A 42,098-nucleotide genomic window follows, 5' to 3' on the forward strand; every position below is an offset into this window, starting at 1 on the left:
ATGAGTGACAAGCTGAGATTTGCAGTGTTTGGCAACCCCATCAAGCACAGCCGTTCGCCGCTGATACATGCTGCATTTGCGCGGCAAGGTGATGTGCATTTGGAGTATCGCGCCCTGCGAGTCGAGCTGGATGATTTTGACCGTGCCGTCACGGCCTTCTTTGACGCCGGTGGCCGCGGGCTCAATATCACCGTGCCCTTTAAGGAGCAGGCTGCCGCCCTGGCCATGGACCTGACGCCACGCGCCGCGCGAGCGACGGCGGTGAATACTTTGTGGCGCGATCCCGAGGGTGTGCTGCACGGCGATACGACCGATGGTGTGGGCTTGGTGCGAGATATGGTCGCCAACTTAGGCTGGCGGATACAGGGGATGCGAGTGTTGATTGTTGGTGCTGGAGGCGCCGTGCGCGGCGTGCTGGAGCCCTTGATGCGCGAGATGCCGGATTCAGTGCACATCGTCAATAGAACCGTAGAGCGCGCCGAAACCTTAGCGACAGAGTTTGGGGTGTTGGGCAAACTTACTGCGGGAGGTTATGAGACTTTGGCAGACAAGCAGTTTGATTTAGTCATCAATGCCAATAGTGCAGGGCTTAATGGGGAGGCCCCCACACTTCCGCCGGGCATATTGAGTGAGCGCTGCTGTTGTTATGACTTGCTTTACGGCGCACAACCGACCTTGTTCATGCGGTGGGCAGCACACAACGCTGCCTGGGCGGTGAGTGATGGTCTGGGAATGCTGGTTGAGCAGGCGGCGGAATCTTTTTACGTGTGGCATCGCCAGCGTCCGGAAACTCAACCGGTGATTCAGCAGCTGCGAGGTGTGATGGCCGCGGCGGCCTGAGTTTAATCCGCCGCTTTGTCGAGCTCGTCGATGTGCTCGTCTTTTAAGCGGACATAATTACCCGCGCTGTAGCTAAAAAATGCCATTTCTTTCTCGCTTAGCTTGCGAACCTGTTTCGCCGGAGCGCCGGCATACAAATATCCGCTTTCCAGGCGTTTTTTTGGCGTGACCAGTGCCCCTGCGGCAATAACAACATCGTCCTCGACTACGGCTCCGTCCATGACCACGGCGCCCATTCCTACAAGAATGCGGTTGCCTAGGGTACAGCCATGTAAGGTGGCGTTATGTCCGATAGTGACTTCTTCGCCAATGCTCAAAGGCCAGCCAGCGGGATTGAAGTCACTGGCATGCGTAATGTGCAGGACGCTGCCGTCTTGAACGCTGGTTCTGGCACCGACGCGAATAGAATGCATATCACCGCGAATGATGGTTCCTGGCCATACCGAAACATCGTCACCGAGTTTGACGTCTCCGAGTACGACGGCGCTGGGGTCAATAAGAACCCGATTGCCCAGTTGCGGCGTATGTTCTCTAAAGCTGCGCAGACTCATTTTGCTGTAATGCTTATGCACGGTGTGTTTTGCCCTCGTTGGTACTCCCGTAGTGCGTTATTGTGGCCCCAAATGCGATTGCAGGCCACCGCGTCTGCTCAGGCAGCGCGCAATCATGGTTTTACTTAGCCGAAGCGGGGCATCGCGAGCGAGAAGTTTGATCTTGAGGAAGTACCAATGACTGGTTTTCAGAGTCGAAGGCGTTTTATCGCAGGCGCTGTTTGCCCGCGATGCGCAGAAATGGACAAAATTGTTGTTGATCTGGACAGTGATCAGCGCGAGTGCGTTGCCTGTGGGTTTAACGAGGGGCGGCCTGCGGCGCCGGCCCCAGAAGAAGTAAAAACCCGCGTAAGCCGAGCCTCGGCGCGTCGAGTAGAAACCCCGGTACAGGTGGTCAGGCTGTTAGATCCTGGCTCCAATACTGCCAGCGACGCTGACGAGTGAAGTACCCAAAACTCAAAGCCAGGGTGATCCCGCGGCTGGCGTTAAATACCGCGAAGGACAGCCAGAGGCCCTGATTTCCAAGCCCAGTGGTCACGTACCAACAGGGCAAATAGATCAAAAATGCGCTAAACAGCATGCTGAGCATCATCGCCCGTGTGGCACCTGCCCCGATAAAAAGACCATCCAGTAGATAGCTTGGCGCCGCAATGACGGGTAACACAACCAGCCACAAACCCTGGGCGCTCATAACGGCTAGCACCTCTGGCAAGCCGGTGAGTAGCGGAAAGAGCCAAGGCTTGCTGAGTAAAATTATCGTGCTGATGACAAGTGCAGACACGCCGGTCCAAAGCGCGCAGCGCCGACTAACTTGGAAGAAGCGTTCGGTGTCGCCGCTTCCAAGTGCCTCCCCGGCTAAACCTTCTGCAGCATAGGCAAACCCGTCCATGGCAAATGCTGCGAACAGCAAAAACTGCATCATCACCGCATTGGCTGCGACCACCTCGGGGCCGAGAGCTTCTCCGGCTGCGGTGAAAAACGCGAATGCGAACAACAGAGTGAGAGTGCGAAAAAACAGGCTTAAATTGCTGCGCAGCAGATGTAGGTAGGGCTTTAGGTCGCGTAGCTGCGCCCAAAGTGCTGCGCTAAACAGTGACGCCCAGTGTTTTCTAAGTCCAATGATGGCGATGAACAGGCCTACGTACTCGGCGATGACCGTCGCAATAGCCGCGCCGCTGCTGGCAAGCCCCAAGCCCAGAATAAATAGCGCATCCAACACGATATTGATCAGATTGGTAACGACCAGAATGCGCAGGGGCCACCGCGTGTCCTGATGACCGATAAACCAACCTACAGCTGTGTAGGTGAGTAGGACCGCCGGGGCACTGAGTAAACGCAGGGCGGCATAGTTATCCGCTGGAACGTAAATTTCCGGCCGTGAACCCATGATGGCAAAGCCCAGTGCGAGTAATGGTCCCTGAAATAGCAGCAATAATCCTGCAACGGATAGGGCGATGAGTGCTGAGCGTGCGAGTGCCAGTAGCGCTCGTCTCTCGTCTCCCGCTCCATTTGCTCTAGCCACTTCGCCCGTGGTGCCCATACGCAAAAAGCTGAAGCCCCAGTACAAAAACGACAATACGGCGGCCCCAACGGCCACTGCTGCGAGGTGTGTGGGGCTATCAAGGTGTCCAAGCAGTGCCGCATCCACGAGGCCCATTAAGGGAATCGAGATATTTGCGACGATAGCGGGCCAGGCAATAGCCCATATCTTGACGTCCAGGGTCCGCCGTATCGCTATATGTTGGGGTTTATCCCTGTGCAAAACTGCTTCCTTTGGGCATTTGCCAAATCGCTTGTAAATCAGCGCGTTAGTAGGTTTATGGAGAAGCTTTCGCTATAATCGCCGCGCTTCAGGGGGAAGTGGCTACGTGCCACACTTGCTACAACTCTAACCACCCTGTCGCCGTCAGTCATGTAAACCCGGGAGAAACATGGTTTATTGCTGGCGAAAAAATACACGCCGAAGACGCTTCTGGACGACTAATCGCACAGAAATAGCATGTAGGCGCGCGTATTTTACGAGCAACCTCCGTTGAGGTGTTCCGGTCGAATCAACCCGAATTCGCCGATACAAATAGATTTGGAGTCTTGGGAGCAATCGCTCCTAAGACGCAATGACACAGCAGATTGATGGAGACCCGGTAATGCAGGGAGCAATCAACCGAGCGTTTATTCAAGGCGCAGCCGCGGTTAGTTCGGCACTGGCATTGTCTTCAGGGGCTGTTCAAGCCGCTGATGGCAGCAGAAGTTCAGTCAATATGGACCCCGGCGTTACCGCTGTAGGTCAGTCGATTTTCGATCTTCACATGACCATTCTATGGATCTGTGTGGTGATCGGCATCGCTGTCTTTGCCGTGATGTTCTACTCCATCATTTATCACCGCAAATCTCGCGGCGTGGTACCTGCGCAGTTCCATGAAAGCACTAAGGTCGAAATTGCCTGGACCGTGGTCCCCTTTCTGATTCTGATTGCCATGGCGGTTCCAGCAACGTCTACGTTGCTTGAGATCTACGACTTCGATGATGCCGAGATAGACGTTCTGGTCACGGGATATCAGTGGAAGTGGAAGTACGAGTATCTGACAGAAGATGGCGAAAACGTCACTTTTTTCAGCAACCTCAAAACACCGCAGTCAGAGATTTATAACTCGGCAAATAAGAACGAGAACTACCTCCGTGAAGTTGATGAGCCGCTGGTTATTCCCGTGAATACCAAGGTTCGCTTTCTGGTGACTGCTAACGACGTGATTCACTCGTGGTGGGTCCCAGAGCTAGCGGTTAAGAAAGATGCCGTTCCCGGATTCATTAACGAGACCTGGGCCCTGGCAACAGAAGAAGGCATCTACCGCGGTCAGTGCGCTGAGCTCTGCGGTAAAGACCACGGCTTTATGCCCATTGTTGTGGAGGTTGTAAGCCAGGAAGAATTTGCCGAGTGGCAAGGTGAAAAGCAGCAAGAAGCCGCGCAGGTGCGTGAGCTAATGGCCCAGACTTTCACTATGGATGAGCTTATGGATCGCGGCAAAGCGGTTTACGCCCGTGCATGCCTGGCCTGTCACGGCGCTAACGGTGAAGGCGGCGTCGGAAATGCCATTGCAGGATCACCGGTCGCGACCGGTGAGCTGGGTCAGCACCTGAACATCGGTATTAACGGTGTGGCGGGATCGGCGATGCAAGCTTTTGGTGGTCAGATCAACGACGTCGAAATGGCGGCGGTGATCACTTATCAGCGCAACGCATTCGGAAACAATATGGGCGATATGGTTCAGCCCATTGATGTATTCAATTACAAGAAGGGTTGAGGGGAGTATTAACCATGGCACACGGACCCGCTAAAGGCATTAGCCGCTGGCTGTTTACTACCAACCACAAGGACATCGGCACGATGTACCTGTGGTTTTCCTTCGCAATGTTTATCATGGGTGGCGCCTTCGCGATGATTATTCGCGCAGAGCTCTTTCAGCCCGGTATGCAGCTTGTGGAGCCGGCTTTCTTTAACCAGATGACCACCTTGCACGGACTCGTGATGGTGTTCGGGGCGATCATGCCCTCCTTCGTGGGTTTGGCGAACTGGCTGATTCCCATGATGATCGGCGCGCCGGATATGGCTCTGCCGCGCATGAACAACTGGAGCTTCTGGATTCTTCCACCCGCGTTCCTGATGCTCGCATCTACGCTATTTATGGAAGGTGGTGCACCAGCCTTTGGCTGGACGTTCTACGCACCGCTGTCGACGACTTATGCACCACCGTCGGTGACCTTCTTTATCTTCGCGATCCACATCCTTGGTCTGTCGTCCATCATGGGCTCGATCAATATCATCGCGACAGTGATGAACATGCGCGCACCGGGCATGAGCTACATGAAGATGCCACTGTTCGTCTGGACCTGGTTGATCACGGCCTTCCTGCTTGTCGCGGTGATGCCGGTACTTGCCGGGGCTGTGACGATGATGTTGATGGATATTCACTTTGGCACCAGCTTTTTCTCGGCGGCCGGTGGCGGTGACCCCGTACTCTTCCAGCACATTTTCTGGTTCTTCGGACATCCCGAGGTATACATCATCATCTTGCCGGCATTTGGTGTGATTTCTCAGATCATCCCAGCCTTTAGCCGTAAGCCGCTGTTTGGCTACGACTCTATGGTCTATGCCACGGCGGCGATTGCTTTCTTGTCATTTATCGTTTGGGCGCACCACATGTACACCGTGGGTATGCCTGTCGCCGGAGAGCTGTTCTTCATGTACGCGACGATGTTGATCGCGGTACCAACCGGTGTGAAGGTCTTTAACTGGGTCAGCACCATGTGGCGCGGCGCTTTGTCTTTTGAGACACCCATGCTGTTTAGCATCGGCTTTTTGGTGCTGTTCACCATCGGTGGATTCACCGGCCTGATGTTGTCCATCGCGCCGGCAGACTTCCAGTACCACGACAGCTACTTTGTAGTAGCTCACTTCCACTACGTGATGGTTGCCGGTGCGGTGTTCTCCATGTCAGCTGCCATTTATTACTGGCTGCCTAAGTGGTGTGGACGCATGTACAACGAGACCATGGGTAAAACCCACTTCTGGATCTCGTTTATAGGCTTTAACATCACTTTCTTCCCGCAGCACTTTGTGGGTCTGGCGGGCATGCCCCGACGTATTCCTGACTACGCGCTGCAGTTCGCTGATTTCAACATGATGTCGTCCATCGGTGCCTTCATCTACGGTGGATCTCAGATCCTGTTCCTCTACAACGTGGTTGCGACCATCGTAGCGGGCAAGCCAGTGAGCGATGAGAAAGTGTGGGAGGGAGCAGAAGGCCTTGAGTGGACGGTGGCTACGCCAGCGCCCTATCATACCTTTGAAGTGCCGCCGACTATTGATCCTACGCACGCGCACTCCTGATCAATTGACGAGTAGCTAGGAGCGAACATGCTGCGGTTAAACGCTAATCCCTCCATCGATACCGTCATCAAGTTGGTGACGGTAGCGGTGGCGATGTTTGCCTTTGTGTTCGTGGTAATGGTTCCACTGTATAACGTGCTCTGCGATGCTTTGGGCATCAATGGCAAAACCTCAGGAGAGGTTTATACGGCGGTGCAGGCTGGCGTGGACGAAAGCCGGGAGATCACCATCCAGTTTGTTGCGACGAACAACGATGGCATGCCCTGGGAGTTTCGGCCGTCCAGGACCATGATGCGCGTGAATCCCGGAGCGTCTAACGACACGGTGTTCCTGGCGCGCAACCCATTACCACAAGCGATGATTGCTCAGGCGATCCCAAGCGTTTCGCCATCTCGTGCTGCTGAATACTTCCACAAGACGGAGTGTTTTTGCTTTAACCAGCAGCCACTGGATGGACGAACCTCGGTGGAAATGCCCTTGCAGTTCATTATTGACCGCGAGCTACCTAGCGATATTAAGACAATCACATTGTCGTATACCTTGTTTGACGTAACAGACATGGCGCAAGGCGCCGTTGCCGTACGCTAACAGCTGTCGGTCAGGGGGACCGGCGGTTTAACTGGAGAGAAAATTCAATGACAAGCGAGACCTCCACAGATTACGAAAAGTATTACGTACCAGAGAAGAGTCCACTGGCCATAATGGCGACCATTGGCCTGGTTCTCAGCGTTTTTGGTGCGGCCAACTTCATCAATCAACTGACCTTTGGTGAGGCGGGAGAAGCTTCTCCTACCATTCTTTATGTTGGACTTTTTGTTTTTGCGGCTACTTTGTTCGTTTGGTTTCGGACAACGGTTCGCGAGAACATCGCCGGAATGGCCAGCGGCCAGCTCAAAAAATCCTATGTACTTGGCATGTACTGGTTTATTTTTTCAGAAGTGATGTTCTTTGCTGCGTTCTTTGGCGTGCTATTTTACGTCCGCAACCTGGCAGGACCGTGGTTGGCCGGGGAAGGTGAAGGCGGCCGCATGAACTATCTGCTGTGGGAAGGCTTTCAGTTTAGCTGGCCCATGATGCAGACGCCCCAGGAAGCCGTGGGCGGTGCCGCCGATCAGCTGATTGCTAATAACGGCTCCTTCGCCAGCGCCAAGCAAAGTATGGCCTTTGCCGAAGCACATCACTGGTATGCCTGGCTGCCCTTGTGGAACACCATCATTCTGCTGTCTTCATCCGTGACTGTGCACATCGCGCACACCGGTTTGCTCGATGGCAACAAGAAGAAATTCAACATATGGTTAGGCGCTAGCGTGGCGCTAGGCGTGTTGTTTGTCATTCTGCAGATTGCTGAGTACTACGAAGCCTACGCACACTTTGGCCTGACGCTGAGCTCCGGTGTCTATGGATCAACGTTCTTTATGCTGACGGGCTTTCACGGTTTCCATGTATTCATGGGCATGACCATGTTGGCGATCCAGCTGATGCGATCGTTGCGCGGCGGCCACTTCACTGCCGGTGATCATTTTGGATTCGAGGCGTCGAGCTGGTACTGGCACTTTGTCGACGTGGTTTGGGTATTCCTCTTTCTGTTTGTTTATATCCTCTGATGGAAGCTACTGTTTTTTTACAGTAGGTGCCTGAGTGGCGGTCCCTTGAGGGCCGTCGTCCCAGGGATTGCGATGACCTAGCTGTCCCGTCGCAACGCCATAAATAATCAAGCTCATCAAACTCAAAGCCAATCCCAGCCGTACACCCAATGAATTGAGTGTGCGGCGTTTGGTTTTGTCGCCCTGATCAACCATCAGGAAGTACGCACCACTGACGAGGCTTCCCACCAGCATTATCATGAAAAGGATGATTAAAAATTTCAGCACAGCCTGTACCTTGTTGAAGCCAAGCCCACAGTATAGCGGAGCCTCGCGGCAGTCGATTATGGGGGGGCTTGCACCGTGGCGGCGCTGAAGCTTGATCTGGAGTGGCGTACTACGCTGATGACGCTGTTGTTGTTTCCCGGGCTGATAGTGCTCGGTTTCTGGCAGCTGGATCGTGCGGAAGAAAAGACTGATATCGCGTTGCGGGAAAGCCAGCGGGCGATGGCCCCCGCGGTAAGTTTAACCGATCTCGTGAATGTTTCCGAAGACAGCCTGGCCTTTCGCAAAGTGACAGTGAGTGGTCACTACGTGCCTGACGCCGTTATTTTTCTGGACAACCAAATGCGTGATGGCCGCTACGGTCACGATGTGTATGGTCTGTTCTACGACCAAGCCAGTGAGCAATATGTCCTGTTGAATCGTGGCTGGGTGTCGGGGGACTCCTCGCGCCGTAGCCTTCCAGAGGTTGATGTTCCGCTGGATGAGTTCACCTTGAGCGCGACTGCCTATGTGCCTCCGGGAGAACCCTACCTTCTGGCCGAGGATCAATTTGTTGAGTGGGAGTGGCCCTTGCTTGTGCAAACAGCTGGATCTGACGCTTTGCACGACGTACTGAGTGATGAGCTTGCCGGAAGTGTTTTTGCCACGGAACTGCGCCTGGCAGCGGAAGAGCCTACGGGCTTCCGCCGGGACTGGCCTGTGGTGAACGTGTCACCGGAAAAACACCAAGGTTACGCGCTTCAATGGTTTACCATGGCCGCCGCTTTGCTACTGTTTTTTGTGTTTCGTAGCAGCAACATTTTAAGCCTTCGTCGGGGGTCTACTTCTCCCGATTCCGCAGATACAAAGGAGCAATGAGCGCGTGGACCGCGTAGAGAATCAAAGTACGCCAAGCACGGCGCCTAAGCCCGGCAACGGTCGAATGACGCTGCTATTGATTGCCGGAATACCGGTGATCGTCGTTCTTGCGGCAAGCTGGATGTGGTATTTCGTGGCTAATGGCCAGCTGGATCTGGTGAGTGCACTAGGTACGGCTAATCGTGGTCAATTAGTACAGCCGCCAAGACAGGCGACCGAGGCCGGATGGCAGGATGCTGATGGTAACGGTTTTGCTCCCGGGAGCTCTCCCATGTGGGCTCTAGTAGTGCCCCAGCGCGGTGCAAGCTGCGGGGCCGCTTGTGAGAAGCGACTCTACGAGGTTCGTCAAATCCATATGGCGCTCGGTAAAGAGCTTGGCCGTGCGCAGCGAGTCATGATTACTGATGCGCCTTTAGATACGCTCGCTCTGGACGTTACCCAGCTTAGCGATCAACGACCGCTTCCGGAAAGCTTTGCTGCCTACGTCACGGGGGAGCAGCGAGGCATGAGCCTCTGGCATGCCTCCGATAGCAACTTCGCGACGATGTTTCCCGAGTATTCTCAGTATCCGGATAGCTGGTATGTCATGGATCCAGCGGGCTGGGTCATGATGCGCTACGACCAGACCGTGAGCTACAAGGACGTGATCTCGGATCTCAAATTCCTGATGAAGAATTCTAATGGCTGAATCAGCTTCCGTTTCAGGCAATGACAGCGATACTCGCGCCGTATGGCGGGACTATCTAGAGCTGACTAAGCCCGGTGTGATTGCACTGATGATTCTCACCTCGGTGATAGGCATGTGCATGGCGGTGCCTGGATGGGTGCCGTTGGACGCGCTCATCCTTGGTAATCTGGGCATTGCCTTCTGCGCGGCCTCAGCTGCGACGGTTAACCATGTTGTAGATCAACGCATCGATCAGCACATGGCGCGCACCCGCAACCGACCTCTGGCCAGAGGCCGAGTGAGCAGCCGCAATGCGGTCATATTTGCCCTGTCACTAGCTGTGGCGGGTATGGCCATTTTGCTTATTTGGATCAATGCCCTGACTGCGTGGCTAACCTTTGCATCATTGGTGGGCTATGCGTTCGTCTACACATTGTTCTTGAAACGGGCGACGCCACAGAACATCGTCATTGGCGGGCTCGCGGGCGCGGCACCGCCACTGCTGGGCTGGACCTCGGTAACCGGCGAAATTCACGGGCACGCTTTGCTACTGGTGCTTATTATTTTTGCATGGACCCCCCCGCACTTCTGGGCGTTGGCGATTCATCGTCGCGAAGAATACGCCCTGGTTGATATTCCGATGTTGCCCGTCACGCATGGCGTGCGCTTCACACAGCTGCATATCATTCTCTATACCATCATTATGTTTTTGATAACGCTGATGCCCTTCGCGACACGTCTGAGCAACTGGCTTTATCTTGCGGGTGCAGTCGTGCTTGGCCTGCGCTTTTTCTATTGGTCTATAGAGATTTGGCGTGAGAAAAACCCCAACGCGCCGATCTACGCGTTTAAGTACTCCATCACCTATCTCATGCTCTTGTTTTTGATTATGTTGCTAGACCACTACCTACTACCTCTGCCGGCCTACCCCGCATGAGTACAGCTCATGACCCGCGTCAGCGCCGCGGTATTCGCCTGACCATCGCTTTGGTACTGACCTTTATGCTCATCGTGGTGGCGGGGTTTGTCCACCGCATTGGTCAGCCCCGGTTGATGTCCGATGGCGAGCTCCAGGCTAACGGCCTTTATTTGATGGATCCGCCCCGGGACTTTGGCGAGTTTGCCCTGATTGATCATCGTGGTGAGCCGTTTACGCCAGACTCGCTAAAGGATCAGTGGACGCTGGTGTTCTTTGGGTTTACCTATTGTCCTGACATCTGCCCTACGACAATGGCTTTTCTGGACCAGTTTGTGGGTCAACTTGAAGGCACCGAAGCCGGCGATACGCGGGTCGTGATGATTAGCGTGGATCCGGCGCGGGACACCGTGGAGCAGCTGGCTGGCTACGTGCCGTATTTCAATAAGGATTTTACGGGTGTGACCGGGGAGTTTTTGGATTTATTTAGATTCGCAACGGCGCTGAACACGCCTTTTCGTAAAGTCGCAGGTCAAGGCGAGGATTATCAGGTTGATCACAGCGCGAATGTCGTTCTGATTAACCCTCGCGGGCATTATCACGGGTTCTTTAAAGCGCCCCTGGATCTTGCCAAAATGAAAGTAACCTATCGCGCGGCACGTTACATCTGGGACCATTGATATGAGTGAAAAGACGCCCCTGATCCTGGTTGACGGTTCGTCCTACCTCTATCGCGCCTACCATGCGTTGCCGTCCCTCACGAACTCTAAAGGCGTGGCAACGGGCGCGGTAAAAGGCGTCATCAATATGCTGCGCCGCCTGCAAAAAGACTATCCCGACAGCACTATTGCCGTGGTATTTGATGCCAAGGGCAAAACCTTTCGCGACGACATTTATACAGAATACAAAGCCAATCGTCCGCCAATGCCTGATGATCTGCGGGAGCAGGTCCAGCCAATCCATGACATTGTTCGTGGTATGGGACTGCCGCTGCTGTGTGAGCCTGGCGTAGAGGCTGATGACGTCATCGGTACGCTGGCGCGGCAGGCCAGCGAAGCCAATTGGCCGGTTATTGTATCTACGGGCGATAAAGACATGGCCCAGTTGGTGAACGAATTCGTCACCCTGGTGAACACCATGAACGATACGGTGATGGATCCGCAGGGGGTTGTCGACAAGTTTGGCATCCCGCCGGAACTTATCATCGATCTCCTTGCCTTGATGGGTGACAAGGTCGACAACATTCCCGGCGTTCCTGGCGTTGGAGAGAAGACCGCGCTGGGCCTGCTTCAGGGTCTTGGGAGTTTGGATCAAATTTACGCGTCTCTCGATCAGGTCGAGACCCTGAGCTTTCGTGGTGCCAAGACCATGGCCGCAAAGCTCGAGAAAGAGCGGGACAATGCGTACCTCTCTTACACGCTGGCAACCATTGCGACAGACCTGGAGCTGCCCCTGGCTTACGCGGACCTTGCGAACGCAGTACCGGATAAGGCGGCATTGCTTGAACTGTTCAGGGAAATGGAATTCAAAGGCTGGATCGATGAGCTCGAAGGTGAGGCCCTGACCGATGATGCACCGGTGGAAGTCGACACCCGGGAGCAGCATTACGTCACTGTGCTGGATCAGGAAACCTTTGATGAATGGCTGGCCAAACTCTCCGCGGCTCCGTTGTTTGCCTTTGATACTGAAACCACCAGCCTGAACTATATGTTGGCTGAAATCGTCGGCGTATCCTTTGCCGTTGAGCGCGGTGAGGCCGCTTATGTGCCGCTGGCACATAGTTATCCCGGCGCACCTGCGCAGCTCGATCGCGATGTCGTGTTGGCGGCGCTCAAGCCATTACTTGAGGATCCAGCTCGGGCCAAGCTCGGCCAGAACCTTAAATATGATGCCAGTGTACTGGCGCGCTACGACATCGCGATGCAGGGTATCGCCTTTGACACCATGCTTGAGTCCTATGTGTTGGACTCCACCGGCACTCGCCATGACATGGATAGCCTCGCGTTGAAGTACCTGGGTCGCAGCACGACGCACTTTGAAGACGTCGCGGGCAAAGGCGCCAAGCAGATTACTTTTGACAAAGTAGGCATCGAAGAGGCGGCAGCTTACGCCGCAGAAGATGCAGAGGTGACTTTGGCCCTGCACGAGACTTTGTGGCCAAAACTGCAGGAAACGCCAAGCCTGGAAGCGGTGTTTACGGAGATTGAATTACCTCTGGTGCCCGTACTTTCGCGCATGGAGCGCTGCGGTGCACTGTTGGATGAAGAGCGTCTTTGGGAACACAGTCGCGAGCTCGGACAACGCCTCCAGGCTTTGGAAGAAGAAGCCCATAACGTTGCCGGCCAGGTTTTTAATCTGGGCTCTCCCAAGCAGCTGGGCCAGATTCTTTTTGAGAAGCTTGAGCTTCCCATACTGAAAAAAACGCCCAAGGGCGCGCCTTCAACGGCCGAAGAAGTCCTACAGGAACTGGCGTTGGATTACCCATTGCCCAAGTTGCTTATCGAACATCGTGGCCTGTCCAAGCTCAAGTCCACATACACGGACAAGCTGCCGGGAATGATCAATCCAAATACGGGCCGTATCCACACTTCTTACCACCAAGCAGTGACGGCGACCGGACGCTTATCCTCTTCAGATCCCAATCTGCAGAATATTCCGATTCGCACCGAAGAAGGCCGTCGAATTCGGCAGGCGTTTATTGCCGCCGAGGGTTACCAGATCGTGGCAGCGGACTATTCGCAGATCGAATTGCGCATCATGGCCCACTTGTCTGAAGACTCAGGCTTGTTGGCGGCGTTTCGAGAGAACCTGGATGTTCACAGTGCGACGGCTGCTGAGGTGTTCGGAGTGTCTTTGGACGCGGTGTCCGGCGACCAGCGTCGAAAAGCCAAGGCCATCAACTTTGGACTGATTTACGGGATGTCGGCCTTTGGTCTTGCCCGGCAGCTGCATCTTGATCGCGGCGAGGCACAACGCTATATCGATGTGTATTTTGAGCGCTATCCCGGCGTTCGCCAGTACATGGATCGCACGCGAGCCTTGGCGCATGAGCAAGGTTATGTTGAAACCTTGTTTGGCCGGAGGCTCTACCTCCCGGAAATTAACGTGCGCAATAAAATGCGTCAGCAAGCTGCCGAACGAACGGCCATTAATGCGCCCATGCAGGGTACCGCCGCCGATATCATCAAGAAAGCCATGCTGTCGGTAGATAAGTGGATCGCCGACGATAGAGTCGATGCGAAGATGATCATGCAGGTTCACGACGAATTAGTGCTGGAAGTCGCTGAGTCTCAGCTGGATCCTGTCTGCGATGAGCTGTGTCGCCTGATGTCGGCGGCCGCGGATCTGGCCGTTCCATTATTGGTTGAAGCCGGTCGCGGCGCTAACTGGGACGAAGCGCACTAAAGTTTTTTGTTACTCAACCGGAACTTTTAGCATCACCGGCCCTCAAAGTTACTGTGACAATGAAGTGAAGTGCATGGTCACTGAACGATGGTTAGCATGGTTATCATGGTGCCCATCGTTCGATTCCCCTGAAAGACCCTGACTGCCCGGTTGCTTTTCTCCTCGTTTTGCAACTGGGCTTTTTTTTGCCTGAAATTCTGACCAACCCCTACAACGGCATTACTTGGACTGGCGACGCGAGCAAGCGCTTAACTGCTTCGCTCGCTGCTTGCGCTTCTGCGCTTCGCGAAACAGCCACCCGCTTGCTCGCTTGGCACGGAGGCAGCGATCAGTAGGTAATAGCGTCACGTACCGATCCACCAAAGCTTTTTCGGAAAGTGAACGCTATGGCCTGCTAGTGAGTGTGTTCGGAGTGAGTTGCGAGCAATCAGCTGGCGCTATGCCCAGGCAGAATCTTCTGCGGGCACATCGTCATCAAACACAGAGGTGTCGGTGAGCCAGTGGTCGAGGATTGCGATGAGCTCCCCGTGCCCCTGGTGTTTCAGGGCGGAGAATAACTGACAGCTCACCAGGTCGCCCAGGTGAGCGACTTTGCCTCGGACCTTCAGGAGCGTTTGTTTTCCGGCGCCGTTGGACAATTTGTCGCATTTAGTAAGGAGCATATGTACCGGCATTTCTGCATCGGCCGCCCAACCAAGCATTTGCTGGTCAAAGGGTTGCAGTGGGTGTCGACAGTCGGAAAGGAGGATTAAGCCGCGAAGACTTTGTCTCTCGCGGAGGTAGGCTTCCATCTGACGGGTCCATTCCTGCTTGAGCTTTTGCGGTACTTTGGCATAGCCATAGCCAGGCAGGTCTACGATTCGTTGCTGCTCACCGACCGTGAAAAAGTTAATTAATTGTGTTCGGCCCGGTGTTTTGGAGGTCCTGGCGAGCTTATGATTTTGCGTCAAACTGTTAATGGCGCTGCTTTTTCCGGCGTTTGAGCGCCCTGCGAACGCCACTTCCCAGCCGCTATCGTCGGGACATTGACTCACTTTGGCGGCGCTGGTTAGAAACTCAGCCTTACGATAGCTGGGCTTACTAATGGGCTCGTTCAAAATTTGCTCATCTTGGTGATTTGTTGGGGTATCCATCTTGAGTATAATAGCGCGCCCTCCGACATGGGGGGGTAAGAAATATGAGTGGCCTTTTGCACAGGTTTTATATCTGGACGTAAGGCGTCGACTTTGACCACTTGGAGGTGTTTACCGTGAAGAAAGTCATATTGGCCGCTGCGGTAGCGGTATTTGCCGTGGCTGCTCAAGCACAGCCGAACATGGAAAAGTACGGCAAGAGCTGTGCTATCTGTCATTCTGCTGGCGTCGCCGGCGCACCTAAGGTCGGTGATACGGCAGCCTGGGAGCCACGTTTGGCCAAAGGTATGGATGCATTGATGGCCTCCGTTAAGAACGGTCTGGGAAATATGCCACCTATGGCCATGTGTTTTGACTGCTCGGACGAAGAGTACATGGAACTCATTAAGTACATGTCAACGTCGGCTGAATAATCAGTCTGCAATTGAGAGTAAGGATCCTGTTGTTATGAAAAAGCTGCTCATTCTCGGAGCGTTCATTTTTGGTGCAGTCTCTAGCACATTGAGTGTGCAGGCCGCGGACATCCTTAAGGGTGATCCCGCTGCGGGCGAGCAGAAGGCTGCTGCCTGCGGCGCCTGTCATGGCGCTGACGGTAACAGCATGGTTTCCATGTTTCCCAAGCTTGCGGATTTGGGTGAAAAGTACCTGCTACAACAGACCCAATATATTCGTGACGGTCTGCGCCCGGTAGCTCAAATGCAAGGACAGGTTGACGATATGTCGGATCAGGATCTTGCTGATATCGCTGCGTACTTCAGTAGCAAGCCGCGCAGTGTAGAAAAGGCTGACCCTACGCTTATCGCACTGGGCGAGAAGGTTTATCGTGCAGGGATCGCCGATCGTAATGTTGCGGCGTGTATCGCTTGTCATGGCGCTCGCGGAGCGGGCAACGCACCAGCGGGCTTCCCGGCATTGGGAGGTCAATATGCGGATTACGTCTCTGCGCAGTTAAAGGCGTATCGTAAAGGCTACGAAGACCCTACGGGTCGCGTAACCGATGGCGATATCAAGATCATGCGTAGCAATGCTTTTGGTCTCTCAGACATGGAAATCCAAGCCGTCTCGGCTTATGTGTCGGGCCTTCAGTAAAGGCTAAGCTTCATAGCCAGGTACGCAGACTGACGGCTCGCACTGCGGGCCGTTTTTCGTTCAGGGGGAGTGCAGGAGCTTTAAGTCGGCTCTTGCGTCTTCCGGGAAATGGAGTGCGGCGTGCAGAATCTCTCAAGCCCCAATGAACTTTACGGCGGAAATCGCCAACGCCCTCCATCCCGTGGGTTCTTCCACTTCTGTGCCTCATGGGGATGTTGATAACGCCGGTTTGCTCTCTTGCTTCGATGTCACCGGTCTTGCTGTTTCGAGCATAGGTGCTGCCTGTGCTGAATTAGCTGCGCTTTCATCGCACAGGCCAATGAAAGACCTGGTGCTGAGGTCCTACGTGTCGACCCTCCGGGCTGGGCAGAGGTCAATGTCGAATCCGAGGTGACTCTGGGCAAGAGCCTGACGACGCTAAATCTGCGCGAAACAGCTGACAAAGCCCGCTTTGAACAGCTGCTAGCTACAGCCGATGTGTTTATTCATGGTTACCGCGAGGGCCCTTGACGATCTGGGCTTGGGGCAGAGCCGTCGTCAGGAGCTCAATCCTCGACTCATAGACGTGGCCTTATCGGCTTATGGAGGCGGTGGTCCCTGGGCATGTCGATGAGGCTACGACAGCCCTGTACAGACGAGTACCGGTATTGTCCATGAAGGCATTATTCGTGGGGACGGTGAAACGCCTGCACCGCTGCCTGTACAGGCGCTTGATCATGCTACCGGCTATTTGATGGCTGCCGCAGCGTTGCGTGCCCTGCGGGTTATTCGAGAGTCCGGTACAGTACTATCCGCCCGCTTGTCTTTGGCGCGCACTGTAGAACTGCTTAAGCGGGCGCCGCTGAATAAAACACCGGAGGCTTTTAGTAGTGAAGACAGGCGGGATATTGCTCCCGGTGTTGAGCCCACCTATTGGTGGCCCGCGCAGCGGATTCGCTTTCCGGTGGTGGAGGGCCTTCAGGCACCGAACTGGCCTCTTCCCGCGCGACCGCTGCACAGTGATGCGTCGCAATGGTCCAGCTACCTCCTGCCAGCGATTGTTCAGGAGTGCCAAAACAGCGAACTTTTCGTTAGGATGTCTGTCGAAATACACATAACCTGAAAAATTTGGAGAACACCATGTTCAAGCGTATTTGCTTCGCAGCCTTTGCGACGCTTGCTATGCAGTTGGCTGCTTTGTCGGCTCAAGCCCAAGATGAAAATTACGTTGCAGGCGAGCACTACGATGTAATTTCCCCGGCTATTCGCGGCAGCTCTGACAAGATCGAAGTAACGGAGTTTTTTTGGTACGGCTGCGGGCACTGCTACAACTTTGAGCCACAGCTATCCCAGTGGAAGAAAGGTTTAGCGGATGACGTTGTTCTCAAAGGTTCTCCTGCCATGTGGAATGAGCTGATGGAGGTTCATGCGAAAGCCTATTACGCCGCTGAAGCGCTGGGTGTTTTGGATAAAATGCACATGCCACTTTTTCAGGCCATTAACGTTGATCGTAAGCGCTTGGCGGATGAGGACGAGCTTGCCGACCTGTTTGCTACCCACGGCGTAGCTCGCGAAGACTTTTCTAAGGCATTCAATTCCTTTGGTGTTGGTAGTCAGAGCCGTCAGGCGAATGCTCGTGCTAGAGCTGCAAAGATCACCGGGACACCAGAGGTTATGGTTGCCGGTAAGTATCGCATCAGTACGCGAAAGGCGGGCGGTCAGGCAAACATGCTAAAAATCGCTGACTTTCTCATTGAAAAAGAGCGCGCAGTGCAGGTCTCTCGAGCAGGTTCATGACCCTTATACCCGCCGCTTGATTGCGGCGGGTACTCTTTGGCCCGCATTCGGGCCGACCACCGACCTATTTCAAGTCCGGTCGTCTTCTCGTCACATACTGTTACATCCCGTTTGTATACGTCTCTAGTGATGTCTTGCCGCTTGCTCGAATTTGCTGAAATGCCTGTGTGTATTCGCCGAGCATTTCCAGGCAATAAGTGAGTCGTGCATGCAGATAGTCGTGCATATCGTTGTCGTTTTCTGCGCTGTCTTCATTGAATACCTGAGTCGCCTGACGCACGATCAAATGCTCCGGCATGTAGCAGATCCTGCTGTTTTTGTAGCTGCTCATACGAAGTTCTGCAATTGGGTAGGCTCCGCCTCCGGCGCCGCCGGATACAGAGATGATCAGGGCGGGCTTATGAGCCAATTCTCCGCTGCCGGGAAACATTAAAAACAGGTTCTTGAGTCCCGCAGGCACCATGCCGTGCCACTCCGGCGTCACTACTATAAAGCCATCACAGCTTTGTAGTTCTGCTCGAAGCTCACCGATTGCCGCGTCCCACTTGGGGTCGCCACTCCACAGACCTTCGTCCCAGAATGGTAGGGGATTGTCTGCGAGGGTGTACAGATAGGTCTCATCGCACAGTCCCTGCTTTTCTAGTTGCGCCGCTGCGTAACGAGCGATTTTTTCGCTTTGAGAGTCGTTGCGATGACTGCCGCTGATGATGCCAATTTTCATGATGATTTGGGGTCCGTGGGTGGGTTTTGAAAAGGCTGATACTTCTGATGTTGCGCTTTACCGTAGACGATCAACAGCAGCGCCATGATTTGCGTCACCGCCATAGTTACAATCATAGGAAGCGGTGACGATACCAATACGCTGCCCACTGCCCCGGTGATCACTGCGGAGAGCCCCATCTGTAAAAAACCGAATAAGGATGAGTTGGTCCCGGCAATTTTGGGGAAGTGCTCCATGGCCATGGCCATGGCCTGCGGTAGCACCAGACCCAGTGCTGCGGAGTAAAAACTCATCGGCAAAATCAGCGCAAAGACGGATTTAGGTGCCAGCAGATGCGCTACCAGCATGCAGAGCACGGCTCCTGTGGCGAGTAGTCCGCCGCCCAAGATCAGTTGTGATGGCTCTAATTTCGAAGCGAGCCGGGCGCTTACCGCGCTACCGCCCATATAGCCAAAAACCGAGGTCAAAAAGATTAGTCCGAAATACTCTACCGGGACGCCCAGCATGTTGATGAAGACAAATCCCGAGCAGGCGAGATAGGCCATGAGGCCCGCGTAGACCAGCGCGCTAGCCCCGGCAATGGGCAAAAACACAGGATCTCGAAGTAACAGCATGTAGTTCGCCGCGATGTTCCTGGGGCGAAGGCTTTGCGGCTCGGGCAGTGTCTCCGGGATTCGATAGCTGATAATACCGAGGACGATGGCGCCATAAATGCCAAGGAAAACGAACACCACAGGCCATTCCACATACCCAAGAAGAAGGCCGCCAAGTCCCGGTGCAATGGCGGGTGCCAGAGCCATGAGCATGGCAATTAGAGACAGTGCGCGAGCAGCGCCTCGAGGACCAAAGACGTCCCGAGTAATCGTGCGGGCGAGCGTAGGGCCCACGCAGGCACCAATACCTTGAATGAAGCGATAAAGGGTTAACTCCTCCACCGAGCTGGCCATCGCACAGCCGGCGGATGCGAGCACAAACAGGCCTGTTCCAGCCATAAGTACCGGTTTTCGTCCAAAGCGATCTGCCAGAGGGCCACAGGCAAGGTGGAATACTGCAAAGCCCCAGAGGTAGGCGCTGAGAGTGAAGTGCATATGCACGACATCGGTATCAAATGCCTTTTGCATCGCAGGCATGGCGGGTAGATACATATCGACGCTTAGCGGCCCAAGCGCGACAAGCGCAGCGAGAAACGCAAGCGTTGTTTTGGACTCGGGATCCAGGCGTAGACTGTGGTTAGGGTTGTGCATGGGCGCGCAATGTTACACCACAGCCTCGACCAGAGATTAAACTGCAGCGACTTAAGAAATCATCTTTGGGGGGTGCGTGTTCTAAGCAGCGTCCTCTAGCGTTACAGTACCGGCTCAAAGGAGTGTCTAATGCGTTGGCTAGTACTTATTACCGGTTTGGCTTTGGTCGTTGGCGGCTTGTTTTTGAATCGCCAGGACCGGGGCGATGGCCCTCTTATCGTGAGTGCAGACATGAGCACTCTTCGCGACACGGCGTCTGGCCCTGTGCTCGGCGGCAGCAGCGCTGTGGGTGCTCAGGTTTGGCTCGGAATCCCCTACGCGGCAGCACCGGTCGGTGAGAAGCGCTGGCGCGCACCTATGCCACCCCAGGATTGGTTCAATGCCCGAGAGAGCCTCACCTTTGGTTCCGTGTGTCCGCAATTTGCTAGCCGTCTGTCCGCATCCACTGCCCAGCCCGGGACTCTGATTGGCAGCGAAGACTGTCTGTCGTTGAACGTGTTTGCTCCAGCTCGCGTTGGAAGTGACGCGGCGCTGCCAGTGATGGTGTACATCCACGGCGGTGGAAATACGATTGGTTCAGCTGTCCCTTACGAGGGCTCTGCTTTCGTGCAAGAGCAGGGTGTGGTGATGGTTACGATGAACTATCGCCTTGGACCCTTGGGTTGGCTCAGTCACGCCGCCTTGCGTGAGGGCGCCTCGGCAGAGGATGCCTCGGGTAACTATGCCTTGCTCGATATGATCGCTGCCCTGAAATGGGTGCAAAACAATATCGAGAATTTTGGCGGGGACCCGGCGCGGGTCACAGTCTTTGGGGAGTCTGCCGGTGGCCGTAACATTTATGGATTGCTTGCCTCGCCGCTGGCCTCGGAGCTGTTTCACGGTGCCATTATTCAGAGTGGCTTTCCCGGAACTTTTACCCGGGCGCGCGCCGAGACGCCGGCCGATGATCCCCAGCCAGGGCACCCCAATGGATCTCACGCGCTGGCTCTCGCGTGGTTGGAACAGGGAGCTCAAGCGAGTGTCGCAGAGCGCCTTGATCGGATGTCTGCGAGCGAACTCGCGCAGTATCTGCGCGGACTCAGTGTGGATCAGCTGATGGCGCCGCTTCACACGGCTGCCGGCATGTATGCTGCGCCGGCTTTGTTTCGTGATGGGGTAGTTCTGCCCGAAGAGCCGCTTACAGAGGTGTTTAACGACCCCACACGCTGGAACCAGATGCCGTTGATGGTTGGCAGTAATCGCGATGAGATGAAATTGTTTCTAGCCCTCTCAGACCGATATACGGGCAAGCGTTTTGGACTCATACCGGCCGCGCGAAATGTCGAGCGTTATGACTTACTTAGCCGCTTTCACAGCGATGGCTGGAAGGCTTCCGGCGTTGACCTTCCCCTATCGCTGATCAGTGAAAGCAGCCCCGAGATCGATCTGTATGCCTATCGATTTGACTGGGACAGCATGCGCAAGAACTGGCTCATTGATTTGCCTCAGCTATTGGGTGCTGCCCACGCGCTAGAGCTCGATTTTTTGTTCGGCCCCTTAATCAGTCGCGTGGTGCCGGGGGTCTTTTACGCGGGCAATCGTGAAGAGCGAGAGGCGCTGGGACGCACGATGCGCGACTACTGGGCAGGGTTTGCTTACAGTGGACGTCCCGGCAGCGGAAGAAGCGCGGCGCAGCCGGCATGGCCGAGCTGGAGCGTTGATCAGCCGCTGTTGATGTTGCTCGATAGCAAGGACGATGGTGGTGTGCGTCCGGAGCGTATTATTGTGACCGTGGACGACATCAAACGTCGTCTGGCAGCAGAAGACACGTTGCCGGAACGTTTGCGCTGTGCGCTGTATGTTGATTTGTTTCTCGACAACAACGGTTTGAGCGAACAGTTCGTGACTCGGGAGTATCAAGCCTTGGGCTGTGGCCAGATTCCGTCCTGGCCTTTGGGTGGTTTATCGCGCTAGCTGTTCAGTCCTCGCGCACCGTGTGATCCAGCGGTAACGCCGTACGTTGGACTACCCGGCGCAGCACAAAGCTTGAGTGCACACCCGTCACTCCGGGAATGCGAGTCAGCCGGCCGAGCAGGAAACGTTCGTAGTACGCCATATCTGGAACTACGGCTTGCACCAGATAGTCGGAGTTTTGGCCCGTGACAACGTTGCACTCCACAACTTCAGGATAGTTGCCGACAGCCTCTTCAAATGCTTCAAAACGGTCCGGAGTATGTCGATCCATGCTGATGCTGATGAAAGCGGTGAGGTTTAGCCCGAGCTGCTGTTGATCTAGCAAGGTGACATGCGCTCGAATCAGCCCAGATTCCTCCAGGCGGCGAACACGCCGGGCGCAGGGCGTTGGCGATAGCCCCACTGCAGCGGCCAGGTCCAGGTTGCTGATTCGAGCATCGGCTTGTAGGCGCTCGAGAATGCGTCTATCCAGGCGATCCAGTTTGGGCGTAGACAATGCCGGCTCCTCCACGATAAAGCCTAAGTGTAGCTATTTTAGCTCTAAATTTACAGTTTGATAGAGTTATATACTATAAATAGATGAAAAGAGGCGTTAGTTTGCAGTATCTAGCTACCGTATCAGGCCTATAATTTGTCGCTCTGGTGCACACGTTGTCCTGCCGTTGGTTCGCTACCCCCCAACCACCGTCGGCAATGCTCACAAGGTACGCCTGTCGGACAGCGTCGCCAGCCCTTTCTTTATTCGTTATTGCGGATGCGAGGGTTCGCACAATCGCTGTTAAAATCACCTGGGTTGCTGAACGATAAATTGCTAACGAGCAAATTTTTTTTTGGAATTGCACATGAGCCGCTTTGATTACCGCCGATATCCCGCGTTTCCCCCCGTACCGATGACCTCTCGGCGTTGGCCCGATCGTCAGATCCGCCGCGCGCCGGGTTGGTGCAGCGTTGATCTACGCGATGGGAATCAGGCGCTTATCGAACCAATGACCGCCGCCCAAAAGTCGCGGATGTGGGACTTGTTGGTCAAGCTTGGCTTTAAAGAGATCGAAGTCGGATTTCCCTCGGCGTCGGGCCATGACTTTGCCTTTGTGCGGAATCTCATTGAAAACAATCGTATTCCCCAGGACGTCACAATTCAGGTTCTCACTCAGGCCAGAGAAGAGCTGATTGCCAGGACTTTTGAATCTCTCGAAGGTGTGCCCCGAGCGATAGTGCACGTGTACAACTCTACTTCAACCGTGCAGCGCGAGCAGGTTTTTGGTCTAGACCGCGAAGGTATCAAGGCGATTGCTGAGAACGGTGCGCGATTGGTCAAAGATTATGCGAGCCGTTGTCCGGATACCGACTGGACCTTCGAATACTCCCCAGAAAGCTTTACGGGGACCGAGTTGGATTACGCTGTTGAAGTCTGTGACGCGGTGACTCGTGTTTGGGATCCGACGCCGAACAAAAAAGTCATCATTAATCTCCCTGCGACGGTGGAGATGAGCACACCCAACGTGTATGCCGACCAGATTGAGTGGTTTTGTGATCATGTTGCTCGGCGGGACAGTATTGTCCTGTCCCTGCATACCCACAACGATCGAGGCTGCGCGGTGGCCGCAGCGGAACTCGGTGTTATGGCGGGAGCCGACCGTATCGAAGGAACCCTCATGGGTAACGGAGAGAGGACCGGCAATATGGACATTATCACCATGGCCATGAACCTCTACAGTCAGGGCGTTGATCCTCAGCTGGACCTCGCTGGTATGGATGAAATTATCGAAACCGTGAAAGCCTGCACGCAGTTACCCGTGCATCCACGGCACCCCTACGCAGGGGAACTGGTGTTTACCGCTTTTTCTGGAAGTCATCAGGACGCCATCAAAAAGTGTCTGACGAAGCGAGAGGATGACGAAAGCCAGCCCTGGGGTGTGGCTTACCTGCCTATCGATCCCGCGGACATTGGTCGGTCCTACCAAGAGGTGATCCGTATTAACAGTCAGTCGGGCAAGGGTGGCGTTGCTTATGTCATGCAGGCTGATCACGGTTATGACTTGCCGCGCTGGTTGCAGATCGACTTTAGTGCGACGGTACAGGCTTATGCAGAAGATACTGAAGGCGAGGTCGGTTCTTCGGCGATTCACAGTCTCTTCCAGCAGACCTATTTGCCGGACACGCCCCGCTGGCGCTTGCACGACTACCAGCTCAGTCGTGCCGACGGCGTTGATAAATTACAGCTGACGATTCAGGACGGATCCCAGTCCCGGCAAATTGCGGGCACCGGTAACGGCGTTGTGGCGGCGTTTGTTGATGCCTTGGAACGCTTCGTGGGTAAATCCATTGTACTGGTGGAGTACAGCGAGCATGCGCTGTCTCAAAGTGCTGATGCCGAGGCGGTGTGTTATATCCAGCTCAATATTGATGGCGATCGCAGCTGCGGCGTAGGGCGCAGCTGCGACATCGTGCAGGCGTCTCTGTTGGCCATTCTTGGCGCGCTAAGTCGTTCGCCGGGCCTGTCTACCAGCGCAGCCGCGTAGCAGCTGACCCACTCGTCTCAATAGGGGTGGCGAGCAAAGTAATCCCGACCAGCGGCCACGACGCGAGGCGCGAGTACTAGCGTACTTATCATTGTGGGTATGGCCATGAGGCCATAGGCGCCAGAAATAATATTGAACACCATATCGATACTCACGCTGGCACCGACTATCACCGTGGCCACAAATACCCAACGAAAATGGTGTTGTAGATGTGCCCCGAATAAAAAGCCAAAGCACTTGGCTCCGTAGTACCAGCCGGTAAACATTGTTGTCGTGCTGAGAATCAGGGCGACGAAAGCCAGAGGTATTAAACCGATTCGGCCCATCTCACCGACAAAAGCGTTGGCTGTCAGCGTGATTCCTGACAATTCTCCCGGCACTTGCCACTGACCCGTGAGCAGAATCACAAGGGCTGTGCAGGTACATACCAGCAAAGTGTCGATCACCGGTCCGAGCATGGCGACCAGCCCTTCCCGAACAGGTTCGTTGGTGCGTGCCGCGCCATGCGCCATGACCTCTGTTCCCACACCCGCTTCGTTGGAGAACGCGCCACGGCTGATGCCAATGAGCAAGGTGCCAATAAACCCGCCGCCCGCTGCTTGGGGCGTGAATGCCTCGCTTACGATGCTCGCAAATACCGCCGGAACCATAGATGCATTGCTGACAATGACATACAGCGTCATCAGCATATAAATCACCACCATGCTCGGTAGCACTGTTACAGCGACGCTGGCGACTCGAGGCAGTCCTCCAAAGATGACTCCGGCCACCAAGCTTGCAATGCATACACCGATCACAGGACCACCCCAGCCAGGCATGTTCCCTTCAAAAATCGTGTCACCCACAAGAGCTGTCAGCTGATTTGCCTGAAACAGGGGCAGCGTGCCTACAAGACCGGCCACCGCAAATAGAATCGCCAGCGGATAGAACTGTCTCGGCAAAGCTTCCCGAATAATGTACATGGGTCCGCCTTGTAACTGTCCAAGGCTGTCTTCGCCGCGATACATCACGCCAAGTGTGCAGGTGAAAAATTTTGTGGCGACACCGACGACTGCAGATACCCACATCCAGAACACTGCTCCGGGCCCGCCGGCGACGATTGCCAGAGAAACACCGGCGATGTTACCCAGACCCATGGTCCCCGACAGTGCGGCTGCCAGTGCCTGGCCGTGGGACAACTCACCCGCTTCGTCCGGTGTGTCGTGACGTCCCAACATAATGCCCACGGCATGGCCGAAGTGCCGATAGGGAAGGCCTCTGGAGTAGATAACAAAGAACAGTCCTCCCCCGAGGAGCAGGGCTACCAAAGGCGTTCCCCAAACGGCATCAACGAATCGCTGTGAAAGTTCTTCTAAACCGAGCATGCCTTGGCCACCATGAGCAAACGCCGCACATTAGCACAGGCTAAATACGACTTGCGGCTTCCCCTGAGCGAAAGACCCGTTATGATCTTCAGCGTAACAATACTGATTGAGTAATGTTGATCTGGAGACATCATGCCGAGCACTGCGTTTCATCTAGCACTCCCTGTGGACGATCTTGAAGCCGCTGCCAGCTTTTATGGTGAGATTTTAAACTGCCCTCAGGGGCGGTCTTCACCACGGTGGATTGACTACGACTTCTATGGGCATCAGTTGGTAGTCCATAAGGTCGAGACTAAAGATTTACCGGCGGTAGCGCGCAACCCGGTAGATGGAGAAGCCGTTCCCGCCAGTCACTTCGGTGTCGTGCTTGATTGGAGTGATTGGGATGTGCTTCAGCGCCGTTTTGAGGAGCGGGGGGTCGGCTACGCTATTGCACCGGCCACAAGGTTTGCGGGGCGTCGCGGTGAACAGCGGACCTGTTTTGTGCGCGACCCCGCGGGTAATCATCTGGAGTTCAAATGCTTTCGGAATCCCGAGATGCTGTTCGCCACCGATGGCTTTGAGTACGAGTGACCTTCGAGTGATCTCTCCGCTTAGGCAGAGACTGCGACCTTGGCGTCGGTATTTTCTGTGGTCGTTTTTGCTGTTTCTATCGGCCTGCAGCAGTACGACATTTTTCTACAACCGCCTCGATTTTATTCTTCCCTGGTATCTGGATCGCTATGTTGATCTGGAGCGTGCGCAGTCCCAAAAACTGGATATACAGCTGGAAGCATTGCTCGACTGGCATCGTCGCGAGGAGTTGCCTCGTTATTTGGATTTCCTGGACGATATAGCCGAAGATCTCGCGGCTCCGTTGAGCGTTGTACAGCTACAAAACTATGCTGATCGTGCGGAGCAGGCCTGGCTTCGCATTCGCGACCCTGGCCTTGAGTTCCTGCTTCGTCTTGGTGAGGATTTGAGTGATGAGCAAATAGAAGACTTCATTGCTGTGATGGCTAAGAAGCAAGCCAAGTACGAGGGCAAGTATCTCGATCGCGACGACAAGGAAATGCGTGAAGATGTTTTTGAAGGTCTGGAGGAAACGCTCGAGGATTATTTGGGACGCTTAGACAAGCCTCAGCGAGAGCGTCTGCGCACGGCAACAGAAGACCTTCTGCGCTCAGATACTGTCTGGTTGCAAGAACGCAGTGCCTGGACCGCCGAGCTTGCTCAGGCACTGGAGCGCAAGCCTGGCTGGCAGCAGCGGGTGACAAGGATTGTTTATGACTGGGAGGCTGATCTCGATCCTGAGGTCGAGGCACTCTATGACCACAACACCACCGTGGTGCGAGCAGCGATTGTGGATGTGCTGAACAGTCGCAGCGAAAACCAGGGTGTTCGTCTATACAAAAAAATTGACGGGTTCCGCGATGATCTTAACCTTCTTATCAGCCAGGGTCAGAGCCAATTAGCGGCTAAGCCCTGATTCAGGCGGCTGCTAGCCTGGCGAAGTATCAGGGCTTGAGAGCCAAGGCTTGGGCGTTACGAGCGCTGTGTCAGCGTCTTGGAAAAGACTTTGGAATTGCGCTGTAAGTTGTACAGGGCCTGCCGGGAGGGAGGCAGCGTATCCAGAGAGCTTTTTGCAAATCCTTGCTCCAGAAACCAATGCGCCGTTTGGGTCGTCAGCACAAACACCTCGGTGAGACCTTGAGTTCGGGCTTCTTGCTCCAACTCCTGCAAGAGACGCGTTGCTCGTTGCTCTCCGCGATAGTCCGGGTGCGAGACGATACAGGCCAGTTCAGCGCTTTGTTGCTCCGGGAAGGGGTACAGCGCGGCACAGGCAATGGTGCGGCCATCTCGTTCGAGAATTCGAAAACGGCCTATTTCTGCCTCGAGTAGTTCCCGGGAGCGCTTGAGTAATACGCCTGCTTCTTCCAGTGGCGCAATGAGTTCTAGAACACCACCCACATCTGCAATGCTGGCCCAGCGGGATTGTTCATAGGGACGACTTGTTACCAGGGTGCCGCTTCCGTCTGTGGTGAAGAGCTCACTTAGGAACGCGTCGGGATCTTCGAAACTGACGATGTGGCTCCGGGGAACGCCGGCATGGCAAGCTGCACAGGCCATACGCAGTAAGCGGGCTTCTTCGCTATCCGTTGGAGCAACTGCGGCCTGCTGGTCAACTGCATATTGTTTGATCAAGAGCCCATCGCTGTCATGAACGCCCGCGCTGCGGCCGAGAATAATCAGCTTATCGGCTTTTAAATCCCGGGCTGTACTGATCGCGACGTCGGCGAGGCTCAGGTTGAACGCTTCTCCGGTGGGCGAATAACCCAGAGATGACAGCAGCACCAGGTTGCCGCCGTCCAGTAGTGAATCAATACCTTCGCTGTCAATGCGCCGAACCCGACCGGTCAAATGATGATCTATGCCGTCCACCACGCCCAAAGGTTGAGCCATAACAAAATTACCCGACACTGCCCGCAGCTTGGCGCCTTGCATCGGTGAGTTTGGCAGGCCCAGGGACAATAGCGCCTCTAACTCTATGCGCTGGGCACCGATCACCTGAAGCACATGCGGGAGTGACTCGCTATCGGTAATACGTTGTTCCCGGTGCAAGGTGCTCTTAACCCCGTGGTCTTGCAGGCGCTTGTCGATTTGCGGCCGACTGCCAAAAACCAGGACTAAGCGCACGCCAAGACTACGCAGCAGTGCTACGTCGTGGAGCAGCCTCGGCAGTGCAGCACTCTCCTGCACCGCTCCGGGTATAACGATGACAAAGGTCGAGCCGCGATGCCGATTAATGTAGGGCGCGGTATTGCGGAACCATGAAATGGGGGAGCTGTGTTGGTCAGTCATATTCCGAGCATCGGTGAGCTGTGGCTGAATTGCCATGGATATCGGGCGTCGAGGGTTTAGCCAAAAATACCGCGTAGCGTGAAGAAGAAAATAATAGCGAGTATGGCGCCTGCGGGAAGCGTGATGAGCCAGCTCAAAAAAATCGAGCCAATGACGCGTAAATCGATCGCTGCAATACCCCGGGCGAGACCGACGCCAAGTACTGCGCCCACTAAGGTATGGGTGGTGGAAATAGGCAGTCCGGTGGCTGAGGCAAAAACCACTGTGCTTGCTGCAGCAAGCGTGGCCGCGAAACCTCTAGAGGGGGTGAGTTCGGTGATCTTGTTACCGACAGTGGCAATCACCTTCCACCCGTAGGTGGTCAGACCAACAACGATTCCCAGAGCACCAATAAGGAGAATCCACCCAGGCATTACGGTGGTCGCATTCACCGCGCCGCCGGACTGGACAACGCTCGTGATCGCTGCGAGTGGCCCGATGGCGTTTGCCACGTCATTTGAGCCGTGCGCAAAGGCCATGGAGCAGGCGGTGAACATCATCAACACGCCAAAGACGCGTTCAACGCTGGCAAAACGATTGTTCTCATCGGGTTCGAAGCGGATTCTGCGTAGCAGCAACGCGCCGATAACGGCGACGATGAGGCCAATGGTGAAAGAGAGCGGGATGGCATTCGCAAACTTTGATCCCAGTCCGTAGTCAAGTTCGAGGCCCAAATGCTTTAAGCCTTTGAGCAGGGTTACCATGGAGATCATAAAACCCACGATCCACATATAGATGGGGATGAGTCGTTTGGCGCGGGTAAACGGGTCGTCATGGTCGAGAATGAACACTTTGACGCTCGTAAACAGCGCAAAAGAAATGATTCCGGCAAGAACGGGTGAAATGATCCAGCTAATCGCGATGGTGCCGACTTGGCTCCAGTTTACGGAATCTACGGAGATGCCCACGGCTGCGAATCCCACAATAGCACCGACAATAGTATGCGTCGTGGATACAGGCCAGCCACGGACGCTGGCAATGAGTAGCCAAGTGCCTGCGGCAAACAGGGCCGACATCATGCCGTAGACCAACAATTCCGGAGACCCTTCTAAAAGGCCGGGGTCGATAATGCCTTTGCGGATAGTCTCGGTGACTTCTCCGCCTGCGAGATAAGCACCAAGAAACTCAAAAACGATCGCGATGAGAATCGCTTGTCGAATGGTTAGCGCGCCAGAGCCGACGGAGGTCCCCATGGCATTGGCTACGTCATTCGCACCAATGCCCCAAGCCATGAAGAATCCAGCTATACACGCAAGGCCCAGGAATTGTGGGCCGTAGGCAGCAATAATTTCCAAGATCTAGTATCCGTAGGTTCAGTTCAGACTAGCGTGCCAAGAGCAGTTCAAGCTGCTCACCCACTTCCCCACAGGCATCTCCCAATTCGGCAAGTGCAGCGGCGATCTGGTGATAAAAAACTGCGTCGAGGACCGGAAAACTGTCCTCGACTTTGCTGAGTTGACGCACCAGGCGCTGTTGCTGCGTATCACAGCGCCGCACCTGACGCTCTAGAGAACTCAGCATCTTCGCTATAATTTTACGCTCGTGTTTCCCAAAGCCCTGACTGATCAGTTCATCGAGCTCACGGATTGCCGTTAGTGCCTCACCCACCGTCGCCGCTAAGAGACTGCAGAGCTTGTCGAGAACCGTCCGAAGTGGCGCAGGGAACTGCATGCCTCTCAGCGCAACGGGCCTGGCGATCTCTCGCACGCAAACCGTGATGCGATTTTGGATATCCAGGAGCTCCAGGAGATCTGAACGCGGCACAGCAAGGAGCAGGCTCCGCGGGAGATGTTGACGTATCTCGCGGCGTAGCTTCCTGGCTTCAGCAGTGGTGTTGTCGATCACGCTGTGGATCGCGGCAACGCGCGTCCAGTCCTGGTCCGCGCTAGCGGACAATAACTCACAGAGTAGCTGCACGGTCTCCTGCGCGAGCTGCATATGTTGCTGGATTGGCACGATCGGTGATCTGCCAAATAGCTTGCCCAAAGGACTCGTCATGAAACCGAAATCTCTAGTCTCGCGAAGTTGCGGAGTATAGGGCCTGTTTGTGTCATCTGTCTTGCTTCGGATTATGAAATATGACCTTACTATTAATAAGGCTTTATTGCTGCGAAGTCGAGAGTCTGAGCATCCGCCTGTGATAGCATGCGCAGGCGCCATTAGCCGTGAAAACAGGGGTTTTTTGCATGCTTAAGCCGGAAACTAGCGAGTCGTCCGAGCGCTTGCTTACGCTTAAGGCCTTGCTCGAAGGGTTGCTTACCGACGGTCGAATCGCTGCGGGCGATCTTCGTCGTTTACAGGGCCTGTCACCGGGCGTCATTCATCCTTTGGTGTTTCTCGCCGAGCAAAAGCTCAAAGACCTCGAAAATCCCGACCAGATACTTAATATGACGGGCCTGCTCGCCTGGTTGAGCGACCGTAGTGGCCAGGCGGTCCTTGAAATTGACCCACTGAAGATTAAGGTGGCGGAGGTTTCCGAGGTAATGTCCCGGGCGTTTGCCGAGCGACACCGCATTCTTGCGGTGGACGTCAGTGACAAAGAAGTCGTGATCGCCAGTGCAGAGCCCTATCAGCGCGCCTGGCAGGTCAACCTGGAGCAGGTGCTGCGCAAACAGATTCGTCGCGTCATTATCGATCCGCGCGACTTGCAGCGGTACACCGCTGAGTTTTACACCATGGCCGGGTCGGTGCGGGGTGCGCGAGCGGCAGGCAAAGGCGCTGCCACTGGCCGCATCAGCAATCTTGAGCAGATGCTTGAGCTTGGATCCATGCGCGAGCCAGACGCGAATGATCAGCACATCGTCAGTATTGTAGATTGGTTGCTGCAGTACGCTTTTGAGCAGCGTGCCAGTGACATACACATTGAGCCGCGTCGCAATGTCGGCAACGTGCGCTTTAGAATCGACGGTGTTCTGAATACCGTGTACGAGTTACCCGAGCAGGTCTGTGCCGCGGTGACCAGCCGCATCAAGATCCTGGGCCGTATGGATGTTGCCGAAAAGCGTCGTCCCCAGGACGGTCGTCTCAAAACCCGCAGTCCCGAGGGAGCCGAAGTGGAATTGCGTCTCTCCACACTTCCCACGGCCTTCGGCGAAAAGCTGGTAATGCGTATCTTCGATCCCGAAGTGCTGCAAAAGAGTTTTGAAGCCTTGGGGCTGGCTGATGACGACCTGGTCCGCTGGCACGCGATGACCGGCACGGGGAATGGCATTGTACTGGTGACCGGTCCCACCGGCTCCGGTAAGACCACCACGCTATATTCCACGCTGCGACAGCTAGCGACCTCCGCGGTTAACGTTTGTACCATCGAAGACCCCATAGAAATGGTCGAGGGCTCGTTTAATCAGATGCAGGTCAATCATGGGATTGATTTGGACTTTTCCACCGGGGTGCGGACCCTGATGCGCCAGGACCCCGACATCATCATGATTGGTGAGATTCGGGATCTGGAAACTGCCAACATGGCGATTCAGGCGGCGCTGACCGGACACCTTGTCTTATCCACCCTGCATACAAATGATTCGCCCAGCTCGATTTCTCGCATGCTGGAACTTGGTGCGCCGGCGTATCTTGTAAAAGCGACCCTGCGCGGCATCATGTCTCAGCGACTCGTGCGCATTCTCTGCGATGACTGCAAACGGGCAAAGCCTACCGATATCGATGGTTGGCGGGAGCTCGTGCAGCCTTTTGACATCCCGGCTCCTAAAGAGATCTACGAGGCCGTGGGCTGTAAAACCTGCCGGGATACGGGCTATCGCGGTCGCCGGGGAATCTACGAGGTGCTGGTCAATAGCGCCGCGATTCAGGAAGAGATCGTGGCGAATATCAATACCGCGCGCCTTCGTGATACCGCTTTTAGCGAAGGTATGCAGTCTTTACGGGTTAGTGGGGCCGGGCGTGTTGCCCTCGGTGAGACCACCGTGGAAGAGGTGCTGCGAGTTGCTCCCGCGATAAGCCAGTAAACCATGGCCGGGCTTACTTTTGGCTTTGCGTCTGGGGCAATGAGCCTATGATTGAACAGGTCGTTTTGCCTGAGCTTCTCAAGGAGACGGTGCAGCAGGCCTGGGCAGCTATTCTTGATGCCGCGGAGCCTGTAGAGCGGGCGGAATTAGAGTCACTGCTTACACTCGAAGGTTTCCCGCAACAGTTGGCCACCGTGCTTGCTGGATCCCGCTACGTTGCCGAGAGTTTCCGGCGTAGACCGTGGTTACTTGTGCAGCAATGCAATGCTGGGCAGTTTGCAAGGTCCCTGCGAGACGGCGATCTCGAATCTGGGCTGGGCGACTTACTTGCCTCCAGTGATGAAGAAGCCGGTGTTGTACTGCGACGTTTTCGACAGCGGCAGATGCAGCGGATTATCTGGCGTGACCTTAACCGTTTGGCGCCCACCCTTGAGACCGCGCGGGACGTTTCCTGGTTGGCGGATGCTTGCATCACGCATGGCCTGAAACACTGCACGGCAGAACTCGAAGCCAAGTACGGGCAGCCCCGGGGGAATGATAGCGGCGAACATCAGGAGCTTGTCGTGCTGGCTATGGGTAAGCTCGGCGCTCGTGAACTCAACCTCTCTTCAGATATTGATTTGATTTTTACCTATCCCGAGAGAGGTGAAACGCAGGGTGCTGATCGCTCCATCAGCAATGAAGAGTTTTTCACCCGCGTGGGCCGGGCGTTCATCGCTTTGCTTGATCCGGTGACTGCCGAGGGTTTTGTGTTTCGTGTGGACATGCGTCTGCGGCCCTATGGAGAGAGCGGCTCCTTGGTTCAAAGCTTTGCGGCACTGGAGGCCTATTATCAGGAACAGGGAAGAGACTGGGAGCGCTATGCGCTGATCAAGGCCCGGCCAGTCACTGGCCAGAACAAGTTTCGAGACACTCTCATGGCTTGCCTGCAGCCTTTTGTCTACCGTCGTTACGTCGACTACAGCGCAATAGAAAGCCTTCGTGCAATGAAGCAACGCATTGTGGCTGAAGTTCGTCGTCGGGGATTACAGCGAAACGTCAAGTTGGGCAGCGGCGGGATTCGAGAAATCGAGTTCATCGCGCAGTGTTTTCAGCTCATTCGCGGCGGGAGAGACAGCAGTCTGCAGCGTCGGGAGTTATCACTTGTGCTTGCTGAGTGCGCTCATCTGGGTTGTCTTCCACAGGAGGTGGTCGAGGAGCTACAGGCGGCCTACTTGTTTTTACGCGATGTTGAACATGGGATTCAGGCATGGGAAGACCGGCAAACGCAGGAGCTTCCTGATCAGGAGACGGCCTGCGCGGCCCTCGCCCATTGCATGAGGTTTCCTGACTACCCCGCATTTATGGTGGTCCTTGATGCACATCGCGAGCGCGTGGCAGGGCACTTTGCCGCGCTCATTGCGGAAGCCGAGGATTCGACTCCGGCGCCGGAAAGTGAGGGCTTGTGGGGTGCTGACTGTGACCCTGAGCAATTGGCGGATTTGGGTTTTAGCGATGCGGAGGGTCTTGCCGGGCGTCTGCGCACGCTGTTTGAATCCCGACGGGTGCAAAGCCTCCAGACAGAAGGCCGAGAGCGTATTGATCGGTTTATGCCGCTGTTGCTGGAGGCCTGCGCAGAGTCCGAGCATCCCGACCTGGCGCTGGAACGCGCCTTGCCCCTGGTCAGTGCTGTGGCCCGGCGAAGCGCTTACTTATTGTTGCTTATTGAAAACCCGCCCGCGCTTGCAGACCTCGCAGCGTTGTGTGGGGCCAGTCCCTGGATAGCAGAGCAATTGAGTACACGGCCGGCACTCCTGGATGAGCTGCTCGACCGTGCGAGCCTCTATACAGCACCAGAGCGAGAGACACTGCAGTCTGAGCTGCGTCAGCAGCTGGCGAGATTGACCGTTGAAGATCTTGAAGGGCACATGGATGCCCTGCGGTATTTTAAAGCGTCCCAGGTCCTGCGAGTCGCGGCGAGTGAGCTCTCGGGCCGACTGCCATTAATGAAGGTCAGTGACAAACTCAGCTTTATTGCCGAGGTCTGCTTGGAGCAGGTGCTTGCCCTTGCCTGGGCTCAACTTTCTCTGCGCTACGGTGAGCCTGCGCGAGAGAGTACTGGGCGCGGTTTTGTCATCTTGGCCTATGGCAAGCTTGGGGGTATCGAACTGAGCTACGCCTCGGACCTTGATTTGGTTTTTATCTACGATGCAACAGCCGGTGGATATACCGACGGCGAACGATCCATAGATAACGCAACCTTCTATATCCGACTGGGTCAGAAAATGATCCATATTCTGGAAACTCGCATGGGTCTGGGCCAGCTCTACGAGATTGACATGCGCCTGCGGCCATCCGGTGCTTCAGGCTTGCTGGTGTCCACGCTTGCCGCATTTGAGCGATATCAACGAGACGATGCCTGGACCTGGGAACATCAAGCCCTGGTTCGGGCGCGGCCGGTGGCGGGTGACGACGTGCTTGCCGAAAAGGTCGAGAACCTGCGCAGGAATATTCTCTGTGTACCCCGTGATCCCGCTGATCTGGCCCGGGAGGTTGTGTTCATGCGGGAGAAGATGCGCAGTCATGCCCAGGTGACTGCCGAGGACTCAGAGTTGGATCTCAAACAGGGCTTCGGCGGTATCGTAGATATCGAATTTATGGTGCAATATAGTGTTCTCGCCTGGGCATCTCAAGATTCGTCTCTGGCCGATTGGTCAGACAATGTCCGTATTCTGGAAACGTTGGCCCACAGTGGCTATTTGCAGAAGGAACAGTGCCAGGCTTTAGTACAGGCCTATCTCGAATTGCGAAGCGCTACGCATCAGTTGGCGCTACAGCAGCAGTCGCGGAATCTGACAGGCGCGCGGTTTGCCGCGCAGCGAAGCAGCGTACAGCTTGCTTGGGAGTCGCTTTTTGCGAACGTCCAATGGGATGAAGAAACAGCGCCGACGGAAGCTGAGAATGTGCTCAAGCCCGACGGAAAACATAAACAGTAAGTAGGAGAACAACATGGATTTTGCGGATCGCGACGGCACTATTTGGCTCGACGGGGAGATGATTCCCTGGCGTGAGGCCAAGGTGCACGTGCTGTCGCATACGCTGCACTACGGACTTGGGGTGTTCGAGGGCGTGCGCGCCTACAAGACGCCCGATCGCGGCAGCTGTATCTTCAGGCTAAATGATCACACGGACCGCCTTTTTAATTCGGCAAAAATTCTCGCCATGGATATGCCCTTTGATAGGGAAACCCTGAACGAGGCGCAGCGTGATGTTGTTCGTGAAAACAATCTGGAAGAAGCCTACCTGCGGCCCATGTGTTTTTATGGATCGGAAGGCATGGGTTTGCGCGCTGACGGGCTTAAGACCCACGTCATGGTCGCAGCCTGGGAGTGGCCCTCTTACATGGAACCGGAAGCTGTGGCCCGGGGTATCAAGGTGCGCACCTCGTCCTTCACGCGGCATCACGTGAACATCACCATGTGCAAAGCCAAAGCTAACGGCAATTACATTAATTCGATGCTAGCTCTGCGCGAGGCATTGGATTCTGGTGCGGAAGAAGCCTTACTTCTGGACAATGAGGGTTACGTTGCCGAGGGCAGCGGTGAGAATGTATTTATTGTTCGTCGGGGCAAGATTCATACGCCAGAGCTGACTTCCTGTTTAGAGGGTATTACGCGGGCTACGATATTCGCCTTTGCCGAAGAGTTGGGTCTGGAGGTTTTGGAGCGACGCATTACTCGAGATGAGGTGTATGTGGCTGACGAAGCGTTCTTTACCGGCACCGCAGCAGAGGTTGTTCCTATACGGATGCTTGACGGCCGCGAAATCGGTAACGGCAGTCGGGGTCCGATCACCGAACAAATGCAATCGATGTACCTCGATGCGGTGCGCGGTAATCGGCCGCAAAATTCGGATTGGCTAAGCCCCGTTGCGTGATCAACTAGCAAGCGGATACAAACCTCAAGCTAATAAGAGACAAAGCCATGAGTGAAACCGCCAGCCTTGCAGTACAGGAACTGACTCTGGATAGCGGCGTGTTTTATCGCCGCTGGGATCTTGAGTCGCCTCGGGCCGTCGCCCTCATCGTGCATGGACTAGGCGAGCACAGCGGCCGTTATCAGCATGTTGCTGAGGCGCTGGCGGCGCGGAATATCGCGAGCTTCGCGCCCGATCATCCGGGCCACGGCCTGACGCCGGGGCACCGTTGTTTTATCAACAAGTTTGAGGACTTCTACCCTGCTCTGGATGCTCTACGAGAGCGGGCTGATGTTGACTATCCTGGAGTGCCTTGTTTCATTATTGGCCACAGTATGGGTGGTCTCATTGCGGGAAATTATCTAATCGAAAAGCAGTCGCGGTTCGCAGGTGCAGCTTTCTCTGGAGCAGCCTTCGAGGTGCCAGTGCCTCCCAGCGGCTTTGCGATCTTTATCAACAAAGTGCTGGCATCGATAGTTCCAAAGCTGGGTGCCTTGCAGTTGGATGCCAGCGAAGTCAGTCGTGACGCAGACGTTGTGCGCCGGTATCAGGAGGACCCGCTGGTTCATAGTGGGAAAATCACTGCACGTTTGCTGGTTGAGTTGTTTGCTGCCATGGAGAACCTGCAAAAGCGCTGCAGTGAAATCGAACTACCCGTGCTTGTGATGCATGGTGAGGGCGATGTCATGGCTGCGGTCAGTGGATCGCAGCACTTTTTTGACGGGGTAGGAAGTTCGGATAAGACCCTGCGTCTGTATCCGACCTTGTATCACGAGATTTTTAATGAACCGGAGCAGGCCCAGGTGTTGGGTGAGCTCGGAGATTGGCTCGAAGCGCATAGTCAGACGGTTTGAGCTATGACGCCTAGCCACGCAAACGGCCTTAGACATGCCTGAGCAACTGTTGTCCAAGGTGATGGTGACGGGCGCGGCGGGTCAGCTCGGATCTGCGCTGTGTTTGAGCGCACCGTCATCTGTCGATGTCTGTGCCCTGAGTCGGACCGATTGTGATATCTGTGATCCTGCCGCCGTAGAGGCGGCGCTGGATGCACAACGCCCTCAGTTAGTGATTAATGCCGCGGCCTACACTGCGGTGGATCGCGCCGAAGAAGATTCAGCCGCTGCCTTTGCTGCGAACGCGGAGGCTCCGGGCGTTTTAGCACGCGCCTGCGCGGCACGAGGCATTCGCTTTTTTCATGTGTCCTCCGATTTTGTCTTCGATGGCTCGCGTAGCTCACCCTATCCTGTGGACGCATTAACCGCGCCCTTGGGTGTCTACGGTCAAAGTAAGCAGGCAGGTGAGCAGGCGACGTTGAACTCAGGCGCTGATTGTCTGGTCTTGCGAACCGGCTGGGTGTATTCCCACGATGGTCAAAACTTTATGCATACGATGTTGCGACTCCATGGATCCCACGATGAGATCAGCGTGGTGTCGGACCAAGTGGGTACGCCTACTGACGCGATATCACTCGCCGGTGCTCTGTGGGCTGCGGCGGACCGTCCCGGTTTATCGGGGATTTATCATTGGAGTGACGCAGGGGTATGTAGTTGGTATGACTTTGCTCTGGCCATTGGCGAAGAAGCCTACGCTCTTGGCTTGCTGACCAACCTGGCGGCAGTGAAGCCCATCCGCACCGAGGATTACCCTACGCCGGCTCAACGCCCGGCTTATAGCGTGTTAGATAAAACCCAGAGTTGGCAGGACTTTGACATACTGCCGACGCACTGGCGCAGTCAACTGCGCGTCGTTCTCACACGACTCAAGGAGGCCGACCATCATGCCTAAGACCTTACTGGTGACCGGAGCTGCGGGGTTTATTGGTTCAAACTTTGTGCACTACTGGTTGGCGGCGCACCCCGATGATCGTGTTATTGGCTATGACGCACTGACCTATGCGGGGAATCGTGCAAATCTTGCCGCCGTCGAGGCCCGGGACAACTTTAGTTTTGTGCATGCTGATATCTGCGATGAATCCCGGGTCACACAGCTCCTGCGCGATGAGTCGGTTGATACCCTCGTGCACTTTGCCGCGGAAAGTCACGTTGATCGCTCTATCACGGGTCCCGATGCTTTTATAGAAACCAACATCATCGGCACGCACAGCTTACTCAAGGCAGCGCGCACGGTTTGGTTGGAAGGAGACGGAAAACCACACCGCTTTCATCACGTGTCCACCGACGAGGTTTACGGCTCCCTGGCGCCGGACGCGCCCGGTTTTTTTGAAGCCCAGCAGTACCAACCGAATTCTCCCTACTCTGCTAGCAAAGCTGCATCAGATCATTTGGTGCGCGCGTATCAGCACACCTATGGACTTCAGGTCAGCACGAGTAACTGCTCGAACAACTACGGTCCGTTTCACTTCCCGGAAAAGCTCATTCCCCTGTGCATGACCAATATTCTGCGTGGCCTTGAGTTACCCGTGTACGGTGACGGGAGCAATATTCGTGACTGGCTGTATGTAGAGGATCACTGTCGTGGTATTGATCTTGTGCTCAACAAAGGCCAGGTCGGCGAGAGTTACAACATTGGCGGCAACAACGAGTGGAACAATCTGGCTATTGTGAATTTGCTCTGCGAACGCCTCGATGCGAGATTTACGGCAGACCCGTCCTTGCAAGAACGTTACCCCAATGCACCGCAATGCCGCGGCGAACCAGCGAATAGTCTTATTCATTTTGTGACGGATCGAGCGGGCCATGACTGGCGCTATGCGATTGATGCGAGCCGGATTATGAGCGAGCTGGGCTACGCGCCCGCAGAGACTTTTGAGACCGGCATCGAGCGCACGTTGGACTGGTATCTCGACAATGAAAGTTGGTGGCGTCCTCTGGTCCAGGCTTAGCGTCGCGAGAGCCTCAGAGCTGTCGGCAGGCGAACCTTTGATCACAAGTTCGAAAGCCATGAGCACCCTATACCTAGAGCATGCTGACTTGCGTGTGGAGATAGCTCCCGAGGCCGGCGCTTCGCTCCTATCCCTTCAGTCGCTGCACAATGGCAAATACCGTGATTGGCTCGTCGACGATGGGCTTGCTGCGTCCATAGGTGTGCCAGCCTGTTTTCCTCTCATTCCCTTTGCCAATCGAATTACGGACGGAGAGCTTGAATTAGGGCGCCATCGACTAGCCGCCAATCGCCCTGACTTGTCGGCGTATCCGATTCACGGATACGCGTGGCAGAAGCCCTGGGTTGTAGATAGTGTGGGGCCAGACTCTCTGCGGCTGAGCTATGACGGCAGCGATGATGCCTGGCCCTGGCAGTACCGCGCTCAGCTAAGCTGTGTTCTCACGCCCGGGGAACTGCGAATGCACCTAAAATTGGTGCATTCCGGCTCGGGTCAGATGCCGGCGGGACTGGGCTTGCATCCGGCTTTTCCCAGCGCTGGCCTGCTTAGCATTCGGGGCGCGACGGGGGCTTTTTTACCGATTGATAAAACGGGATTGCCCACGGCCTATATACCCGGAGCACCACAGTGCGAGGCATTGGCGATGGGTCAGCTGCCAGCTTTGGGAATCGATAGTGATTTCGACGGCTGGCAACACAAACTGCGCCTGGAGTGGAGTGATCGACAACTCGAACTGTCAGCCGATCCCATCTTCACGGCGATGCATATTTTTCGGCCCAGGGATAAGCCTCTGATTTGTGTGGAGCCTGTGACCCACTTGACTGCTGCGATGGCATCACGGCGATTGCCGGCGGTGGCAGCGCCTACTTTACTGGCCGCCGGAGAGACATTGGAAGGCAGTGTGGTTTTTCGACTCTTGGGACCGTACTAGTTTTGTGTGCTGTGAACCGGGATACGGCGCTAAGGAAGTCGCGGGGCGTCCACAAATGCCATGCCGGCCTGGTCCTTGCCAGACAGTGAAGGTGCTCTACCGTCTACTAATGGCCACTCTATCCCTAAGCTTGGGTCATCCCAGGCAATACTGACTTCGTTCTTTGGGTCGTATTTATCGGTGCACTTGTATTGGAAGTCCGCAAATTCAGAGGTGACGTAGAAGCCGTGCGCAAACCCTGGCGGCACCCAAAGCATTTGCTGGGACTTTGCATCCAGAGTCACGCCATACCACTGACCTAAGGTAGGTGAGTCCCGACGTAGATCTACGGCAACATCAAACACACTGCCAGCTGTGACTCGCACCAGTTTTCCTTGGGTGTGATTAGTTTGGTAATGCAGCCCTCGCAGAATCCCCTGGGCAGAGCGACTATGATTGTCTTGCACAAAATGCAGATCAAAGCCCGCCTCGCGGAACACTTTGGCGTTCCAGCTTTCCACAAAAAATCCACGCTCATCGCCAAACACCGAAGGCGTCAACAGGTAGACGCCTGGCAAGGGCGTGGTATCAAATTGCATTTCGAACAGCCCCTTCCTCGCGAAGTAGCCCTATCAAATACTCGCCATAGCCGCTCTTGATAAGCGGCGCAGCCAGTGCCTGAAGGGCTTCTGCATCGATATATCCCATGCGATAGGCGACCTCTTCGGGACAGGCGATCTTGAGACCCTGTCGCTCCTCTACCACGCGAATAAAGTTGGCCGCGTCGAGAAGTGAATTGTGGGTGCCGGTATCAAGCCAGGCGGTTCCGCGGCTCATTACTTTGACATGTAGGTCACCGCGCTTGAGATAGGCGAGGTTCACATCGGTAATCTCCAGTTCACCCCGGGGTGAGGGTTGTATGTTCTTAGCGATGTCGACGACGTCATTGTCGTAGAAGTACAGACCAGTGACGGCATAGTGAGAACGCGGATTGGCTGGCTTCTCTTCGATATTGCTTGCCACGCCCTCGCTGTCAAAATCAACAACACCGTAACGCTCTGGATCGTTCACATAGTAAGCAAAAACCGACGCGCCATTTTGTCGCTCTGCGGCATGACGCAGGCTCTTTGAGAAGCCATCGCCATAAAAGATGTTGTCCCCTAAAACCAGACTTACGGGGTTATTAGCCACAAAGTCAGCACCGAGAATAAATGCCTGCGCCAAGCCATCGGGGCTAGGTTGCACCGCATAGCTGATATTGATGCCCCACTGTTCACCGCCGCCGAGTAAATCGGCAAACGCTTTTTGGTCCCGGGGCGTCGTGATAATCAACACATCGCGGATGCCAGCTTCCATTAGGGTCGCAAGGGGGTAGTAGATCATCGGCTTGTCATAAACCGGCATTAGCTGCTTGCTCACCGTGCTGGTTAACGGGTGAAGTCGGGTGCCCGAGCCACCGGCGAGAATAATGCCTTTATAGGCTGTCCCGCTCATACTGTTACATCCCTGAGTAATCCAGAAGGTTCTAGTATATCGGTCGCGCTTAGGGGCTGTCGTGTCACGGGCGCCCTGTCTGATCAGATTTACTCAGGGCTGGGACTTGAATCACATCAACCGGGAGGCAATATCTGAAAACCATCGTACTTCAGTCGCATCGGCCGGACCGATTAGCGGCTTGGATAGGGGACTGCTGTGCGTCGGTAAGTCGTTGGGCGTCGCATCGGGGTTTCGATTACTTACTCAAGGGGGACGTTCTAT

39 protein-coding genes and 1 pseudogene are annotated in these 42,098 nt (G+C 55.1%); 27 read left to right on the forward strand and 13 right to left on the reverse strand.

Features of this window, described 5'->3' with window-relative positions; all coding sequences use genetic code 11:
- Window positions 1-840: shikimate dehydrogenase (gene aroE / locus ACI9KD_RS08295; protein ID WP_414980696.1), on the forward strand; the 840-nt coding region annotated here is incomplete at its 5' end.
- 2 nt (window positions 841-842) lie between these two features.
- On the opposite strand, the gene ACI9KD_RS08300 is transcribed toward aroE, so the two are convergent.
- Window positions 843-1,391, reverse strand: coding sequence for a gamma carbonic anhydrase family protein (locus ACI9KD_RS08300; RefSeq protein ID WP_414980697.1), 549 nt, complete (start codon window positions 1,389-1,391; stop codon window positions 843-845).
- A gap of 177 nt (window positions 1,392-1,568) precedes the next feature.
- Between ACI9KD_RS08300 and ACI9KD_RS08305 the strand changes: the two genes are divergently transcribed.
- Window positions 1,569-1,835, forward strand: coding sequence for a YheV family putative metal-binding protein (locus tag ACI9KD_RS08305; RefSeq protein ID WP_414980698.1), 267 nt, complete (start codon window positions 1,569-1,571; stop codon window positions 1,833-1,835).
- Here ACI9KD_RS08305 and ACI9KD_RS08310 read toward each other — a convergent pair.
- On the reverse strand, window positions 1,786-3,153 hold the full coding sequence (locus ACI9KD_RS08310; protein ID WP_414980699.1) for an MATE family efflux transporter: 1,368 nt from the start codon (window positions 3,151-3,153) through the stop codon (window positions 1,786-1,788). The two genes, ACI9KD_RS08305 and ACI9KD_RS08310, sit on opposite strands and share 50 nt — an antisense overlap.
- 382 nt (window positions 3,154-3,535) lie before the next feature.
- Here ACI9KD_RS08310 and coxB point away from each other — a divergent pair, with 382 nt between their 5' ends.
- The 4 genes from coxB to ACI9KD_RS08330 are packed head-to-tail and all read left to right on the forward strand — an operon-like array spanning window position 3,536 to window position 7,880.
- The gene (gene coxB / locus ACI9KD_RS08315; protein WP_414980700.1) at window positions 3,536-4,690 is read left to right on the forward strand and encodes a cytochrome c oxidase subunit II; all 1,155 of its coding nucleotides are present in this window, start codon (window positions 3,536-3,538) and stop codon (window positions 4,688-4,690) included.
- Between the two features lie 14 nt (window positions 4,691-4,704).
- Entirely contained in the window at window positions 4,705-6,276 is a 1,572-nt protein-coding gene (gene ctaD, locus ACI9KD_RS08320) for a cytochrome c oxidase subunit I (protein ID WP_414980701.1), read from the forward strand.
- A gap of 27 nt (window positions 6,277-6,303) precedes the next feature.
- Window positions 6,304-6,864 carry a cytochrome c oxidase assembly protein gene (locus ACI9KD_RS08325; RefSeq protein WP_414980702.1) on the forward strand — a complete coding sequence of 187 codons (561 nt, stop codon included), beginning with the start codon at window positions 6,304-6,306 and terminating at the stop codon, window positions 6,862-6,864.
- 47 nt (window positions 6,865-6,911) lie between these two features.
- Window positions 6,912-7,880, forward strand: coding sequence for a cytochrome c oxidase subunit 3 (locus ACI9KD_RS08330; protein WP_414980703.1), 969 nt, complete (start codon window positions 6,912-6,914; stop codon window positions 7,878-7,880).
- Between the two features lie 6 nt (window positions 7,881-7,886).
- Here the strand turns inward: ACI9KD_RS08330 and ACI9KD_RS08335 are convergent, their stop codons facing one another.
- Window positions 7,887-8,147: a DUF2909 domain-containing protein gene (locus tag ACI9KD_RS08335; RefSeq protein WP_414980704.1), complete on the reverse strand. Its 261-nt coding sequence runs from the start codon at window positions 8,145-8,147 to the stop codon at window positions 7,887-7,889.
- Between the two features lie 75 nt (window positions 8,148-8,222).
- On the opposite strand from ACI9KD_RS08335, the gene ACI9KD_RS08340 reads away from it, so the two are divergent.
- The 5 genes from ACI9KD_RS08340 to polA are packed head-to-tail and all read left to right on the forward strand — an operon-like array spanning window position 8,223 to window position 13,990.
- The gene (locus tag ACI9KD_RS08340) at window positions 8,223-9,002 is read left to right on the forward strand and encodes an SURF1 family protein (RefSeq protein WP_414980705.1); all 780 of its coding nucleotides are present in this window, start codon (window positions 8,223-8,225) and stop codon (window positions 9,000-9,002) included.
- A gap of 4 nt (window positions 9,003-9,006) precedes the next feature.
- Window positions 9,007-9,690 carry a hypothetical protein gene (locus ACI9KD_RS08345; RefSeq protein ID WP_414980706.1) on the forward strand — a complete coding sequence of 228 codons (684 nt, stop codon included), beginning with the start codon at window positions 9,007-9,009 and terminating at the stop codon, window positions 9,688-9,690.
- Window positions 9,683-10,606 (forward strand): heme o synthase, encoded by a 924-nt coding sequence (cyoE, locus tag ACI9KD_RS08350; protein WP_414980707.1) that lies wholly within the window; start codon window positions 9,683-9,685, stop codon window positions 10,604-10,606. Before ACI9KD_RS08345 ends, cyoE begins: the two co-directional genes overlap by 8 nt.
- Window positions 10,603-11,265, forward strand: coding sequence for an SCO family protein (locus tag ACI9KD_RS08355; RefSeq protein WP_414980708.1), 663 nt, complete (start codon window positions 10,603-10,605; stop codon window positions 11,263-11,265). Before cyoE ends, ACI9KD_RS08355 begins: the two co-directional genes overlap by 4 nt.
- 1 nt (window position 11,266) lies before the next feature.
- On the forward strand, window positions 11,267-13,990 hold the full coding sequence (gene polA / locus ACI9KD_RS08360; RefSeq protein WP_414980709.1) for a DNA polymerase I: 2,724 nt from the start codon (window positions 11,267-11,269) through the stop codon (window positions 13,988-13,990).
- 437 nt (window positions 13,991-14,427) lie between these two features.
- Here the strand turns inward: polA and yihA are convergent, their stop codons facing one another.
- Complete coding sequence (gene yihA, locus ACI9KD_RS08365; protein ID WP_414980710.1) at window positions 14,428-15,123, reverse strand: ribosome biogenesis GTP-binding protein YihA/YsxC; 696 nt, start codon at window positions 15,121-15,123, stop codon at window positions 14,428-14,430.
- Between the two features lie 116 nt (window positions 15,124-15,239).
- Between yihA and ACI9KD_RS08370 the strand changes: the two genes are divergently transcribed.
- The 5 genes and pseudogenes from ACI9KD_RS08370 (at window position 15,240) to ACI9KD_RS08390 (ending at window position 17,988) form a co-directional block, all read left to right on the forward strand.
- Window positions 15,240-15,536 (forward strand): c-type cytochrome, encoded by a 297-nt coding sequence (locus ACI9KD_RS08370; RefSeq protein ID WP_414980711.1) that lies wholly within the window; start codon window positions 15,240-15,242, stop codon window positions 15,534-15,536.
- 34 nt (window positions 15,537-15,570) lie between these two features.
- Complete coding sequence (locus ACI9KD_RS08375; RefSeq protein ID WP_414980712.1) at window positions 15,571-16,212, forward strand: c-type cytochrome; 642 nt, start codon at window positions 15,571-15,573, stop codon at window positions 16,210-16,212.
- A 390-nt stretch (window positions 16,213-16,602) separates the two neighbouring features.
- Window positions 16,603-16,825, forward strand: a pseudogene (locus tag ACI9KD_RS08380) (CoA transferase).
- A 120-nt stretch (window positions 16,826-16,945) separates the two neighbouring features.
- Entirely contained in the window at window positions 16,946-17,314 is a 369-nt protein-coding gene (locus ACI9KD_RS08385) for a hypothetical protein (protein ID WP_414980713.1), read from the forward strand.
- 17 nt (window positions 17,315-17,331) lie between these two features.
- Entirely contained in the window at window positions 17,332-17,988 is a 657-nt protein-coding gene (locus ACI9KD_RS08390) for a thiol:disulfide interchange protein DsbA/DsbL (protein ID WP_414980714.1), read from the forward strand.
- A 100-nt stretch (window positions 17,989-18,088) separates the two neighbouring features.
- Here the strand turns inward: ACI9KD_RS08390 and ACI9KD_RS08395 are convergent, their stop codons facing one another.
- Window positions 18,089-18,709: an NADPH-dependent FMN reductase gene (locus ACI9KD_RS08395; RefSeq protein WP_414980715.1), complete on the reverse strand. Its 621-nt coding sequence runs from the start codon at window positions 18,707-18,709 to the stop codon at window positions 18,089-18,091.
- Window positions 18,706-19,953, reverse strand: coding sequence for a multidrug effflux MFS transporter (locus tag ACI9KD_RS08400; RefSeq protein ID WP_414980716.1), 1,248 nt, complete (start codon window positions 19,951-19,953; stop codon window positions 18,706-18,708). Before ACI9KD_RS08400 ends, ACI9KD_RS08395 begins: the two co-directional genes overlap by 4 nt.
- Window positions 19,954-20,082: 129 nt before the next feature.
- Here ACI9KD_RS08400 and ACI9KD_RS08405 point away from each other — a divergent pair, with 129 nt between their 5' ends.
- Window positions 20,083-21,906 carry a carboxylesterase/lipase family protein gene (locus ACI9KD_RS08405; RefSeq protein ID WP_414980717.1) on the forward strand — a complete coding sequence of 608 codons (1,824 nt, stop codon included), beginning with the start codon at window positions 20,083-20,085 and terminating at the stop codon, window positions 21,904-21,906.
- A 4-nt stretch (window positions 21,907-21,910) separates the two neighbouring features.
- On the opposite strand, the gene ACI9KD_RS08410 is transcribed toward ACI9KD_RS08405, so the two are convergent.
- Window positions 21,911-22,402 (reverse strand): Lrp/AsnC family transcriptional regulator, encoded by a 492-nt coding sequence (locus ACI9KD_RS08410; protein WP_414980718.1) that lies wholly within the window; start codon window positions 22,400-22,402, stop codon window positions 21,911-21,913.
- 346 nt (window positions 22,403-22,748) lie between these two features.
- Between ACI9KD_RS08410 and leuA the strand changes: the two genes are divergently transcribed.
- Entirely contained in the window at window positions 22,749-24,428 is a 1,680-nt protein-coding gene (leuA, locus tag ACI9KD_RS08415; protein WP_414980719.1) for a 2-isopropylmalate synthase, read from the forward strand.
- A 17-nt stretch (window positions 24,429-24,445) separates the two neighbouring features.
- On the opposite strand, the gene ACI9KD_RS08420 is transcribed toward leuA, so the two are convergent.
- Window positions 24,446-25,792, reverse strand: coding sequence for an alanine/glycine:cation symporter family protein (locus tag ACI9KD_RS08420; RefSeq protein ID WP_414980720.1), 1,347 nt, complete (start codon window positions 25,790-25,792; stop codon window positions 24,446-24,448).
- 132 nt (window positions 25,793-25,924) lie between these two features.
- Here ACI9KD_RS08420 and ACI9KD_RS08425 point away from each other — a divergent pair, with 132 nt between their 5' ends.
- Both ACI9KD_RS08425 and ACI9KD_RS08430 read left to right on the forward strand, forming a co-directional pair.
- A complete protein-coding gene (locus tag ACI9KD_RS08425; RefSeq protein ID WP_414980721.1) occupies window positions 25,925-26,365 on the forward strand; it encodes a VOC family protein in 441 nt (146 codons plus the stop codon).
- Window positions 26,346-27,260 carry a DUF6279 family lipoprotein gene (locus ACI9KD_RS08430; protein ID WP_414980722.1) on the forward strand — a complete coding sequence of 305 codons (915 nt, stop codon included), beginning with the start codon at window positions 26,346-26,348 and terminating at the stop codon, window positions 27,258-27,260. The genes ACI9KD_RS08425 and ACI9KD_RS08430 overlap by 20 nt, the downstream gene beginning before the upstream one ends.
- A gap of 56 nt (window positions 27,261-27,316) precedes the next feature.
- On the opposite strand, the gene argA is transcribed toward ACI9KD_RS08430, so the two are convergent.
- Genes argA through ACI9KD_RS08445 form a run of 3 tightly spaced genes read right to left on the reverse strand, consistent with a single transcriptional unit; the run spans window position 27,317 to window position 30,670 of the window.
- On the reverse strand, window positions 27,317-28,669 hold the full coding sequence (gene argA, locus ACI9KD_RS08435; RefSeq protein ID WP_414980723.1) for an amino-acid N-acetyltransferase: 1,353 nt from the start codon (window positions 28,667-28,669) through the stop codon (window positions 27,317-27,319).
- 20 nt (window positions 28,670-28,689) lie between these two features.
- Window positions 28,690-29,967 carry an inorganic phosphate transporter gene (locus ACI9KD_RS08440; RefSeq protein WP_414980724.1) on the reverse strand — a complete coding sequence of 426 codons (1,278 nt, stop codon included), beginning with the start codon at window positions 29,965-29,967 and terminating at the stop codon, window positions 28,690-28,692.
- Window positions 29,968-29,995: 28 nt separating this feature from the next.
- Window positions 29,996-30,670, reverse strand: a complete 675-nt coding sequence (locus ACI9KD_RS08445) for a DUF47 family protein (RefSeq protein ID WP_414980725.1) — start codon at window positions 30,668-30,670, stop codon at window positions 29,996-29,998.
- A gap of 188 nt (window positions 30,671-30,858) precedes the next feature.
- On the opposite strand from ACI9KD_RS08445, the gene ACI9KD_RS08450 reads away from it, so the two are divergent.
- From ACI9KD_RS08450 to ACI9KD_RS08480, 7 genes are read left to right on the forward strand one after another with little or no spacing between them, the layout of a single operon-like run.
- The gene (locus ACI9KD_RS08450) at window positions 30,859-32,634 is read left to right on the forward strand and encodes a GspE/PulE family protein (RefSeq protein WP_414980726.1); all 1,776 of its coding nucleotides are present in this window, start codon (window positions 30,859-30,861) and stop codon (window positions 32,632-32,634) included.
- 47 nt (window positions 32,635-32,681) lie between these two features.
- On the forward strand, window positions 32,682-35,609 hold the full coding sequence (gene glnE / locus ACI9KD_RS08455) for a bifunctional [glutamate--ammonia ligase]-adenylyl-L-tyrosine phosphorylase/[glutamate--ammonia-ligase] adenylyltransferase (RefSeq protein WP_414980727.1): 2,928 nt from the start codon (window positions 32,682-32,684) through the stop codon (window positions 35,607-35,609).
- Window positions 35,610-35,622: 13 nt separating this feature from the next.
- Window positions 35,623-36,549: a branched-chain amino acid transaminase gene (locus tag ACI9KD_RS08460; protein WP_414980728.1), complete on the forward strand. Its 927-nt coding sequence runs from the start codon at window positions 35,623-35,625 to the stop codon at window positions 36,547-36,549.
- A gap of 47 nt (window positions 36,550-36,596) precedes the next feature.
- Window positions 36,597-37,442, forward strand: coding sequence for a lysophospholipase (locus tag ACI9KD_RS08465; protein WP_414980729.1), 846 nt, complete (start codon window positions 36,597-36,599; stop codon window positions 37,440-37,442).
- A 34-nt stretch (window positions 37,443-37,476) separates the two neighbouring features.
- Entirely contained in the window at window positions 37,477-38,373 is an 897-nt protein-coding gene (gene rfbD / locus ACI9KD_RS08470; protein ID WP_414980730.1) for a dTDP-4-dehydrorhamnose reductase, read from the forward strand.
- Window positions 38,366-39,430 carry a dTDP-glucose 4,6-dehydratase gene (gene rfbB / locus ACI9KD_RS08475; RefSeq protein WP_414980731.1) on the forward strand — a complete coding sequence of 355 codons (1,065 nt, stop codon included), beginning with the start codon at window positions 38,366-38,368 and terminating at the stop codon, window positions 39,428-39,430. The genes rfbD and rfbB overlap by 8 nt, the downstream gene beginning before the upstream one ends.
- Window positions 39,431-39,488: 58 nt before the next feature.
- Window positions 39,489-40,361, forward strand: coding sequence for an aldose 1-epimerase (locus ACI9KD_RS08480; protein ID WP_414980732.1), 873 nt, complete (start codon window positions 39,489-39,491; stop codon window positions 40,359-40,361).
- A 29-nt stretch (window positions 40,362-40,390) separates the two neighbouring features.
- Here the strand turns inward: ACI9KD_RS08480 and rfbC are convergent, their stop codons facing one another.
- Both rfbC and rfbA read right to left on the reverse strand, forming a co-directional pair.
- A complete protein-coding gene (gene rfbC, locus ACI9KD_RS08485; RefSeq protein WP_414980733.1) occupies window positions 40,391-40,939 on the reverse strand; it encodes a dTDP-4-dehydrorhamnose 3,5-epimerase in 549 nt (182 codons plus the stop codon).
- Window positions 40,929-41,834, reverse strand: a complete 906-nt coding sequence (gene rfbA, locus ACI9KD_RS08490; protein WP_414980734.1) for a glucose-1-phosphate thymidylyltransferase RfbA — start codon at window positions 41,832-41,834, stop codon at window positions 40,929-40,931. The genes rfbC and rfbA overlap by 11 nt, the downstream gene beginning before the upstream one ends.
- Window positions 41,835-42,098: the final 264 nt, after the last annotated feature.

The organism is Congregibacter sp., assembly GCF_047617445.1.
Lineage (GTDB): Bacteria > Pseudomonadota > Gammaproteobacteria > Pseudomonadales > Halieaceae > Congregibacter.

Excerpts from the sequence above, each read along its gene's own strand:
- ACI9KD_RS08375 (WP_414980712.1), top strand. The coding sequence starts at position 15,571 with ATGAAAAAGCTGCTCATTCTCGGAGCGTTCATTTTTGGTGCAGTCTCT.
- rfbA (WP_414980734.1), bottom strand. The coding sequence starts at position 41,834 with ATGAGCGGGACAGCCTATAAAGGCATTATTCTCGCCGGTGGCTCGGGC.
- ACI9KD_RS08445 (WP_414980725.1), bottom strand. The coding sequence starts at position 30,670 with ATGACGAGTCCTTTGGGCAAGCTATTTGGCAGATCACCGATCGTGCCA.
- cyoE (WP_414980707.1), top strand. The coding sequence starts at position 9,683 with ATGGCTGAATCAGCTTCCGTTTCAGGCAATGACAGCGATACTCGCGCC.
- ACI9KD_RS08405 (WP_414980717.1), top strand. The coding sequence starts at position 20,083 with ATGCGTTGGCTAGTACTTATTACCGGTTTGGCTTTGGTCGTTGGCGGC.
- ACI9KD_RS08425 (WP_414980721.1), top strand. The coding sequence starts at position 25,925 with ATGCCGAGCACTGCGTTTCATCTAGCACTCCCTGTGGACGATCTTGAA.
- ACI9KD_RS08390 (WP_414980714.1), top strand. The coding sequence starts at position 17,332 with ATGTTCAAGCGTATTTGCTTCGCAGCCTTTGCGACGCTTGCTATGCAG.
- rfbB (WP_414980731.1), top strand. The coding sequence starts at position 38,366 with ATGCCTAAGACCTTACTGGTGACCGGAGCTGCGGGGTTTATTGGTTCA.
- polA (WP_414980709.1), top strand. The coding sequence starts at position 11,267 with ATGAGTGAAAAGACGCCCCTGATCCTGGTTGACGGTTCGTCCTACCTC.
- ACI9KD_RS08385 (WP_414980713.1), top strand. The coding sequence starts at position 16,946 with ATGGCTGCCGCAGCGTTGCGTGCCCTGCGGGTTATTCGAGAGTCCGGT.
- leuA (WP_414980719.1), top strand. The coding sequence starts at position 22,749 with ATGAGCCGCTTTGATTACCGCCGATATCCCGCGTTTCCCCCCGTACCG.
- ACI9KD_RS08465 (WP_414980729.1), top strand. The coding sequence starts at position 36,597 with ATGAGTGAAACCGCCAGCCTTGCAGTACAGGAACTGACTCTGGATAGC.
- ACI9KD_RS08420 (WP_414980720.1), bottom strand. The coding sequence starts at position 25,792 with ATGCTCGGTTTAGAAGAACTTTCACAGCGATTCGTTGATGCCGTTTGG.
- glnE (WP_414980727.1), top strand. The coding sequence starts at position 32,682 with ATGATTGAACAGGTCGTTTTGCCTGAGCTTCTCAAGGAGACGGTGCAG.
- rfbC (WP_414980733.1), bottom strand. The coding sequence starts at position 40,939 with ATGCAATTTGATACCACGCCCTTGCCAGGCGTCTACCTGTTGACGCCT.
- ACI9KD_RS08305 (WP_414980698.1), top strand. The coding sequence starts at position 1,569 with ATGACTGGTTTTCAGAGTCGAAGGCGTTTTATCGCAGGCGCTGTTTGC.
- rfbD (WP_414980730.1), top strand. The coding sequence starts at position 37,477 with ATGCCTGAGCAACTGTTGTCCAAGGTGATGGTGACGGGCGCGGCGGGT.
- ACI9KD_RS08395 (WP_414980715.1), bottom strand. The coding sequence starts at position 18,709 with ATGAAAATTGGCATCATCAGCGGCAGTCATCGCAACGACTCTCAAAGC.
- ACI9KD_RS08325 (WP_414980702.1), top strand. The coding sequence starts at position 6,304 with ATGCTGCGGTTAAACGCTAATCCCTCCATCGATACCGTCATCAAGTTG.
- ACI9KD_RS08430 (WP_414980722.1), top strand. The coding sequence starts at position 26,346 with ATGGCTTTGAGTACGAGTGACCTTCGAGTGATCTCTCCGCTTAGGCAG.
- ACI9KD_RS08300 (WP_414980697.1), bottom strand. The coding sequence starts at position 1,391 with ATGAGTCTGCGCAGCTTTAGAGAACATACGCCGCAACTGGGCAATCGG.
- ACI9KD_RS08460 (WP_414980728.1), top strand. The coding sequence starts at position 35,623 with ATGGATTTTGCGGATCGCGACGGCACTATTTGGCTCGACGGGGAGATG.
- ACI9KD_RS08480 (WP_414980732.1), top strand. The coding sequence starts at position 39,489 with ATGAGCACCCTATACCTAGAGCATGCTGACTTGCGTGTGGAGATAGCT.
- yihA (WP_414980710.1), bottom strand. The coding sequence starts at position 15,123 with ATGGATACCCCAACAAATCACCAAGATGAGCAAATTTTGAACGAGCCC.
- ACI9KD_RS08450 (WP_414980726.1), top strand. The coding sequence starts at position 30,859 with ATGCTTAAGCCGGAAACTAGCGAGTCGTCCGAGCGCTTGCTTACGCTT.
- coxB (WP_414980700.1), top strand. The coding sequence starts at position 3,536 with ATGCAGGGAGCAATCAACCGAGCGTTTATTCAAGGCGCAGCCGCGGTT.
- argA (WP_414980723.1), bottom strand. The coding sequence starts at position 28,669 with ATGGCAATTCAGCCACAGCTCACCGATGCTCGGAATATGACTGACCAA.
- ACI9KD_RS08330 (WP_414980703.1), top strand. The coding sequence starts at position 6,912 with ATGACAAGCGAGACCTCCACAGATTACGAAAAGTATTACGTACCAGAG.
- ctaD (WP_414980701.1), top strand. The coding sequence starts at position 4,705 with ATGGCACACGGACCCGCTAAAGGCATTAGCCGCTGGCTGTTTACTACC.
- ACI9KD_RS08400 (WP_414980716.1), bottom strand. The coding sequence starts at position 19,953 with ATGCACAACCCTAACCACAGTCTACGCCTGGATCCCGAGTCCAAAACA.
- ACI9KD_RS08355 (WP_414980708.1), top strand. The coding sequence starts at position 10,603 with ATGAGTACAGCTCATGACCCGCGTCAGCGCCGCGGTATTCGCCTGACC.